Source organism: Haloterrigena salifodinae (assembly GCF_003977755.1).
Lineage (GTDB): Archaea > Halobacteriota > Halobacteria > Halobacteriales > Natrialbaceae > Haloterrigena > Haloterrigena salifodinae.
The window spans coordinates 1,116,907-1,170,683 of the sequence record NZ_RQWN01000001.1 but is presented as its reverse complement, the minus strand read 5'-3'; the positions used below and the strand labels follow the sequence as shown (position 1 = coordinate 1,170,683).

At 64.8% G+C, this 53,777-nt stretch carries 55 protein-coding genes, 1 tRNA gene and 6 pseudogenes (1 of these 62 running past the window's edge); 34 read left to right on the top strand and 28 right to left on the bottom strand.

What is annotated here, in order from left to right; all coding sequences use genetic code 11:
* Positions 1-2 precede the first annotated feature (2 nt).
* Positions 3-890: an arsenite methyltransferase gene (gene arsM, locus EH209_RS05935; protein ID WP_126661986.1), complete on the top strand. Its 888-nt coding sequence runs from the start codon at positions 3-5 to the stop codon at positions 888-890.
* Between the two features lie 65 nt (positions 891-955).
* On the opposite strand, the gene EH209_RS05930 is transcribed toward arsM, so the two are convergent.
* The 5 genes and pseudogenes from EH209_RS05930 to EH209_RS05910 all read right to left on the bottom strand — a co-directional run bounded on the left by EH209_RS05930 (position 956) and on the right by EH209_RS05910 (position 5,285).
* Positions 956-2,080: a guanosine monophosphate reductase gene (locus EH209_RS05930; RefSeq protein ID WP_126661985.1), complete on the bottom strand. Its 1,125-nt coding sequence runs from the start codon at positions 2,078-2,080 to the stop codon at positions 956-958.
* Positions 2,081-2,158: 78 nt separating this feature from the next.
* A complete protein-coding gene (locus EH209_RS05925; protein WP_126661984.1) occupies positions 2,159-2,638 on the bottom strand; it encodes a DUF7384 family protein in 480 nt (159 codons plus the stop codon).
* Positions 2,631-2,774: a hypothetical protein gene (locus EH209_RS23915; RefSeq protein WP_164722002.1), complete on the bottom strand. Its 144-nt coding sequence runs from the start codon at positions 2,772-2,774 to the stop codon at positions 2,631-2,633. The genes EH209_RS05925 and EH209_RS23915 overlap by 8 nt, the downstream gene beginning before the upstream one ends.
* 231 nt (positions 2,775-3,005) lie before the next feature.
* Positions 3,006-4,109 (bottom strand): putative sulfate/molybdate transporter, encoded by a 1,104-nt coding sequence (locus tag EH209_RS05920; RefSeq protein ID WP_126661983.1) that lies wholly within the window; start codon positions 4,107-4,109, stop codon positions 3,006-3,008.
* Between the two features lie 541 nt (positions 4,110-4,650).
* A pseudogene (locus EH209_RS05910) lies at positions 4,651-5,285 on the bottom strand (DUF1028 domain-containing protein).
* 354 nt (positions 5,286-5,639) lie between these two features.
* Between EH209_RS05910 and EH209_RS05905 the strand changes: the two are divergent.
* From EH209_RS05905 to EH209_RS05850, 12 genes and pseudogenes are all read left to right on the top strand, one after another.
* Positions 5,640-6,002 carry a cell division protein SepF gene (locus EH209_RS05905; RefSeq protein ID WP_008894042.1) on the top strand — a complete coding sequence of 121 codons (363 nt, stop codon included), beginning with the start codon at positions 5,640-5,642 and terminating at the stop codon, positions 6,000-6,002.
* A gap of 435 nt (positions 6,003-6,437) precedes the next feature.
* Positions 6,438-7,270 (top strand): annotated as a pseudogene (locus EH209_RS25010) (Coenzyme F420 hydrogenase/dehydrogenase, beta subunit C-terminal domain).
* Between the two features lie 470 nt (positions 7,271-7,740).
* Positions 7,741-8,394 carry a helix-turn-helix domain-containing protein gene (locus tag EH209_RS05895; RefSeq protein ID WP_126661982.1) on the top strand — a complete coding sequence of 218 codons (654 nt, stop codon included), beginning with the start codon at positions 7,741-7,743 and terminating at the stop codon, positions 8,392-8,394.
* A 171-nt stretch (positions 8,395-8,565) separates the two neighbouring features.
* Complete coding sequence (gene citZ / locus EH209_RS05890) at positions 8,566-9,714, top strand: citrate synthase (RefSeq protein ID WP_126661981.1); 1,149 nt, start codon at positions 8,566-8,568, stop codon at positions 9,712-9,714.
* A 123-nt stretch (positions 9,715-9,837) separates the two neighbouring features.
* Positions 9,838-10,242 carry a gamma-glutamylcyclotransferase family protein gene (locus EH209_RS05885; protein ID WP_126661980.1) on the top strand — a complete coding sequence of 135 codons (405 nt, stop codon included), beginning with the start codon at positions 9,838-9,840 and terminating at the stop codon, positions 10,240-10,242.
* A 252-nt stretch (positions 10,243-10,494) separates the two neighbouring features.
* The gene (gene ilvA, locus EH209_RS05880) at positions 10,495-11,706 is read left to right on the top strand and encodes a threonine ammonia-lyase (RefSeq protein ID WP_126661979.1); all 1,212 of its coding nucleotides are present in this window, start codon (positions 10,495-10,497) and stop codon (positions 11,704-11,706) included.
* A 90-nt stretch (positions 11,707-11,796) separates the two neighbouring features.
* Positions 11,797-12,012 carry a hypothetical protein gene (locus tag EH209_RS05875; RefSeq protein ID WP_126661978.1) on the top strand — a complete coding sequence of 72 codons (216 nt, stop codon included), beginning with the start codon at positions 11,797-11,799 and terminating at the stop codon, positions 12,010-12,012.
* A gap of 113 nt (positions 12,013-12,125) precedes the next feature.
* Positions 12,126-12,506, top strand: coding sequence for a Rid family detoxifying hydrolase (locus tag EH209_RS05870; RefSeq protein ID WP_126661977.1), 381 nt, complete (start codon positions 12,126-12,128; stop codon positions 12,504-12,506).
* Complete coding sequence (locus EH209_RS05865) at positions 12,506-12,790, top strand: hypothetical protein (protein ID WP_126661976.1); 285 nt, start codon at positions 12,506-12,508, stop codon at positions 12,788-12,790. The genes EH209_RS05870 and EH209_RS05865 overlap by 1 nt, the downstream gene beginning before the upstream one ends.
* A gap of 27 nt (positions 12,791-12,817) precedes the next feature.
* A tRNA-Ser gene (locus EH209_RS05860) sits at positions 12,818-12,898 on the top strand.
* Between the two features lie 87 nt (positions 12,899-12,985).
* Positions 12,986-14,035, top strand: a pseudogene (locus tag EH209_RS05855) (RNA-guided endonuclease InsQ/TnpB family protein); the annotation flags it as partial.
* A 530-nt stretch (positions 14,036-14,565) separates the two neighbouring features.
* Positions 14,566-15,291: an SOS response-associated peptidase gene (locus tag EH209_RS05850; protein WP_126661975.1), complete on the top strand. Its 726-nt coding sequence runs from the start codon at positions 14,566-14,568 to the stop codon at positions 15,289-15,291.
* A gap of 45 nt (positions 15,292-15,336) precedes the next feature.
* Here EH209_RS05850 and EH209_RS05845 read toward each other — a convergent pair whose 3' ends face one another.
* The gene (locus tag EH209_RS05845) at positions 15,337-16,377 is read right to left on the bottom strand and encodes a pentapeptide repeat-containing protein (RefSeq protein WP_126661974.1); all 1,041 of its coding nucleotides are present in this window, start codon (positions 16,375-16,377) and stop codon (positions 15,337-15,339) included.
* Positions 16,378-16,452: 75 nt separating this feature from the next.
* Positions 16,453-17,382, bottom strand: coding sequence for an NAD-dependent epimerase/dehydratase family protein (locus EH209_RS05840; RefSeq protein ID WP_126661973.1), 930 nt, complete (start codon positions 17,380-17,382; stop codon positions 16,453-16,455).
* Positions 17,383-17,804: 422 nt separating this feature from the next.
* Between EH209_RS05840 and thsB the strand changes: the two genes are divergently transcribed.
* The 3 genes from thsB (at position 17,805) to EH209_RS05830 (ending at position 22,054) form a co-directional block, all read left to right on the top strand.
* Complete coding sequence (thsB, locus tag EH209_RS05835) at positions 17,805-19,463, top strand: thermosome subunit beta (RefSeq protein ID WP_211338338.1); 1,659 nt, start codon at positions 17,805-17,807, stop codon at positions 19,461-19,463.
* 439 nt (positions 19,464-19,902) lie between these two features.
* A complete protein-coding gene (locus EH209_RS23910; protein WP_008894056.1) occupies positions 19,903-20,043 on the top strand; it encodes a hypothetical protein in 141 nt (46 codons plus the stop codon).
* A gap of 91 nt (positions 20,044-20,134) precedes the next feature.
* Positions 20,135-22,054: an ABC transporter ATP-binding protein gene (locus EH209_RS05830; RefSeq protein WP_126661971.1), complete on the top strand. Its 1,920-nt coding sequence runs from the start codon at positions 20,135-20,137 to the stop codon at positions 22,052-22,054.
* Between the two features lie 110 nt (positions 22,055-22,164).
* Here EH209_RS05830 and lrp read toward each other — a convergent pair whose 3' ends face one another.
* Positions 22,165-22,626 (bottom strand): HTH-type transcriptional regulator Lrp, encoded by a 462-nt coding sequence (gene lrp / locus EH209_RS05825; RefSeq protein WP_126661970.1) that lies wholly within the window; start codon positions 22,624-22,626, stop codon positions 22,165-22,167.
* 126 nt (positions 22,627-22,752) lie between these two features.
* Here lrp and glnA point away from each other — a divergent pair, with 126 nt between their 5' ends.
* On the top strand, positions 22,753-24,105 hold the full coding sequence (glnA, locus tag EH209_RS05820; protein WP_126661969.1) for a type I glutamate--ammonia ligase: 1,353 nt from the start codon (positions 22,753-22,755) through the stop codon (positions 24,103-24,105).
* A 134-nt stretch (positions 24,106-24,239) separates the two neighbouring features.
* On the opposite strand, the gene EH209_RS05815 is transcribed toward glnA, so the two are convergent.
* Positions 24,240-24,902 (bottom strand): metallophosphoesterase family protein, encoded by a 663-nt coding sequence (locus EH209_RS05815; RefSeq protein ID WP_126661968.1) that lies wholly within the window; start codon positions 24,900-24,902, stop codon positions 24,240-24,242.
* Between the two features lie 35 nt (positions 24,903-24,937).
* A complete protein-coding gene (locus EH209_RS05810) occupies positions 24,938-25,750 on the bottom strand; it encodes a helix-hairpin-helix domain-containing protein (protein WP_126662531.1) in 813 nt (270 codons plus the stop codon).
* Positions 25,751-25,971: 221 nt separating this feature from the next.
* On the opposite strand from EH209_RS05810, the gene EH209_RS05805 reads away from it, so the two are divergent.
* Complete coding sequence (locus EH209_RS05805; protein WP_126661967.1) at positions 25,972-26,490, top strand: gamma carbonic anhydrase family protein; 519 nt, start codon at positions 25,972-25,974, stop codon at positions 26,488-26,490.
* A 43-nt stretch (positions 26,491-26,533) separates the two neighbouring features.
* On the opposite strand, the gene EH209_RS05800 is transcribed toward EH209_RS05805, so the two are convergent.
* From EH209_RS05800 to EH209_RS05790, 3 genes and pseudogenes are all read right to left on the bottom strand, one after another.
* A complete protein-coding gene (locus EH209_RS05800; RefSeq protein ID WP_126661966.1) occupies positions 26,534-26,983 on the bottom strand; it encodes a CBS domain-containing protein in 450 nt (149 codons plus the stop codon).
* A gap of 216 nt (positions 26,984-27,199) precedes the next feature.
* On the bottom strand, positions 27,200-28,393 hold the full coding sequence (locus EH209_RS05795) for a CaiB/BaiF CoA transferase family protein (RefSeq protein WP_126661965.1): 1,194 nt from the start codon (positions 28,391-28,393) through the stop codon (positions 27,200-27,202).
* 122 nt (positions 28,394-28,515) lie between these two features.
* A pseudogene (locus tag EH209_RS05790) lies at positions 28,516-28,749 on the bottom strand (steroid 3-ketoacyl-CoA thiolase); the annotation flags it as partial.
* 69 nt (positions 28,750-28,818) lie between these two features.
* On the opposite strand from EH209_RS05790, the gene EH209_RS05785 reads away from it, so the two are divergent.
* Positions 28,819-29,562: a helix-turn-helix domain-containing protein gene (locus EH209_RS05785; RefSeq protein ID WP_126661963.1), complete on the top strand. Its 744-nt coding sequence runs from the start codon at positions 28,819-28,821 to the stop codon at positions 29,560-29,562.
* A gap of 368 nt (positions 29,563-29,930) precedes the next feature.
* Here EH209_RS05785 and EH209_RS25080 read toward each other — a convergent pair.
* Positions 29,931-30,011 (bottom strand): annotated as a pseudogene (locus EH209_RS25080) (proline dehydrogenase family protein); the annotation flags it as partial.
* Between the two features lie 178 nt (positions 30,012-30,189).
* Between EH209_RS25080 and EH209_RS05775 the strand changes: the two are divergent.
* The 3 genes and pseudogenes from EH209_RS05775 (at position 30,190) to EH209_RS25075 (ending at position 32,741) form a co-directional block, all read left to right on the top strand.
* Positions 30,190-31,656: a sodium-dependent transporter gene (locus tag EH209_RS05775; protein ID WP_126661962.1), complete on the top strand. Its 1,467-nt coding sequence runs from the start codon at positions 30,190-30,192 to the stop codon at positions 31,654-31,656.
* Between the two features lies 1 nt (position 31,657).
* Positions 31,658-31,981 (top strand): hypothetical protein, encoded by a 324-nt coding sequence (locus tag EH209_RS05770; RefSeq protein WP_126662530.1) that lies wholly within the window; start codon positions 31,658-31,660, stop codon positions 31,979-31,981.
* Positions 31,978-32,741, top strand: a pseudogene (locus EH209_RS25075) (proline racemase family protein). The gene EH209_RS05770 and the pseudogene EH209_RS25075 overlap by 4 nt, the downstream one beginning before the upstream one ends.
* A gap of 190 nt (positions 32,742-32,931) precedes the next feature.
* Here the strand turns inward: EH209_RS25075 and EH209_RS05760 are convergent.
* Together EH209_RS05760 and pdhA are read right to left on the bottom strand one after the other, a co-directional pair.
* Positions 32,932-33,447, bottom strand: a complete 516-nt coding sequence (locus EH209_RS05760) for a hypothetical protein (RefSeq protein ID WP_126661961.1) — start codon at positions 33,445-33,447, stop codon at positions 32,932-32,934.
* A 71-nt stretch (positions 33,448-33,518) separates the two neighbouring features.
* The gene (gene pdhA, locus EH209_RS05755) at positions 33,519-34,655 is read right to left on the bottom strand and encodes a pyruvate dehydrogenase (acetyl-transferring) E1 component subunit alpha (RefSeq protein WP_126661960.1); all 1,137 of its coding nucleotides are present in this window, start codon (positions 34,653-34,655) and stop codon (positions 33,519-33,521) included.
* Positions 34,656-34,782: 127 nt separating this feature from the next.
* Here pdhA and EH209_RS05750 point away from each other — a divergent pair, with 127 nt between their 5' ends.
* The 3 genes from EH209_RS05750 (at position 34,783) to EH209_RS05740 (ending at position 36,534) form a co-directional block, all read left to right on the top strand.
* Positions 34,783-35,007 (top strand): hypothetical protein, encoded by a 225-nt coding sequence (locus tag EH209_RS05750; RefSeq protein WP_126661959.1) that lies wholly within the window; start codon positions 34,783-34,785, stop codon positions 35,005-35,007.
* 163 nt (positions 35,008-35,170) lie between these two features.
* Entirely contained in the window at positions 35,171-35,599 is a 429-nt protein-coding gene (locus EH209_RS05745; RefSeq protein ID WP_126661958.1) for a universal stress protein, read from the top strand.
* Positions 35,600-35,670: 71 nt separating this feature from the next.
* Positions 35,671-36,534 carry an SDR family oxidoreductase gene (locus EH209_RS05740; protein WP_126661957.1) on the top strand — a complete coding sequence of 288 codons (864 nt, stop codon included), beginning with the start codon at positions 35,671-35,673 and terminating at the stop codon, positions 36,532-36,534.
* An 11-nt stretch (positions 36,535-36,545) separates the two neighbouring features.
* On the opposite strand, the gene EH209_RS05735 is transcribed toward EH209_RS05740, so the two are convergent.
* Positions 36,546-38,201: a spermidine synthase gene (locus tag EH209_RS05735; protein WP_126661956.1), complete on the bottom strand. Its 1,656-nt coding sequence runs from the start codon at positions 38,199-38,201 to the stop codon at positions 36,546-36,548.
* Positions 38,202-38,340: 139 nt separating this feature from the next.
* Here EH209_RS05735 and EH209_RS05730 point away from each other — a divergent pair, with 139 nt between their 5' ends.
* Positions 38,341-38,748 carry an SRPBCC family protein gene (locus tag EH209_RS05730; protein ID WP_126661955.1) on the top strand — a complete coding sequence of 136 codons (408 nt, stop codon included), beginning with the start codon at positions 38,341-38,343 and terminating at the stop codon, positions 38,746-38,748.
* Between the two features lie 505 nt (positions 38,749-39,253).
* On the opposite strand, the gene EH209_RS05725 is transcribed toward EH209_RS05730, so the two are convergent.
* The 6 genes from EH209_RS05725 to EH209_RS05700 all read right to left on the bottom strand — a co-directional run bounded on the left by EH209_RS05725 (position 39,254) and on the right by EH209_RS05700 (position 43,868).
* The gene (locus EH209_RS05725; RefSeq protein ID WP_126661954.1) at positions 39,254-39,835 is read right to left on the bottom strand and encodes a DUF7344 domain-containing protein; all 582 of its coding nucleotides are present in this window, start codon (positions 39,833-39,835) and stop codon (positions 39,254-39,256) included.
* Positions 39,836-40,126: 291 nt separating this feature from the next.
* Entirely contained in the window at positions 40,127-40,462 is a 336-nt protein-coding gene (locus EH209_RS05720) for a HalOD1 output domain-containing protein (RefSeq protein WP_126661953.1), read from the bottom strand.
* Positions 40,459-40,932 carry an Lrp/AsnC family transcriptional regulator gene (locus tag EH209_RS05715; RefSeq protein WP_126661952.1) on the bottom strand — a complete coding sequence of 158 codons (474 nt, stop codon included), beginning with the start codon at positions 40,930-40,932 and terminating at the stop codon, positions 40,459-40,461. The genes EH209_RS05720 and EH209_RS05715 overlap by 4 nt, the downstream gene beginning before the upstream one ends.
* 322 nt (positions 40,933-41,254) lie before the next feature.
* Positions 41,255-42,454: a redox-regulated ATPase YchF gene (locus EH209_RS05710; protein ID WP_126661951.1), complete on the bottom strand. Its 1,200-nt coding sequence runs from the start codon at positions 42,452-42,454 to the stop codon at positions 41,255-41,257.
* Positions 42,455-42,597: 143 nt separating this feature from the next.
* On the bottom strand, positions 42,598-43,572 hold the full coding sequence (locus EH209_RS05705) for an ArsA family ATPase (protein WP_126661950.1): 975 nt from the start codon (positions 43,570-43,572) through the stop codon (positions 42,598-42,600).
* The gene (locus tag EH209_RS05700; protein WP_126661949.1) at positions 43,572-43,868 is read right to left on the bottom strand and encodes a hypothetical protein; all 297 of its coding nucleotides are present in this window, start codon (positions 43,866-43,868) and stop codon (positions 43,572-43,574) included. The genes EH209_RS05705 and EH209_RS05700 overlap by 1 nt, the downstream gene beginning before the upstream one ends.
* A 74-nt stretch (positions 43,869-43,942) precedes the next feature.
* On the opposite strand from EH209_RS05700, the gene EH209_RS05695 reads away from it, so the two are divergent.
* Positions 43,943-45,199 (top strand): CobW family GTP-binding protein, encoded by a 1,257-nt coding sequence (locus tag EH209_RS05695; protein ID WP_126661948.1) that lies wholly within the window; start codon positions 43,943-43,945, stop codon positions 45,197-45,199.
* Between the two features lie 17 nt (positions 45,200-45,216).
* On the opposite strand, the gene EH209_RS05690 is transcribed toward EH209_RS05695, so the two are convergent.
* Both EH209_RS05690 and EH209_RS05685 read right to left on the bottom strand, forming a co-directional pair.
* Complete coding sequence (locus tag EH209_RS05690) at positions 45,217-45,420, bottom strand: hypothetical protein (RefSeq protein WP_126661947.1); 204 nt, start codon at positions 45,418-45,420, stop codon at positions 45,217-45,219.
* Positions 45,421-45,534: 114 nt separating this feature from the next.
* Positions 45,535-45,855 carry a hypothetical protein gene (locus tag EH209_RS05685; protein WP_126661946.1) on the bottom strand — a complete coding sequence of 107 codons (321 nt, stop codon included), beginning with the start codon at positions 45,853-45,855 and terminating at the stop codon, positions 45,535-45,537.
* 131 nt (positions 45,856-45,986) lie between these two features.
* Between EH209_RS05685 and EH209_RS05680 the strand changes: the two genes are divergently transcribed.
* Entirely contained in the window at positions 45,987-46,211 is a 225-nt protein-coding gene (locus tag EH209_RS05680) for a hypothetical protein (protein WP_126661945.1), read from the top strand.
* A 60-nt stretch (positions 46,212-46,271) separates the two neighbouring features.
* Here EH209_RS05680 and EH209_RS05675 read toward each other — a convergent pair whose 3' ends face one another.
* The gene (locus EH209_RS05675) at positions 46,272-46,469 is read right to left on the bottom strand and encodes a hypothetical protein (protein WP_249038754.1); all 198 of its coding nucleotides are present in this window, start codon (positions 46,467-46,469) and stop codon (positions 46,272-46,274) included.
* A gap of 257 nt (positions 46,470-46,726) precedes the next feature.
* On the opposite strand from EH209_RS05675, the gene EH209_RS05670 reads away from it, so the two are divergent.
* On the top strand, positions 46,727-47,335 hold the full coding sequence (locus EH209_RS05670; RefSeq protein WP_126661943.1) for a hypothetical protein: 609 nt from the start codon (positions 46,727-46,729) through the stop codon (positions 47,333-47,335).
* A 113-nt stretch (positions 47,336-47,448) separates the two neighbouring features.
* Here the strand turns inward: EH209_RS05670 and EH209_RS05665 are convergent, their stop codons facing one another.
* Positions 47,449-49,284 carry a carbon starvation CstA family protein gene (locus EH209_RS05665; RefSeq protein WP_126661942.1) on the bottom strand — a complete coding sequence of 612 codons (1,836 nt, stop codon included), beginning with the start codon at positions 49,282-49,284 and terminating at the stop codon, positions 47,449-47,451.
* A gap of 382 nt (positions 49,285-49,666) precedes the next feature.
* Between EH209_RS05665 and EH209_RS05660 the strand changes: the two genes are divergently transcribed.
* The 3 genes from EH209_RS05660 to EH209_RS05650 all read left to right on the top strand — a co-directional run bounded on the left by EH209_RS05660 (position 49,667) and on the right by EH209_RS05650 (position 51,911).
* Complete coding sequence (locus EH209_RS05660; RefSeq protein WP_126661941.1) at positions 49,667-50,536, top strand: deoxyribonuclease IV; 870 nt, start codon at positions 49,667-49,669, stop codon at positions 50,534-50,536.
* A gap of 233 nt (positions 50,537-50,769) precedes the next feature.
* Complete coding sequence (locus tag EH209_RS05655) at positions 50,770-51,042, top strand: hypothetical protein (RefSeq protein ID WP_249038753.1); 273 nt, start codon at positions 50,770-50,772, stop codon at positions 51,040-51,042.
* 56 nt (positions 51,043-51,098) lie between these two features.
* Positions 51,099-51,911 carry a class I SAM-dependent methyltransferase gene (locus EH209_RS05650; RefSeq protein WP_126661939.1) on the top strand — a complete coding sequence of 271 codons (813 nt, stop codon included), beginning with the start codon at positions 51,099-51,101 and terminating at the stop codon, positions 51,909-51,911.
* 54 nt (positions 51,912-51,965) lie between these two features.
* Here the strand turns inward: EH209_RS05650 and EH209_RS05645 are convergent, their stop codons facing one another.
* Positions 51,966-52,211, bottom strand: a complete 246-nt coding sequence (locus tag EH209_RS05645; RefSeq protein ID WP_126661938.1) for a PRC-barrel domain-containing protein — start codon at positions 52,209-52,211, stop codon at positions 51,966-51,968.
* A gap of 116 nt (positions 52,212-52,327) precedes the next feature.
* Here EH209_RS05645 and EH209_RS05640 point away from each other — a divergent pair, with 116 nt between their 5' ends.
* Positions 52,328-53,311, top strand: coding sequence for an ABC transporter ATP-binding protein (locus tag EH209_RS05640; RefSeq protein ID WP_126661937.1), 984 nt, complete (start codon positions 52,328-52,330; stop codon positions 53,309-53,311).
* 1 nt (position 53,312) lies between these two features.
* Positions 53,313-53,777: the 5' portion of an ABC transporter permease subunit gene (locus tag EH209_RS05635; protein WP_126661936.1), read on the top strand. Its footprint extends 333 nt past the window's final position; only the first 465 of its 798 coding nucleotides appear in the window; it begins with the start codon at positions 53,313-53,315; its stop codon lies beyond the right edge, outside the window.

The following is a 53,777-nucleotide window of genomic DNA, read 5'->3' as shown; positions in this document are numbered from 1 at the left end:
CTATGACAGAAACCGATACCACCACCGACGACGCGACCGACGCGCCGCGCGACCAGCGAACGCATGTCCGTGAGCGGTACGCCGAGGTCGCGTCCGCTGACGGAGACTGTTGCGACGCACCGACGACCGACGGCGACTGCTGTGACGACCCCGCGGCCGACGACGACACCGCAACGGAGTGTTGTGACACCTCGGAAACCGACAGCGGCTGCTGTGACGCTTCGAACGGCGAGTTTGACCTCGAGGACGATCCGTCTCGGGCGCTGTCCCACGGCTACGAGCCGGCCGACCTCGAGGCCGCCCCCGAAGAGTCGAACCTCGGGCTCGGCTGTGGTAACCCGGTCGCGATTTCGAACCTCGAGGCCGGCGAGACGGTCCTCGACCTCGGCTCCGGCGGCGGGTTCGACTGCTTCCTCGCGGCCCGCGAGGTCGGCGCCGCGGGACGGGTCATCGGCGTCGACATGACCCCTGAGATGCTCGAGCGCGCTCGCGAGAACGCGGCCGAGGGCGAGTTCGAAACCGTCGAGTTCCGACTGGGCGAGATCGAACACCTCCCGGTCGCGGACGCGACCGTCGATACGATCGTCTCGAATTGCGTCGTCAACCTCTCGCCGGACAAGGGACGAGTGTTCGCGGAGGCGTACAGGGTCCTTCGGCCCGGCGGCACGCTCGCGATTTCGGATCTCGTTGCGACCGAGCCGCTCCCGCGGGAGATCCGCGAGAATCCCGACGCCGTCGACGCCTGCGTCGGCGGGGCCGCGACGGTCGACGAACTGGAAACGCTGCTCGACGACGCCGGCTTCGTCGACGTCTCGATCACCCTCGAGGGCGAGTGGACCGCAGACCTGTCGGTCGCGTCCGCTCGGATCGAAGCGAGAAAACCCGTCTGAGTCACGGTCGGCCGTCTCCGCTCGAGCCCGATCGCGAGCGCCGAAGCGATGGCGATCGACGGCTGTCAGTCGTCGCCTTCCGCGGCCGCGTTCCCGCTTCCGCCGTCCGACCCCGAGCCGTCGACGGCCTTCGCCGTGCTGTCGACGTCGACGCCTTCCCAGTCGTGGTCGGCGTGGTAGCCCTCTCGTTCCTTCGCGCTGGCCGCAACGCGGATGAACTCCGCCTTCTCTCGGGCTGCAGGGATCGTGTGGCCGCCGCAGTAGGAGAGCCCCGACTGGATGCCCGCGCAGAACTCCTCGACGACGTCGGCGACCGGTCCCTTGTACGGGGTCAGCGCCTCGACGCCCTCGTCGGCGCGGACGTTCTCCTCCTTGTCGTCGCGCTTCTCCGCGGCAGTCGTCGTCGCCATGCCGCGCGAGCGCTTGTACCGCGTGCCGTCGACCTCGACGACCGCGCCGGGGGCCTCCTCGGTGCCCGCGAAGAGGCTGCCCATCATCACGGTGTCGGCGCCCGCCATCAGCGCCTTCACCGCATCGCCGGAGGTCCGGATGCCGCCGTCGGCGCAGACGGTGACCTCGAGGGCCTCGGCCGCCTCCGCGCAGTCGTCGACGGCGGTTAACTGGGGAACGCCCGCCCCGGCGACCTTCCGCGTGGTGCAGTGGGACCCGGGCCCAATGCCGACCTTCACGCAGTCGGCGCCGGCGGCCGCCAGGTCCTCGACGCCCGCGGGCGTCGCGACGTTGCCGGCGACCAGATCCGTCTCGGGGAACTCCTCACGGAGTCGTTCGACGGCGTCGATGGTTCGTTCCATGTGGCCGTGGGCGACATCGACGACGAGCGCGTCGACGCCGGCCTCGACCAGCGCGGCGCTGCGCCCGACGTAGTCTTCGTCGATCCCGATTGCGGCGCCGACCTGCTCGCCGGCGTCTTTCACGCGCGCGACCTGTTCGGCCTGCTCCGACGGCGTGAGGAAGCGGTGGAGGACGCCGAACCCGCCGGCCCGCGACAGCGCGATCGCCAGTTCGGCCTCCGTGACGGTGTCCATCGCGGCCGAGACCAGCGGCGTCTCGAGTTCGACCGATGGCGTGAACGTCGTCGAGAGATCCACGTCGCTGCGGCTGTCGACTGGCGAGCGGTTCGGAACGAGGAGCACGTCCCCGTAACTCAATCCGGTGCGGAGATCGTTCATTGCCCCCTCACTACTCGCGGCTGTGGCCGGATAAGCGTCTCGGCTCGAGCGGCCGCGCCGCGATGCTCTTCTCGCGTGTTACTCCGTCGCTCGCGGGTCCCGATCCGGTCCGGGGTAGTCGCCACCTTCGACGGCCTCGTAGAGGCTCTCAGGGTCGAACAGTTGCGCGAACGCGTCCGGAGGGCGGACGCTGACCGAGACACGAGGCTGTAAGGAGAGGCCCGCCTGCGCTGATCCCAGTCCCTCGTCGTACGAGAGCAGGTGTGCGGCTCCCCCTCGGTACGCCGAGGCGAGCGACGGATGGTCGTCCGCCGGCTGGTCGACGGCCACTCGCTCGATCTCGAGTCGCTCCCGGTGGTCGGCCGCGAGGGCCGCGTCGGCGAGCTCGGTCACGAGCCGTTCGGTTTCCTCGAGCAACCGGTCGCTCGCGACGAGTTCGACCCAGGAGTGACGACGGACGTGATCGAGGGCCTCGCGGGCATCGCCGCCGACGAGCAGGTCGGCCGCGAGCACTTCGGGAGCCGCGACGACGCGGGCAGGATTCGGTCGATCAGGCATCGTCGCCGGCCTCCGTCCCCGAGTCGGTCTCCCTCTCCCTCTCGGCCGATAGCTCGTCGGCCGCCGTTCGAACGGCCTTGAGATCCACGTCGTAATCCGTGCCTCGGTCGAAGAGTTTGGCCCAGCTCGCTGGCATCGGCACACCTTCGCAGTCCGGAGAGAAAAGCCCCGCGTCTCTCGCGTTCGACGGATTTGATATCGCAGTATGTAATTTATCCTGTCGAAACCGAGGAAGTGACGGACCCAGCCGACAGCCGCCGCTGCACCGCTCGAGCGGCGTTCTCACCGTGATTTTGCGGAGGATTTGCTACGCTACCGTCGAAAACAGCACGGGCAGTGCGGAAAGACGCCAGCCTCGAGTGACCGATCACTCCGCTCGAGCCAGCGCCCAGAAGAGGACGGCGCCGAGGACGAACGCGACGCCGACGTTGACAAACAGGCCGACGGCGCCGACGCCCAGCACGAACGCCAGCGAGCGCCGGCCGGAAACCGGTTCGAACGCCGCTCGAGCCAACTCGAGCGAAACGACGACGAGCAGGACGCCGAGGACGGCGAGCGGGAACGCGGCCAGCAGGGCGCCCGTAGCGACGAGCGCCAGCGCGAGGTAGCCGACCCCGAGCAGCACGTTCGCACCGCCGGTGCGAGCGCCGAAGGCGTACTTCCCCGCGAGTCCGCCGCTTCCGTGGCACATCGGCACGCCGCCGAGCGGAATCGCCGCTAAACAGGTCACGCCCATGCTCGTTGAGAGCGTGTCTGGCGAGATCTCCCGGTCGTAGAGATCGCCGCAGAGCAGCGCGGTCGCGATCGCCGCGTTCCCGACCGTCATCCCCAACTGTGCGACGGTCCCCTCGAGCGCGGCGCTCGACAGCGTCGGTCCGCCCGCCGGGAAGACGGCGAGGGCGGGCACCTGCGGCGTCGGGAGTCCCGTCGTCGCGACGGCCGCGAGGGCGCCGAGTCCGAGTACGACCAGCACGCTGGCTTGCCGGTAGCCGACCATCGCTAACAGGCCGACGACAGCCAGTCCGCCGATCGCGACCGGGAGGTTCCCCGCGGAGAGGTCGACGGCCGCCTCGAGGAGGAGCAGGGCGACGGCGAACTGGACGCCGCGAATCACGGGTTCGCCGACGACCCGCTGGAGTCGGCCGACGAGCCCCAATTTCCCCACCGCGAGCAGTATGCCCCCCGCCAACAGGCCGGCGGCAGCGAGTTCCGCGTAGGTGAGCGTCCCGACGATCGCCAGCCCGATTAGGGCCTTCATCGGCTCGACGGACAGCGGCAGTCCGTAGTAGAGCCCCCAGACGATCTGGAAGACGCCGAAGCCGACCAGCACGTGGGGCAGCGAGACGCTCGTCGTCGCCGCGAGGGCGACCAACAGCGGCAATACCGTAACCGAATCACCTAGCGCGCCCGTCAGTTCGCTCGTCGAGAACTCGAGCGCGGAGCCGGCCCCAGACCGGAACGAGTACGCCATCTATACCCGGTACAGTTGGGATCCATTTGAGACTTGCCAGTAACTGACTTCCGTTTCGCTTCGAGGCTGAAGCAATGGAATCCCGTTACTGCTAGACCTCGCGAGCAGTTGATTACCGCGACGGAGACTGTGCGTCCTCGAGGGCACTACGTTCCAGCCTGTTCCACTCGTCGTCGATGTAGCCCGTCGATCTCGAGCAGCGCCGTCCATCGACGTGCCGTACTGCGTCAGTCGTCCGCAGACTCTGCTCGATGAGTTCGCCCGCGGTTCGCACGATTTCGTAGACGTCGCCGTCGAGAGAGATGGTGGCCGGCACGTAGGCCCTCTCCTCGATGTCGGCCTCCGCTGGATGGGCAGCCGGGCGTCTTCTCGTACGTGTTCGCGACGAACGCTGCATCGTCTTGAGGGAGGGAGCGTTCGTTTCTCCGAGACCTGCGTCCTGGTCCTCCCTTCACTGTCGGGTGCGTAACGCCGAACGACGGGACGAACCCGAAATGAACCACATATAGCTATACCGAACTAATGGCCTCGCGACCGGCGTCTAGTTATCGACGGACTCGAGCGAGTCCGCCTCGAAGGCGTCGCTGTACCGCGCTAACGTGGATTCGTAGCCGGCCATCGCGAGGTCGTAGTCTCGCTCGCGACGATCCGCAGGTCGTTGTACGCCGACTCCCAGTCGTGGCGCTCGGTCGTCTCGTGGACGGCGTTGGCCGCGTAGTTGGCCGTGGCCGCCTCGAGGACGTCCTCGCCGGTCAGTATGTTGCCGGCGACGGTGAAGTTGTCGCGCCCGAGGTGTCCGGAGCGCTCGACGCACTCCGCGCCGATGAAGGCGAACGTCCCCTCGCGATCGACGCCGCGAAACTGTCGCTGCAGGGCGCCCTCGTCGGCGTTGAGCAGCGCCTCGAGGGGGTTCATCAAACTCCGTCTGATGGGCCGTCAGAACGCCGGCGTTCTGACGACGTCGTCGATCGCGAGTCCGTCCTCGACATACGCGAGTCCGCGGTCGCCGAGTTCGACGTTGACCAGGCTCTGGGTCGCGACGGCGCTGCGGTCGCTGACCAACGGACAGAGGGCACCGACGCCAGGCAGGCGGGTCGTCACGGCGACGCCGAATCGGTGGTGGCTATCGCCGTCAGGGGTCTCGTATGCCTCGTGAGCGCAGATGCTGAACGTCATCATTCGTGGGTCACCGGTCGCAGACAAAAATCTCGCGTCGGTCTCGATAGGCGGGGTCGGCATCGGATCGTCCTAGACAGCTTCGTTCGTCGGACGGTCGGTCGACGAGAAGAGTTCCATTCGACATAACTCGAGCGTTGCGCCGCACTTATACAGTTTTTGAATATAAACGTCTTGGAAATATCTTCGGTCCGGTCGTTCGTTCCGTCTAACGGAACGGTCTCCTCGCATTTTCGGGCGTAACTGCCGGGTACCACCTCGAGACTCGTCCGCCCGTGTTCGGGGCTGATTCATTCGAAGTCGTGACTGTGTCTGACGTAAGAACTATACTGGCGGCCGCGGTGGGTTACCCCAATGGGACTTATGAGCAAAATCCTCGGCGGCGGTCAGTCTCGGACGGCCGAGGACTACGTCGAACTGGATCTCGACGACGCGTCGGCGAGTTCGGCCGAGGCGGCCATGCAGGTACATATCGCCGAAGTCAATGACCAGGCCGACGCCATCGATATCAAAGACGCCGTCTACGACGGCGATATCGTCATCGCGGACATCACGCGTCTGCGAACCTCGGACAGCACCGTCGAACACATCGTCGACGAACTCCGGCAGGTCGCCCAGGAGGTCGACGGCGACATCGTCCGGAAGGGCGACGATCAGATCATCATCACGCCGACCGGCGTCCACATCAGCCGCGAGAAACTGGGCCAGCGGGTCTGAATCGGCGATTCGACTGTTCTGCGGTTCATCTCGTTCGCATTCGGGACCGGACGTCCCTTCCGTCGAACCGGCGTCGGGAGAACTGTATCGGTTCGAACAGAGCGATCAGTGTCCCGCGACCTCACACGGCACGGTACGACTCCGTGGGCCGGCACCATTTCCCGGATTTTGTTGCCGAACCCAGTGACGAGTCTGATGAGCGGCGACCGCCGGTCTCGAGTCCCCTGCTATCGATCCCGTCGCGGCGGTCGAATAAAGGCCGGACGTACGATGGGTAACGGAGCTGTCGCGAGTGGAGACGCGGCGCTGCCGTGGTTCCGGAGCTGCGGTACGGCTTACCCTGAGACGTAGTTGAAAGAGGGTCTCGAGGAGCCGGCGACCTACGCCGCGCGAGCGAACGGCGACGCCGCGGCGACCGGACAGGACGGCGGCGCCGTGACCGCTCTGCTGGCCGAACTGATCGAATCCGGCGACCTCGACGGCGCCGTCGTCGCCCGCGAGAGCGATTCGGACCCGCTTCGCGGGGAGCCGTTTCTCGCGACCTCCCGCGAGGACCTCCTCGAAGCCGGTGGCAGCATCTACAACCAGACGATGGGACTGGGACGGATCAACGACCTGCTGGCCGAGGAGGGGCTCGATCCCGCCGAGACGGACCTCGCGCTCGTCGGGACGCCCTGCGTGATCCAGGGTGCGACCGCGCTCGACCGGTACGACCACGAGCCGGCCGATCCGATCGCGCTGATGTGTACCCGGAGCTTCGAGTACGGGCGGCTGGTCTCGCGCCTCGAGCGTTTCGACGTCGATCCGGAACGAGTCGACAAGCTCGATATCACTGCCGGCGTGCTTTATGCCTTCGACGAGTCCGGCAACGTGCTGCTCGAGGCCGACGTCGACGAGTTCGACGCCGCGGGCCTGCGTGGCTGTGGGAGTGTGCGGACTTCGTCGGCGCCGGGGCCGACATCAGTGCCGGGAACGTCGGCACGGAGGAGAGCGAAACGACGGTCGTCGTCCGCACCGAGGCCGGCCGAGACGCATGGGAGAGCGCCGCCGACGGCCTCGAGGCGGCGGCGATCGATTGCCCGGACGCACTCGAGCGACTCGCCGACTGGAATCGGCGCTGCGCCGAGTCGATCCTCCCGCGGGCGTACGATCCCGAGGGCTCGGTCGGCATCACCTACGAGGCGCACCGCGAGGCCTACGACGGCACCGATCGGGAACTGCAGCCGCTGAACCCGGCGCGGGTCCACCAGTACGAGGAGTGGTGTTGAGTCGCGTCTGACCGGCTCGACCCCTCGAGTAGCGCACCGCGTTCGACCGACGACGAACGCTCGTCTCGTGACGTGCTCGCTTCGGCTTCCGCCGATTTCGCTCGAATCGATTTCTCGTTCGATTCCGTCCGAATCGGTCGACGGATCGACTCTTCGACCCGGCCGGCCGGTCCAGACCACTCTGACGGCCGACCGGTCTGTTTCTCCGTTTCGGCCGGCCGAGCGGCCACCGAGGCCGGGCGGGACTGAAAGGGGCAACCCGCTGGCGCAGGCGCCAGCGGGTCGGGGCTTTCGGGTGGGACTGAAAGGGGCAACCCGCTGGCGCAGGCGCCAGCGGGTCGGGGCTTTCGGGTGGGACTGAAAGGGGCTGGCCGCTCGCCCCGCGGCGAGCGGTCCAGGGGCTTTCACGTGTTTTCATCCGGCGGGAATTCCGGTGACGGGTTATTACGCCCAGTGTGTAATCCATTTCCATGACCGGGTTTCGAGCCACAGTCGTCGTCAAAGACCCCGGGGAGTGCCCGATCGCGGACGTGTCGGCGTCCACCGACGAGCCGATTACCTCCGTGACGCGATCGCGGGCGTCGACCGACGGGACGGTCGTCGAAGAGTTCGGTATCGCCGCCGACGCCGAGACGGAGTCGATCAACGATGGCACCGCGACCGACCTGACCCCCATTCAGGCGAACGATCGTGAGGAAATCTACCGATTCGAACGCGAGAGTGAGGCCGATTGCGCGTGCGAAATCGTCGAGGGAACCGGGACGCCCGTTTCCTCGGTCCGCGCACAGGACGGCGCGCTCGAGTTGACGTTTCGAACGCTCGAGTTGACGGAGATCGCCGGTATCGTCGACGATCTTCGAGACCGGTTCGAGAGCGTCCTCGTCGAGGAACTCACGCAGGACCACGACGACGAGACGTCGGATCCGGTGCTCGTCGACCGCGACCTGCTGACGACGCGCCAACGCGAGATCATCGAGACGGCCCACGAGATGGGCTACTTCGACTATCCGAAAGGTGCGAATGCGACGGACGTCGCCGAGGAACTGGGGATCGCTCGATCGACGTTCACCGAGCATCTGGCCGCCGCCCAGACGAAACTGCTCGATGCACTGCTCGAAAAATGATGTAAAACAATTCGTCCTCATATAGTGGTTGGTGACCGAACGTCGAATTAGCAGTTCTTATAACGGGTTCGATTGACCATACGCACGGAACGAAACGGAGACATCACACGCATTTGGCTGTGACGGCGAACAAACGACAATACTTTTCCAATGGGGTGCGGAATATCGACTATGGCTGACGATCTCAAAAAAGGACTGGAGGGAGTCCTTGTCGCAGAGTCAGGGCTCAGCTCGATCGATGGTGACGCCGGTCGACTGATCTATCGAGGGTACTCGATCGAGGATCTCGCTCGCGGCACGAGCTACGAGGAAGTCCTCTATCTCCTCTGGCACGGCGAACTCCCGACCGCGGACGAACTCGAGTCGTTCGCTGCGGCGCTCTCCGAGGAGCGCGAGGTCCACGACGACGTTCTCGACGCCATGGAGCGGCTCGCGGCGGCCGACGAACGGCCGATGGCCGCCCTCCGAACCGCGGTTTCGATGTTCTCGGCCTATGAGCCCGAGAACGACGCCGATCCTGAGGATCTCGAGGCGACGATGCGCAAGGGGCGGCGCATCACCGCCAAGATCCCAACCGCGCTGGCAGCCTTCGAGCGCTATCGACTCGGCGAGGAGCCGGTCGACCCCCATCCTGACCTGGGGCTGGCCGCGAACTTCCTGTACATGCTGACCGGCGAGGAGCCGAGCGACGTCCACGCCGAAACCTTCGACCAGGCGCTGATCCTGCACGCGGACCACGGCCTGAACGCCTCGACGTTTACGTCGATGGTGATCGGCTCGACGATGGCCGACATCTACAGTGCCGTGACCGGCGGTGTCAGTGCCCTTTCCGGCCCGCTTCACGGCGGCGCGAATCAGGACGTCATGGAGGTACTGATGGAGATCGACGAGAGCAACCTCGACCCCCTCGACTGGGTCGAGCAGGCGACCGACGAAGGCCGGCGCATTCCCGGCTTCGGACACCGCGTCTACAACGTCAAGGACCCCCGCGCGAAGATCCTGCAAGAGCGCAGCAAGGAACTCGCCGAGAGCGGCAACTCGAAGTGGTACGACATCACCACCACGATCGAGGAGTACCTCTCCCAGGAGAAGGGGCTGGCCGAGAAGGGGATCGCCCCGAACGTCGACTTCTACTCCGGCTCGGTCTACTACCAGCTCGGCATCCCGATCGACATGTACACGCCCATCTTCGCGATGAGCCGCGCCGGCGGTTGGGTCGGTCACGTCCTCGAGTACCAAGAGGATAACCGTCTCATCCGTCCCCTCTCGCGGTACACCGGCCCGGAGGATCAGGAGTTCGTCCCGGTCGAAGAGCGGTAACGCGGTCGCTCGAGCAAGTCAGTTTTTTCGGCGTCGCGGGTCTGTTTCGACGACATCGATACCAGTCCCAGCAGCGCGAGACCAACCAGTACGGGCAAGACCGTCGGGCGCGTACCCCGACGCGTGCTGGTCTTCGTCTACGGGACGCTGACCGATCCCGAACGGGTTGCGTCGCTGCTCGAAGACGGTCCCGGCGAGTACGAGTTCGTCGGGCCGGCGACGCTCGAGGGACTCCAGCGCGTCGACGGCCGGTATCCGACGCTCGTTCCGGGCGGCAGCGTCGAGGGCCGACTCCTCTCGGTTGACGACCCCGCGCTCAAGCGGCTCGATCGCTACGAGGGCGTCGATCGCGGACTGTACGTTCGGGTTGCGGTTTCGGGACCGGACGACCGGCGCGTCTGGATCTACGTTGGGCAGCCGGATCGACTCGGCGTCGACGCCGACGGGTGGCCGGACGACCGCCCGTTTCGCGACGCGGTTCGCTCCGCTATCGTGCCGGATACTACCGTGGTAAGAAGACGCGCATGACGGTCGTCTGCCAACCGTCAGACGCGGGCGTTTCCCCGCTTCTGTGTGGCGATTTCACTTTTACCCTGGAGCCATGAGCTTTATATGCACCGCGTCCCGTTCTACACTCGCACGTCACACGCCGTGCATTCCCTGTATTCCCTGTCGTGTTGCCAATCCGGCAACACTGTCCTGTCGGGGTCGCCGTGAGCGCCGGGCCGTCCGGCGAGTCGTCCCCGACAGTCTTACAGTACCAGCCCCGTAGTCGGGCGTATGCTCGAACTCGACGATATTCTCGAGGCTCGCGAACGGGTGCAGGAAACGTCCAGACACACGCCGCTCGAGCGGTCCCACACCTATTCGTCGATGACCGGCGCCGAGGTACACCTGAAACTGGAGAACTTCCAGCGGACGGGCGCGTTCAAGATCCGTGGGGCGACCAACCGGATCGCGACGCTCTCGGCCGCCCAGAAGGACGCGGGCGTCGTCACCGCCAGCGCGGGCAACCACGCCCAGGGGGTCGCGCTCGCGGCCACGCGGTCGGGCGTCGACTCGAAGATCGTGATGCCCGAACACGCCCCGATCTCGAAGGTCAAGGCGACCAGAAACTACGGTGCCGAGGTCGTGCTGTCGGGTCGCGACTACAACGAAGCCGCCGAGCGCGCCCACGAGATCGAACGCGAGGAGGGCCGGACCTACGTCCACGCGTTCGACGACGAGTACGTCATGGCGGGCCAGGGGACGATCGGCCTCGAGATCGTAGAGGACTGCCCCCACGTCGAGACCGTCGTCGTCCCCATCGGCGGCGGCGGCCTCATCAGCGGCATCGCGACCGCGATCAAGGAACAGAACCCGGACGTCCGGGTCATCGGCGTCCAGGCCGCGGGCGCCTCGAGTGCCGCCACCTCGCTCGAGAAGGGCGAGCGGGTCTCGATCGACGAGGTCGACACCATCGCCGACGGCATCGCGACCCGCAGCGTCGGCGAGCAGACCTTTCCCTACATCCAGGAGTACGTCGACGAGGTCGTCACCGTCTCCGACCCCGAGATCGCCGTCGCCTTGGTCTACCTCCTCGAGCGCTCGAAGACGGTCGTCGAGGGCGCGGGCGCGGTGCCCCTGGCCGCGGTCCTCTTCGAGAAGTTCGACTACGACGAGGACGAAGTCATCGTTCCCGCGCTCTGTGGCGGCAACATCGACCTCAACACGCTGACCAACGTCATCGTCCGCGGCCTCGTCGAGACCGGGCGCTACCTGAAGATCCGCACCGTTCTGAAGGACCGCCCAGGCGCGCTCGAGGATCTCCTCGATATCTTCACCGCCCACCAGGCGAACATCTACGCCATCCACCACGATCGGACCTCCCGCGACGTCGAGATGAGCGATACGGAAGTCGAGATCGAACTCGAGATGCGCGGCCCCGACCACGTCGACGCGTTCCTCTCCGACCTGCGAGACGCCGGCTACGAAGTCGACGTGCTCGCCTGATCGGCTCGGCGCGGTCGCTCGTTCGCTCGAACTACGAATCGCGTCCGGTCAGTTCACTATGCTTTTCCCACCAGTCGGCAATAACGCGATATGGGTATTCAGGAATACTTCGAATCCGATCTTCGCTTCTACTACGCGATCGGCGTGTGCGTGATGGGGATCTACGTCTTCGGAATCGCGCTCTCGGCGGTGCTAGACCTCGCCGTCATCGATCACCGGCTCATTCCGCTCACCGTCGGCTTCTTCCTGTTCATGTTCGTCTACTTCATCTCGGTGAGCGTCCAGGCCCTCGAGCCGGATTCCTAACTGCGATTCGACGCGCTCGACACTCGTACTGCGCTCGTGTCGGTCACTGCGGCCGCCGAGCGCTCGAACGCACTTCGGCCGCTTTTAAGCCGCCTCGGCTCGAGTCATCGACCATGAAACGGATCATCGACACCGACGACGCGCCTGCCGCGGTCGGCGCCTACAGCCAGGCGACGAGCACCGACTCGCTGCTCTTTACCGCCGGCCAGATCCCGCTGACGGCCGACGGCGAACTGCTCGACGACGAACCCATCGCGGCCCAGACCGAACAGGCCCTCTACAACCTCGACGCCGTCCTCGACGAAGCGGGCGCGTCATCTGAGGACATCCTCAAGGTCACCGTCTACCTCGACGACATTGACGACTTCGACGCGATGAACGAGACCTACGCCGACTACTTCGACGACCAGCCGCCCGCCCGCAGCGCCGTCGAGGTTGCCGCCCTTCCCAAAGGCGTCGGCGTCGAAATCGAAGCCGTCGCCTCCCTCGAGTAATGGCCCCGGCGCTGCCCCCGATCGTCCGGTCCCATCCCCGAATCGTCTCGGCGCTCCTGTGGGGCGCCGTCGGCTGGATGGCGTTCCTGGCGCTCGTGCAGGGCTATGCGCTGGTCGTCGACCCGCTCGTGACGTTCGGGCAGGCGGTCGTCGTCGCCGTCCTCGTCGGAGCAATTACCGCGGGAACGGCCTACTGCCTCGAGCACCGCGTGGCCGTCTGGGCGGCGCAGCGTGCGCGGCGTGAAACCGAGGCACACGGCGGCGACGACAAAAGTAAGAGTTAAAAGACGGACGCGGTTAGGAGGAGACGGGCCAGGATGGCCGAACGGTAAGGCGCACGCCTGGAAAGCGTGTTCCCTTTGGGATTCAGGGTTCAAATCCCTGTCCTGGCGCTTCTGGACATTCTATCAATTCTGATAGATTTATTTGGATAAGTATATACTATATACTCTATTGAGCCACCATTCAATAGTCTTGACGACGATGTACGGGACCGAACCCGTCTCGGGAGTCAACACGCGATTCTCGCGATCCATCAGGCCGCGGCCGCGCTCGCAGGCGTCGAAGAGATCGAAGGCCTCGACAAGGGCTACGATACGTCTCGGCCGACGTTCACCAGCGATACGCTGACCTACGACGCACGGACGATGACGTTGTTCGACGACGATTCCGTGTCACTGGCGACGGCCGGTACCGGAGATCGAATCAAGTGCGATCTCGCGCTCCCAGACGACGAAACCGGTTACCAACGTCAGTATCTGGATGACGACGGGTAGGATCTGACCGAGTCGACGCTCTCGAAACGCGACGGCGACTGGTATCTCCATTTCGGCTTTCGCAAACCGAAACCCGAGTCGCGCGATGAGACGAAATCCGGCGACGAGGACAGGACAGTTCTCGGCGTTGACCTCGGTATCGTCAACATCGCGACTACCAGCACCGCGTATTTCGCCTCGGGACGGGAACTGCGACATCGTCATCGCGAGTTCGACCGTATCCGAAGCGGGCTCCAGCGAACCGGGACGCGGTCAGCACATCGGACCATTCAGCGACTGAGTGGACGGGAAGGCCGGTGCGTTCGACAGACGCTCCACGACGTTGCTAACGATATCCTCAGGGAGGCGCTCGACCACGGCTGTACCGTTATCGCCGTCGAGAACCTGACGCATATCCGTCAACGGGCACCACCTGCCAAGGAATTTCACCAGTGGGCCCACCGGAAGCTCGTCGATCTGCTCGAGTACAAGGCTGAAGCCGAAGAGATCCGGGTTGCGTTCGTCTCGCCGGAGTGCACGAGTCAGCGGTGTCCGGAATGCGGACATACCAGTGCGGAAAACCGCGTGTGACAGGCTCTGTTCGAATGCGAGAACTGCGGCGCAACGGCGAACGCCGATTACATCGGTTCGAAAAACATCGGATGGCGATACGTCCGTTGGGGCCAACAGTCGTCTCGGCGGACGGGCGACAGTCGACTCGCCCTGAAGTCAGGAACCGTCAAGCCGAATCGCGGGTTTATCCCGGCCGGCTGACGTTGGTCTCGGTCTCGTCGCGTTCACTGACAAGCCCCGAACAGGGCCGTCGGCATCCCAGTCTTGGCGTTCTGTGAAGTATCCTACTAACGCTCTTACTTACGGAGCGATCAGTGCAATCGCGTCGTCGAAAAATGATGAGCGGTACCGGTATCGTGGAGGCGAGACGGGTTACCGCGTCACTGTCGCCGGCGAGTCGGTCGCAATCCAGCAGTCGGGGTCGTCCGGATCGCGGAGTTCGAGGTTACCGCTTTGACACACCACCATTTCGTATCGATCCGTCATCATGACCCCGTCGTGACCTGTGCTGGGATCGGATATCGTAACGGGGCCCTTACCGGCCGTCTCGGCGATGGTATGAGGTCCATACCGCCCCGCGAACGGACCGGTACTCGTCGCGCTGTCGGGGCTCGAGCGGCCGTCTGCGCCCCGAATCTGGCCCGGGGACTCGTCTGCAGTGCGGTATGTGGAACCGACATTCTCGAGTGGCGACGAACAACGATTTATCCCGACGGTCCGACGGTCGAGGTATGTGCGGTCGTTACACACTGATGGTCGAGCGGGGGACACTCGAGGAGCGGTTCGACGCGCGGTTCGCAGACGGCGGTAACGGGTTCGAACCGCGGTACAACATGGCGCCGGGCCAGCGCCTGCCGGTGGTCGCGAACGACGAACCGGAGACGATCCGACGACTCGAGTGGGGGCTAGTGCCGTCGTGGGCCGAGGACGACAGCGGCGGGCTCATCAACGCGCGGGCGGAGACGATCGGCGAGAAGCCGGCGTTCCGCGAGGCCTACGAGCGCCGTCGTTGCATCGTCCCGGCCGACGGCTTCTACGAGTGGGTCGAGACGGATGATAGTGGGAAACGGCCCTACAGAGTCAGCTTCGAGGACGATCGCGTGTTCGCGCTGGCGGGGCTGTGGGAACGCTGGGAGTCCGAGGAGGAGACGACCCAGGCCGGCCTCGAGGCGTTCGGCGGCGGGCTCGAGGAGAGCGAAGACGACGGTTCTGACGGCCCGCTCGAGACCTTCACCATCGTGACGACCGAACCCAACGACCTCGTCGCGGACCTCCACCACCGGATGGCGGTGATCCTCGAGCCGGGAGCCGAACGGGAGTGGCTGACGGCCGACAACCCCGGCGACCTCCTTGAGCCACACCCGTCCGACGAAATGCGCGCGTATCCGGTCTCGCGGGCGGTCAACGATCCGTCGGTCGACGAGCCGTCGCTGGTCGATCCGCTCGAGACCGGTTGAGCCGTCCGAATCGCTGGCTTTCTCCCGCTCGTTCGCCCTGTGCGTTCAGTAGTGAACGCTCCGCGTGAGGACGAAGACCAGCAGCGCCATCAGCAGCGATCCGAGCAGCGTTTCGACGCTGGCGACGGCGCGGGCCCACCCGCCGACCGGCTGAATGTCGCCGTAGCCGAGCGTGGCGAAGGTGATGACACTGAAGTAGAGGCTCTTGAGAAACGTTCGAACGAGGACGGGACCGGGTGTGTCCGTCGGATCGTTGATCTCGTAGGTGATCGCCGTGTCAGTTCCGACCTCACGGATGCCGCCGGTCAGCGGGAACAGCCCCGCACAGACGACGATCAGAAGCAGCGAGGTCGCGACGACGCGCCACGGACTCGTCCCGTAGCGCATGACCCAGCGCGATCCGGCAAGCGTGATCGCCTGCAGGTAGTTCCCGCCCCGCCAGGCCAGGCGGCGCCGGAGATCCATCTCGCGAAGGTAGTAGGTCTGCGCCTGCTCTGAAAGTGCGTTTTCCCCGTAGAGGCGCTGCAGTTCCCTGTAGAGCCACTGTGCGGATTCAGATAGGGCCAGGAAATCCTCGTCCGACACCCGTTCCAGTTCGTCCTCGTACACCGACCGCTCGCCGAACGCCGTCTCGAGGTTGAGTCGAACGTCGGTCAGCCCCGCGCGGTACAGTCTCGCCTCTCGAAAGTCTGCGCCCCGGAGGTCGGCGAAGGTGAACACGGCGTCGTGGAGGTTCGCGTTTCGGAACGACGCGCCGTGTGCGTCGACGTCCTGAAATCTGGCGCGGCGGAGGTCCGCCCCCGAGAGGTCGGCGCCGTCGAGGACCGCGTCGGTGAAGTCCGCGGCGACGAGCGACCGCCCCGCGAGGAACGACGTCCCGCTCACCATCGTCCCCTCGAGATTCGCTCCGTCGAGCCGTTCGCCCGGCTCCGGCGGATTTCGCTCGTACTCTTCCGCCGGAACGACGCGCTCGGTGTGCCAGAGACATCGATCGGCGTCGTCCCACGTTGGCCGCCAGCAACAGACCGCACCGGCCTCGTCGACCCCGCTGCTACTCGTGACGTGTCTACACCGCTGGGTAGTCATAGCCGTCTTAGCAGCTAGCTTGCACCTAATGGTGGTGCCTGAATACGTACCGACGCGAACCACGCGGCGCGGCGTTCAGTCCAGTTCCGCGAGAATCTCCCGAGTTGCCCGCCGGACGGCCTCGTCGCTCGAGCGCGTCGGCTCCCAGCCCAGCGCCGAGAGCTTCTCGATCGAGAGGCGCATCTTCGGCACGTCGCCGGTCCAGCCGCGCTCGCCGCCGGTGTACTCGAACTCGGGCTCGAGGTCCATCTCGTCGGCGACGATGGCGGCGATCCGGTCGACCGAGGTCGTCGTTCGCGTCCCGAGGTTGTAGGTGTTCATCGCGTCGTCGGCGTGTTCGACGACGTGGAGCATCGCGTCGAGGCAGTCCTCGACGTCGAGGTAGGACTTCTCCTGTCGCCCGTCGCCCAGGATCGTCAGCGTCTCGGGATCGTCCTGCAGCTTTTCGATGAAATCCGGAATGACGGCCCCGCGCAGGCGCGGTCCGACGACGTTCGCGAAGCGGAAGTTCCAGACGGTGAGATCGTGGCTGTGGGCCCGCGCGGAGAGCAGTCCTTCGTCCGCGAGTTTGCTCGCCCCGTAGGCGCTGATCGGTTCGAGGGGGGCGTAGTCCTCGGGCGTCGGCCGCGGTGCCTCGCCGTAGACCGTCGAGGAGGAGGTGTAGGCGATCTCTGCGACGCCGGCGTCGGCCATCGACTCGAGGATGTTGCGGGTCATCCGCGTGTTGTCATCGAACTGGCCGTGCGGGCGGTCAGTGTCGACGTGTTTCGACGCCGCGAGGTGGAAGACGAGATCGACGCCGTCGAGGCGACCGTCGAGAACGCCGGGTTCCGTCAGGTCCGCGTCGACGAACGTCGCGTCCTCGGGAACGCGGTCGGCGTCACCGTTCGATAGATCGTCGACGATCGTGACCTCGACGCCGTCGGCCAGCAGTCGTTCGGTCAGATGCGATCCGATGAATCCGGCGCCGCCCGTGACGAGAACCCGTCCGTTCGAGAGCTCCATACTGGACGATCCATTGACGTCGGGATAATTGTTGTCTTCGCCGTCGATGACTCAAATTCTTCTGCCATCGATTCCTCGAGTCTTCGCCGTGGTCGGGTTCGAGACGTATCGGATCGCTAATAGTTTTTCCGGCGTCGAGTCACCAGTGCGTCGCCGCTCGCTCGATACGTCGGCGTCCCATCGGCCCTTTCGGAACGGACCACCCCGTCGCGCAAATCGAATTTACTTAAATATGGCGGATGTCCCCACCTTGTGAGCTCCCTCTTGGAATGTTAGCTTCTCACGTGGATAGGTGCCGAACGCCGCGCACTACGGCGGTTTTGCACCGCTCAATTCGTTTGCTGCCGATCGTCACGAGCGTTGAATAGCGTAACGTTTATGTAGAATCACAATCAATGATTCGACCGACTATGAGCCAGCGAATGCAGCAGGGTCAGCCGATGATCGTAATGAGCGAGGATTCCCAGCGCGTCAAGGACAAGGACGCGCAGGATTACAACATCAGCGCGGCCCGTGCGGTCGCCGAGGCTGTCCGTTCCACACTCGGTCCGAAAGGGATGGACAAGATGCTCGTCGACTCGATGGGCTCGGTCACCATCACGAACGACGGCGTCACCATCCTCCAGGAGATGGACATCGACAACCCGACGGCCGAGATGATCATCGAGGTCGCCGAGACCCAGGAGGACGAGGCTGGCGACGGCACCACGACGGCCGTCGCGATCGCCGGCGAACTCCTCAAGAACGCCGAGGACCTCCTCGAGCAGGAGATCCACCCGACGGCGATCATCAAGGGCTTCCACATGGCTTCCGAGCAGGCCCGCGACGAGATCGACGACATCGCCCAGGACGTCGACACCGAGGACGAGGAACTCCTGCGTTCGGTCGCCGAAACCTCGATGACTGGCAAGGGCACCGAGGTCAACAAGGAGCACCTCTCGCAGCTCATCATCGACGCGATCAAACAGGTCACCGTCGAGGACGATGAGGGCAACAACGTCGTCGACCTCGAGTTCCTCAACATCGAGACCCAGACCGGCCGTAGCGCCGGCGAGTCCGACCTGCTCGAGGGTGGCATCGTGGACAAGGACCCCGTCCACGACAACATGCCCACCGAGGCCACCGACGCCGACATCCTGCTGCTCAACGAGGCTATCGAGGTCGAAGAGACCGACGTCGACACCGAGGTCTCTGTCACCGACCCCGACCAGCTCCAGAAGTTCCTCGACCGCGAGGAGAAACAGCTCCGCGAGAAGGTCGACACGATCGCCGACCTCGACGCCGACGTCGTCTTCTGCCAGAAGGGCATCGATGACCTCGCCCAGCACTACCTCGCAAAGGAGGGCATCCTCGCCGTCCGCCGTGCCAAGAAGTCCGACCTCGAGTTCCTCTCGGAAGTCGTCGGCGCGTCGGTCGTCTCCGACCTCGAGAGCGCGACCGAGGACGATCTCGGCTTCGGCGACGTCACCCGCGACGACGCTGACGAGCTGTTCTACGTCGAGGGCGAGGACGCCCACGGCGTCACGCTCCTGCTGCGCGGCTCGACCGACCACGTCGTCGACGAACTCGAGCGCGGCGTCAACGACGCACTCGACGTCGTCGCCCAGACCGTCTCCGACGGTCGCGTCCTCGCCGGCGGCGGCGCCATCGAGGTCGAACTCGCCTCGCGTCTGCGCGACTACGCCGACTCCGTCTCCGGCCGCGAACAGCTGGCCGTCGAGGCCTTCGCCGACTCGCTCGAGCTCGTCCCGCGCGTGCTCGCCGAGAACGCCGGCCTCGACTCCATCGACACGCTCGTCGACCTGCGCTCGGCCCACGACGATGGCGACGTCGAAGCCGGCCTGAACGTCTTCACCGGCGACGTCGAGGACACCTTCGACGCCGGCGTCGTCGAGCCGGCCCACGCCAAGGAACAGGCCGTCACCTCCGCTGCCGAGGCCGCGAACCTGGTCCTCAAAATCGACGACATCATCTCCGCCGGCGACCTGTCGACCGACAAGGGCGACGACGAGGCCGGCGGCCCCGGCGGTGCGCCCGGCGGCATGGGCGGCATGGGCGGCGGCATGGGCGGCATGATGTAAGCCCAGCTTTTACGCTGCGCTCACTCACTCACGCCGTTCGCTCGTTCGCTCGGTAAAACCTGGATCAAAAGCACTCCTCCCTCCGTTTCGGGACGCGTTGCGTCCCGGCTCACGGCTTCGCCGTTCGCCATACGCGGCGCGTAGCGCCGCGCACTCCACATCGGTCGTCGGCCCGAGCGCGGCGAAGCCGCGCTCGGTGAACGGCATCGTTCGGGTTCTCCGAACCGCTCACGGACGCAAAGCGCCCGTTCGCCTTTCCGCGGCGCGTGGCGCCGCGCTCCGCTCACTCGCCGATGCTCGTCGGAGGGATTCGAGTCGTAATCCGCTCGCGGTGAGCGGTTTTTTCTCGAGTTCGATCGCTCTCGACCGGCAGGACCGATTTCCGCTCCCGTTTCGTGGCAAGCCGGCGACCTTTTGTCCTGGGGCCTGTACGGCGACTATGTCGTCGCAAACGACCTTCGGCTGGTCGCTGTTTACCTCCGGTATCGTCACGCTCGTCCTGAAGGCGCTCCCCGGCGACTCGCTGTGGTGGGGGCTCATGCTCCTCGCCGTCGGGCTGGTGTTGCTGTACTACCGGTAGCCGCGGCGCCACCGGTGCCGATCCGGCGGTCGATGCCATCAGTTGCCGAAATCATGGCCGCTTTCCGTTTCGAACCGAAAGCTCTTCGCCAGTGAGTACCACCGAGGACGAGACGCCGTTCGATGCCTACCGCGAGCACGTCGACCGACCGCTGTGGCGACTCTTTCAGGAATACGCGCCCGATCGGTTGGGCTGGTTCACCGCAGGGATGCTCGCCAACTTCGTCGCCCGGATGGCGAGTCTCGTCCCGCCGCTGTTGCTGGGCACCGCCATTGACGCGATCTTCGCCGGCGACGGCGCGTTCGAGTTGCCGATCGTGCCCAACGCCTGGCTGCCGACCACGCAGATGGCCCAGTTCTGGTTCTCGATCGCGGCCATCGCGGGCTCGTTCCTCGTCGTCGCCCTCTTCACCTGGATCTACGGCGTTACCGCCAACCTGTTCGCCCACGGCGTGATGCACGCCGTGCGCGTCGACTCCTTCGAGAAGATGCAGCGCCTCGACATGACCTTCTTCGACGACAAGGAGACCGGCGAGGTCATGGCGGTGCTGAACAACGACACGCAGAACCTCGAGATGTTCCTCGACAACGCCCTGATGAACTCCGCGCGGCTGCTGGTGATGGTCGGCGGGATCGCCGGCGTCCTCTTCTATCTCAACTGGCAGCTGGCGCTCGTCACGCTCGTCGCCATCCCGGCGATGGTCGCCTTCACGATCTGGTTCATGCGCGTCGTCGAACCCCGGTACGTCCGCCAGCGCTCGGCCGTCGGCTGGCTCAACACTCGCCTCGAGAACAGCCTCTCGGCGGTCACGCTGACGAAGGCGACCAACAGCGAGTCCCACGAGATCGATCGCGTGCGGCGGGCGTCGCGGCGGCTCTACGAGGATACGATGGCCGTCCTCCGCCTTTCGTACTTCTACCGGCCCGGGATGGAACTGCTCGCCGGACTCGCCTTCGCCGGGACCTTCCTCGTCGGCGGCCTCTGGCTCGCCACTGGCACGGCGCCCGGCCCGCTGACCGGCACCCTCTCGGTCGGCGACTTCGTCGTCTTTCTCTTCATGACCCAGCGGATCGTCGCCCCGCTGGCCGAGGTGTCGAACATCGTCGACCAGTACGAGAACGCCAAGGCCTCGAGCGAGCGCGTCTTCGGGCTGATGGACATTCCCGTCCGCGTCGACGATCCCGATGACCCGGCCGAACTCGAGTCCGTCGAGGGTCGCGTCGAGTACGAGGACGTCACCTTCAGCTACGACGCCAGCGAGGCCCACGTCGGCGAGGAGACGGCCTTCGAGGAATCCGTCATCCGGGACGTCTCCTTTACCGCCGAACCCGGCGAGACGGTCGCGTTCGTCGGCCCGACCGGCGCCGGCAAGTCGACGCTCGTCAAACTGCTCCTCCGGCTGTACGACGTGGAGTCGGGATCGATCCGGATCGACGGCCACGACGTCCGCGACCTCTCGCTGTCCGATCTGCGGTCGTCGATCGGCTACGTGAGTCAGGAGACGGTCCTCTTCGACGGGACCATCGCGGACAACATCCGCTACGGCCGGTTCGAGGCCGACGACGAGGCGGTCCGCGAGGCCGCGCGGGCAGCGCAGGCCCACGAGTTCATCGCCGACCTGCCCGACGGCTACGAGACCCGCGTCGGTGAGGAGGGCGTCAAGCTCTCGGGCGGCCAGCGACAGCGGATCGCGCTCGCGCGGGTCGTCCTCGCGGACCCGGCGCTCGTCGTGTTAGACGAGGCGACCAGCGCCGTCGACACGAAGACGGAGCTCCAGATTCAGCAGTCGATCGACCGGCTCACCGCGGAGCGGACGACGCTGACGATCGCTCACCGGCTCTCGACGATCAAGGAGGCGGATACGATCCTCGTCGTCGAGGACGGCGAAATCGTCGAACGCGGAGATCACGAGGAGCTCCTGGAGGCGAACGGTCGGTACGCGATGCTGTGGGCGGCCCAGGCCGGAAATCGCGACACGGCCGCCGAAGCACTGACCGACGGAGACGACTGATCGGGTCGGCGTCGGTCGCAAACGCTGCGGGTACGGCGCCGACGCCAAGCCCCTCGGGTACGGGCTGCTGACTGACGGAGAATCGTCCGAGTCGCCCGCTTCCGTTCGACTTAGCTCTCGTCGACCTCGAGTTCGAACTGTTCGTTCTCGCTGACCGCGTTGAGAACGACGCTCGTGTTCGAGGCCTTGATATCCGGGTTGGACAGCAGGTCCTTGATCTCGTCGTTCATACCGTCGGTGTCGGTGAACTTGCCGACGGCGATGACGTCGTAGTCGCCGGTCACTTCGTAGACCGAGGTCATCTGCGGGTGATCCTGAAGCTCGTCGGTGACGTCGGGGAGTGCGTTCCCCTCGACCTGCAGTTGAACGACGGCCGTGACGTCGTACCCGACCGCGTCGTAATCGACCCGCGGCGTGTAGCCTTCGATCACGCCGTCGTCCTCGAGATCGGAGAGGTGGTTCGAAACTGTCGTCACCGAAACGTCGAGTTCCTCGCCGAGGCTGCGGAGGCTCGCCCGCCCGTTACCCAGAAGTTCATTCACTAGTTTTGCATCGAGATTTTCGTACGTCATCACGCACACCCACTCGCTAGTCCCATTAGAACTTTACGAACAGTCAGTTCCGACGGTTGGAGAGAAGATTTGCTTAGAGCAGTAGGGTTTTAGTAGCAGAGTTACTTGGGTAGGACGACGAGAAATATGACAAGCGGAAACATCACCGAGGCCGAACAGGCGGTATTAGACGAGATCGAGGAGAAAGACGTCGATTTCCTCCGTCTTCAGTTTACTGACATTCTCGGAACGGTAAAGAACGTCTCCGTTCCCGCTCGCCAGGCCGAGAAGGCCTTCAGCGAGGGTATCTACTTCGACGGCTCCTCGATCGAAGGCTTCGTCCGCATTCAGGAGTCGGACATGCGCCTGGTCCCCGATCCTGACACCTTCGCGATCCTCCCGTGGCGCCAGAAGGAGGGTAGTGCCGCGGCCCGGATGATCTGTGACGTCTACAACACCTCGACGGGCGAGCCCTTCGAGGGCGACCCGCGTCGCGTTCTCAAGAACGCGCTCGAGCGCGCCGAGGACCTCGGCTACGAGGTCAACGCCGCGCCCGAACCGGAGTTCTTCCTGTTCGAGGAAGACGAGGAGGGCCGCGCGACGACCAAGACCAACGACGCCGGCGGCTACTTCGACCTCGCGCCGAAAGACCTCGCCTCCGATGTCCGCCGAGACATCATCTACGGTCTCGAGGACATGGGCTTCGAGATCGAGGCCAGCCACCACGAGGTGGCGGAAGGGCAACACGAGATCAACTTCGAGTACGACGACGCGCTCGCGACCGCGGACAACGTCGCCACGTTCCGCACCGTCGTCCGCGCTATCGCGGCCCAGCACGACCTCCACGCGACGTTCATGCCCAAGCCGATCCCGAAGATAAACGGCTCGGGAATGCACACGCACTTCTCGCTGTTCGAGGACGGCGAGAACGCGTTCCACGACGAGGACGACGAGTTCAACCTCAGCGACGAGGCCCACTCGTTCCTCGCGGGTATCTTAGAGCACGCGCCGGCGATCACAGCGGTCGCGAACCCGACGGTCAACAGCTACAAGCGCCTGGTGCCGGGCTACGAAGCGCCGGTCTACGTCGCCTGGTCGGACCGCAACCGATCGGCGCTGATCCGCAAACCGGCGGCCCGCACGCCGGCGGCCTCGCGCGTCGAACTGCGCTCGCCGGACCCCTCGTGTAATCCGTACCTCGCCTTCGCCGTCATGATCCACGCCGGTCTCGACGGCATCGAGCAAGACCTCGAGTGTCCCGACCCGGTCCGGGAGAACATCTACGAGTTCGACGAGCAGAAGCGCGAGGAGTACGGTATCGAAACGCTCCCGTCGAACCTCGGCGAGGCCGTCGAGGCCCTCGAGGAAGACGAGGCCATCTACAGCGCGCTCGGCGAGCACGTCGCACCGAAGTTCGTCGAAGCCAAAAGCCAGGAGTTCGAGGAGTACCTTGTCGACGTCTCCCAGTGGGAACTCGACCGCTACCTCGAGACGTTCTGAGGTCACTCGAACGTCCGGCGTAGACTCGCTGCCGTTTTCTCTCTCGCTCTCGCCGTTTTGTTTCGGTCCGTCGCTCGCGTCCAGCGCTCGAGCCGCAGGCTCGCGGAGCGGGCCGTATCGCGACCGGGCCGCAGTCAGTCGGACGCGTCGGGGCCGAACGCGTGATCGTGGCCCTCGAGTCGGAGCCCACCTTCGTCGACATCGCCCTCGAGCGTGTAGTATCGCTCCCAGGCGGGGGCGAGGCTCACCACGTTGACGCCGTCGATCTCGGCCTCGCGGTGGCGCTCGTGGTGGCCGACCAGACAGAGCGACGGCGAGAGGGCCTCGAGCAGGGTGTCGACGTGTTCGCAGCCGGGATCGTAGCCGTAGGAGAGGAGCCCGGTCGGGGCCTCGTGGGTGAGCAGGACGTCGACGTCGTCCAGTTCGGCCGCTCGCTCGACGTCTTCGCGGGTGAAGTGCCGGCGGCGGTCGGCCTCGAGTTTGTCGCGGGGACAGTCGTACTTCGTCGGCGCGTAGTTCCCCGAGAGGCCGGCCACGCGGAGTCCGCCGACAGACGCGACGGTGCTCGCGAGCAGGTGGACGCCGTCGGCCTCGGGCGGTTCCTCGCCGGCGCGCAGCGCCTCGATAACGTCGAGATCCTCGTTGTTGCCCGCGACGAACCACGTCGGCGCCGGGAGGTCGTAGTACTCGAGGTCGCCGAGCTGTAACACGGCGGCGGGATCGACGGCTCGGTACAGTTCCAGAAGCGTCTCGCGGCGGTCCGGCTCGGACGCGTGGGCGTCGCCGAGAACGAGCATGCGTGGATGAACGGTCCCGTCGCGGAAAACGTTGCTCAGGATTCGGCCTGGTCGATCCACTCCTCGGCGTCGCTTTCCGAGACGTCGGCGGCTTCGGCGACAGTCTCGGCGTCGGCACGCACGAGGTCGTCGACCGTCGCGATGCCGGCGTCGGCGAGTCGCTCGCGGACGTCCGCGTCGATTCCCGCGACGGATTCGAGCGTGTGCTCCGGGTCGGTCTCAATCTTCGTCCCCGCTGAGACCTGCTGGTCCTGAAGCTGCTGGGTCACTTCCTCGGCCTGCTCCTCGAGTTGCTGCTGGACCCGCTCGATCTGTTCGGCCTGCCGGTCGAGCAGGTCCGTGACGTCGTCGCTCTGACGCTCGAGTTGCTCCTCGAGTTGATCCTGCAGCTCTTGGGTTCGCTCGAGTTGCTCGCTGAGCTGACTCGAGAGCTCGTCGACGTTCTGGACCGTCTGTTCCTCGACTGAATGGGTGAGCTCGAGGAACTGTTCGGTCCCGTCCTCGAGCGCGTCGACGAACTCCTCGGAGAACTCGTCCGCGACGTCGGTGTCCCGCTCGAGTTCGCGCTCGAGGGCGTCGTAGAACTCCGCGTGGGTCGTCTTCAGCTGTGTGAACGCCTCGTCGACGCTCCGGTGGGCGTCCGCGGACCCCTCGCCGGGGACCATCGCGGTCGTCGCGTCGACATAGCTGTGGGTCGCCGCCTGCGCGAGCTCGAGTTGCTGGCGTTGGAGCGACTCCTGTCCGTTCAGTCCGGTCACCGCCAGCCTATCGACGGCGGACTGTGCGGACAGCCCCTGCGTGAACAGTTGCTGGCTTCCTTTGATCGCGGTCCGCTGGGCGTCGAACATCGCTCGAATGGGGGATTCCGATTGACTCATTGGTCACTCGGTAGTCGGCGCCGTTCGGGGATAAGTGGCGGGCTTGCAAACCACTGAATGGGGTCTGGTGGTGAATAATACCACAACTGGCTTGCCAATAGGTAGCTCTGCGTTCCGGCAACCGTCACGCGAAACTGAGTGTCAGTGTGGGAGCCATTGAGAATTATGAGGGCCTTCGTGGTCCGTTCACCATGGTGGACAGTCGAACCTACGCGTTCGAGGGGACGCAACCGACGGTTGACGATGCAGCGGCGGTGAGTCGGGAGGCGACGCTGGTCGGCGACGTCCGGATCGACGCCGACGCGAGCGTCTGGCCGGGCGTCGTCCTCAGGGGCGACATCGGACCCGTTCGCGTCGGCGAACAGGCGCACATCGGCGACAACGCGACGATTCACGCTTCGACGCTCGCGGACCGCGTCATGATCGGTCACGGCGCGGTGCTCAACGAGGCGACCGTCGAGGAGGGAACGCTGATCGGATTCAACGCGACGGTCAACACGGAGTCGACCGTCGGCGCGGGGAGCGTCGTCGCTGCCGGGACAGTGATCCCCGACGAGTACGACATCCCGCCCGAGTCGTTCGCCCGCGGCGTTCCCGCCAAGATCACGCCGCTTGAGGAGACCGGCGTCGACGCCGAGGCGATCTTCGAGGAGTTCTCGTCGGGCGAGTACACGAACCTGGCCGGCCGCCACGAGGAACTGTTCGACTGAGTGCGCCGCACGACGGTCCGAACGAGTCGGCGGCGAGGGCCCGTTACTCGCCGGCCGGGATTTCCCGTCCGCCGTCGGCGCCGAGGCGAATCGGGTCGTCCTCCCGGTCGATCTCGAGTCGGTGCCGCGAGAGGTACGGCGCGAGCGTCGACGCGGAGACGAGGCCGTAGTAGGCGCCGTCGCTGACGACCGGGAGGTGTTTCACACCGTCGGCGCGCATCGTTTCCGCGGCGGCGACCAGCGATTCGTGTCGCGAGATCTCGGTGACCGGCGACGACATGACCGCCCCGACCGAGTGCGGTTCGAGCGTCTCGGCGACGAAGGCGACGATATCCGATTCGGTGACGATTCCGACGACGGTCTCGTCCTCGAGGACGACGAGCGCCGGCACGTCCGGATCGCGGAGTCGTTCCGCGGCTTCGGTGACGGGCGCTTCGGGCGGGATCGTTCGACCGGACCGAGTCAGTACACGTTCGAGTGGAACGTCGATCATCGCTTACACGTCGCTACTACGACCCGCTACATAACCACTTCGCATATATGCACTCTATTTCCTAGTATACCACTATTATGTGTTCTAAATTGCAGAATTATTGGACAATATGGCCCCATACGAGAACATATTGCTACATAGTCCACTCGTTACGATGCCCACCCGAGAGCGGGATTCGTCTCGCCGTCCGATCCGAGTCCGCCCGTCGCCTTGGGCTCACCGGACGGCGCCGGCATCGTAGAGCGCATCGATCTCCGCGTCGCTATAGCCCGCCTCGTCGAGATACCGGCGCGTGTGTTCGCCCTGCGTCGGGACGCGCTCGTCGAGTTCTGCACGCTCCGCCGTCGCTGCGGTTTCGTCGTCGAACCGGGCCGGAAATCCGATCCGCGGCGGGGCGCCGTCCGGACGCTCGATGAGATCTCGCGCCCGGAACTGGGGGTGCTCGAGCATCTCGGCGGGCGAGTAGACGCCGGCGAACGCCGCGTCGACGCCTTCGAGGACTGCCTCCCACTCGCCACGGGTTCGTTCGCGGAAGAGATCGCGGAGTTCGGCCTCGAGGGCGGCGCGCACGGCTGGATCATCCGTCCCGTGCTCGTCGGTGAGGTCGTCCCGGCCGACGGCCTCGCAGAACGCCCGCCAGAACCCCGGTTCGAGGGCCGCGAGCGTCACCCAGTTCCCGTCGGCGGTCTCGTAGCAGTCGTACCACGGATAGGCGCCCGTCAACGGGGTCTCGCCGGGTCGCGGCTCGGCGGGGTCGCCGGTCGCGGCCTGGTAGGCGACCGGCTGGGCGAACGAGGCGACGATGTCGGCCATCGCGACGTCGACGTACTCGCCGCCGGCGTTTCCCAGTTCCCTGGAGAGCAACGCCCCGACGATAGCGAACGCGGCGAACAGCCCGCCGGCCATGTCGCCGATCGGGTAGCCGGGGACCTGCGGTTTCTCCCCGGGTGACTCCCGCGTCAGATCGAGCAAGCCGGCCAGCGCGACGTAGTTCAGATCGTGGCCGACCCGATCCGCCCACGGACCGTCCTGGCCGTAGCCGGTGAGCGAGCAGTAGATCAGTTCGTCGTTGTGCTCGGCCAGCGTCTCGTAGTCGATCCCCAGTCGGTCGACGACGCCCGGCCGGAACCCCTCGAGGACGACGTCGGCGTCCTCGACGAGTCGGTAGAACGCCGCTCGCCCGTCGTCGGTTTTCAGGTCGATCGCGACGCTGCGCTTGCCGCGGTTGACCATCTCGAAAATCGCGCCGACGCCGTCGGCCGTGTCGGGCTCCATCGCTCGAGCGTAGTCGCCGGCGTCGGTATCCTCCACCTTCACCACCTCGGCGCCACAGTCGGCCAGCAACTGCGTCGCGTAGGGGCCGGGCAGCAGCCGCGAGCAGTCGAGCACGCGAACGTCATTTAGTCGCACATCATCCGTATCGACGCTCCGGTACTTTATCGTAGGGACGGTTTCGGAGGTAGAACCGAACGAGGGCAACGAGGGCGGCGAGGATGCCGAGGAGAGACGATTAGATCGATGTCGCCCGTCGATCAGACGCGCTCGATGATCGTCGCGATACCCTGCTCGAAACCGATACACCTGGTGGACGGCGCCCGATCCGGGTCGGTCCGCTCGAGTTCGTGTATCAGTTTCGGCAGCGGCGTCACGCCGATCGCGCCCAGCGGGTGGCCGCGCGCGATGGCGCCGCTGTTGACGGTTCCGTTTTCCCAGGAGACGCCGGTCTCCTCGAGCCAGACGGCAACCACCTCGTTGACCTCGAACACGGTCCCCTCCAGGACCACCCTTCTATGGTAGGGTTGGATATTTATATCACCGATTGTCTGTGTGTGTGTATGGCACAGGCAGAAGAGCGGGCGTCCCAGAACGCATTATTAACTCTCGAGATCTGGCATCCGGATTGTTGGACCCTAGAAGTGACAGGGGCGGTGTCCGCAAACCTGCTTGCACATACGGTATACAATGCGGCAGACGGACGTGTCAAGGGTCACTTTACGGCCTACGGCGACTCGGCCGAGGAGATCGATCGACTCGTCGACGAAGCTACCAACTCCCGATTGACTTATTCGGTCGTTGAAATGCAACACCGATACGGCTTCGACCACCCCCACGTCGCTTCGGGTAACGTGACCCGCGAGTTACTCGTCGAATACGACCCGAACAACACGGTCAGCAATGCGCTGGCTTCTCAGGGGTTTATCCAGGAGGGTCCCGTCAAGATCCGTAACGGGACCGAGTACTGGTCCGTATTCGTCGACAGCGACGATCGGGATCGGCTTCACGAGCGTCTCGAGGCCGTACAGGAGATGCGAGACGCCGAAATTACCGTTACCAAGATCTCTTCTCACAACCTCTCCGGTGATGATGCGCTCGGCAGAGTCGAAAATCTCTCGAAACGCCAGCGCGAAATTTTCGAACTCGCGTGCGAACACGACTACTACACGTGGCCCCGAGGAATCACGACCTGTGAACTGGCCGACAAGGCGGATATCTCGAAGACGACGCTCCTCGAACATCTCCGAAAAGCGGAAGTCAAACTTCTCGATCCGGCGATCGACGAAGTTACAGAGTCCCTCTAATCGTTATTCGAACCGGCACAACCGCCACTCACCGGTTCTGGTATCTTCGACCGTCGTCGAAGATACGTGGCTTCCGTCTGTCTTTCCTCCGTATCACTAGAAAGCGACGTTTTGGCTATTCTGTCGAATGCACCTCAATCTAGGTGTCCCCGATTCGAACCTCATCACGATAGAATCGCCGAACGAGCTGCTGAACAGGACGCGCGTTCAGTTGGATCGACACGGAGGACTACAAGACAACGGACAGAACCTCGAACACGTATGAGGGGATCGCTTTGAAAGACGACGGCGGAGTCGGCGTCTGTCTGCAGGCGTCCCTCAAACGGACCGGGAAGATCTCGACCGACTCGCCGACGTACCGGGACGGTTCGTCCCGTAACGGCACGGGCCGCGACCAGTAGGTTCTCTTTGCGCTCTCGAACTCGACGATGGAAGTACAGTGCCCACTGTCACCAGGCGAGATGTGCGGTCGACTTCGTTCTCTTCCTCCTTCAGCCACAAGAAGCGTCTCCTTCCATAGCAACGTCTTCTGTAAGGTAGCCGCCTTCAGATTCCGTTATTGGGATGCCGACTATAGTCGGGGTCCAATATAACCACCATCTTTCACATGATTTGTATGGATCGACCATGCAAGACTCAGAAACGAGAACGGCAAGAGAAGAATGGGGAAGCCGATTCGGCTTCCTGATGGCAATGGTGGGAGCCATGGTTGGAGCGGGAAATATCTGGAGGATGCCGTTCACCACGGGACAGAACGGTGGCGGAGCGTTCCTCATCGCGTACATCCTCCTCTTGTACGTCGTCGCGGTTCCCGGTCTCATGGCAGAGACGATGATCGGTCGGTACACGAACAGGGGCGTTATCGGAGCGTTCAATCAGATCCTCGAGAGTAAACGTGCGCGAGGACTCGGTCTTGTCGTTCTCATCGTCAACGTCGCGGTGATGTCGTACTACGCGCCGATCATCGGGTGGGCGCTCTACTACGCCGGCCACTCGTTACTTGCGACGTTCACCCAACCCGGATTTCAGCCACAGGCGTTCTGGGAGAGCTTCATCTCGAACCCAGCGCTCGTTATCGGGTTACACACGGTGACTATGGCTTCGATCGCCGGTGTCCTCCTTTTCGGGATCCGTCGCGGTATCGAGCGTGTGGTAAAGTGGATGATTCCGCTACTCGTCTTTGCACTGGTCGCGGTTGGGGTTCGCGGTGTCACTCTTTCCGGCGGGATGGAAGGGGTGGCATTTGCCTTTACTCCCGACTGGACGTACCTCACTCGCGGGAGTACTTGGGTCGCAGCACTCAGTCAGGCACTATTCTCGACGGGGTTAGGATGGGGGATCGCCCTCACTTACGGGAGCTATCTCGGCAGATACGATGATGTCCCGCTCGGTGGCGGTATGTTCACCGCGATCGGTAACACAAGTGTCGGTCTATTGGCTGTGTTCGCGACGTTTCCTATCGTGTTTGCGTTCGGAATCGAACCGACTGCGGGTTCTAATCTGCTATTCATCTCGCTGGCCGAGGTGTTCCCGGAGCTGCCCGGCGGAGCGTTATGGGCCGTCTTGTTCTTCGTCTCGTTTTTCTTCGCGACGTTCTCCTCCGGTCTCGGTATCACCGAAGTCGGCGTGACGACCGTTTCCGAAGAGACGCGCCTCTCACGAACCGGTTCAGTGCTCGCGGTCTGCGGGATCATCTGGCTGCTCGGTCTCCCGAGCGCCTACTCGTCGTCGTTCCTCGGTCAGATGGACTTTATGTTCGGAAGCTTCGGCCTCCCGCTATCGACGCTGGCGATCATCGCGCTCGTCGCGTGGAAGTTGGGCCCGGAGCGCGCTCGCGTTATTGATCTGAATCGTAACGCCGGCATTTACGTCGGTCGGTGGTGGAATCCGGTCGTTAAGTACGTTATACCCGCGGTAGTTGTGTTCATTCTCGGCTACGGGGTTGTCACGAGCATCGGGACTGAAAACCAGACGCTGATGATACTGGGTATCGGGCTCATGATCGCTCTCGTTGTCGTAAGTACGACCGTGATGAGCGTCGTTGGCGATGTGTCTAGTGGTTCTCCTGAACCCACCTCGGAGGGGGGGAACTGAGATGGCGCTCTCGACCGTCGCGTGGGTAACGATGCTCCTCGCGATACTCGCGCTTCCCGGCGTCGCAGGCGCCATCCTCATCAGATCACTTCGCACCGAAGACCGGAAGCTCGAGTTACTCAGAGAACAAGGGAATATCGACAGCTACCCGCCCCGTGCGCTGCAGGAACTCCGCGAATGGGTGCAGACAAACCCGAACGACCCGTATGCACCGGAAGCGCGACAGCGATACAACGAGTGCGTGCGCTCGCTCCGAGAAATCGACGAACCGTATTACGACTGGTCTGCCGAGCAGATAGAGGCACTGGAGACGATCGAAGAATGAGAACCAACGGAGACTTCGACGTGCGTACGGATACATCGGTTACGACAGTCGACACGCACACGGAGGGGGAATCGACACGTACCTCCTCGACAGTCTCGATCGGTCCACTCTCGAAGGGGATTGCGCTCCCACTAAGCGCGAGTCCTTCGTCGAGCAGTACGACTGGATTCGTGAACTACTGATTAGAGAACCGCGAGGGCACGACGACCGTCCCCATCTCGTTCTTACCCTCGCCGCTTCGGGTGGACGTCGTCTATGCCGGGAACTTCTTCGCGCTAGTCGATAGCGACCAACTGGTTGTTGCTATCGATACTGCCCGAACTGACGGGTTCGTCGACTGGGGACTCGAAATCCGGGACGCCGTCACTGATGAACTCGAGATCAGATCATCAATCCGTTTTCCGGCGAACGAGGTGTGGCGTCTATCACTGAAATCTATGCGTCCTCCGACGACGCCGACCGCAGCATCGTCGTCTTCGGTAACGGACAGGTGGACCGCTCTCCGTGTGGGACCGGTACGTGTGCGAAGATGGCGCTGCTATACGAGGAGGGACGACTTGCGGTTGACGAATTGTCCCAGCACGAGAGCATCCTTGGAACCCAGTTCGAGGGCCGAATCGTGGACACGAGAGAGGCGGACGACATCACTCTGATCACCCCTCCGATAACCGAATCTGCCCGAATTACGGGCAAGCACACCTTCGTGAAGGATCCGAGAGACCCGATAACTGGCTTCAGTATCACTTCGATAGACGAGTAGTTACCGCTCGTACTGGCCGAGAACTCTCGTTCCCGCTTTTCGGAGATGGTTAGGCAGCGTCGTCTTCGAGATGTCGATTTCGTCCGCGAATCCCTACGGGGACGTCTCCCTCAGCCATCCGTAGTATCTTTGAAGACTTTACCCTCGAAAACGCTTCGCGTCTCGTCATACCCCTTTCGGGCGGAGGATATCACGCTCGCTGGGTCGCCGAGCCGATGTCGAAGAACTCGGCGTAGAGCCCCTTTGCGAGGGCGTCGAGGTTCTCCTCCGCTTCGCTTGCGTCCATGGTGTCGCCGACGCCCTGCCACTCGACCGAGAAGCGGCTGATTGGGACCAGCGCGAGGCCGCCGATACGGATCTCGCCGTCGGGTGTGTGGACCGTCCACTCGGTTCGCATGCCGTCGGACGACCGGGTGACGTCCTCGATGTGGGCACCGGCGTCGACCCACCGCTCGACGAGGCCGTCGGTAATCCGCCGAAGTCGCCGCTCGCCGAGCACGTGGGCGCCGACGCCGCCGCCGACCAGCACGGCGAACGCGGCGAGGGCCGTCGGCACGCCGCCGTAGGGGATGTTCACTGACGCGGCCAGTCCGCCCACGACGACGACGAGGCCGAGGATCCGGGCGTCGACCGCGCTGGGAACCGTCCCGCTCCAGCCCGACTCCTGCGTCGACTGCTCGACCTGCGTCGGCTGCTCGAGTTGCATAGTACTCGCGGATGGGGACGACGCCCCGGTAGCCGTTGTCCTGTCCCAGTTCCGGCTTTATGGTGTGATCATTACTCGTAATCGAGTAATTCATCGTCGCCGTGTCGTTCGCGGAGGTCCTCGAGCTCCTCGCGCTGGGTCTCGAGTCGCGGCGTCAGGTCGGCGTACGTATGCTCGAACAGGTTGCGCGGGTCGGCCTCTGCGGATTCGGCGCGATCGACCAGTTCCTCGAGGGTGGCCTCGATCTCGGCGTCGATCGTCTCGATCCCGTCGTCATCGAGGACACCGCGGTTCCGAAGGTAGGTCTCGAACCGGTCGATGGGGTCTCGCTCGCGCCAGCGCTCGACTTCGGCCTCGTCGCGGTAGGCCGAGGGATCGTCAGCGGTCGTGTGCGCGCCGAAGCGGTACTGGACGGCCTCGATCAGCGTCGGCCGCGGCCGGCCGTCGTCGCCGGAGCGAGCGTCGAGCGCTTTCTCCCGCGCGGCCCGCGTGACGACGTAACTCGCCAGCGGATCCATCCCGTCGACCTGCACGCCCTCGAACCCGTAGGCGGCGGCCTTCTGGGCGATGGTGGCGCTCGCGGTCTGGTTCTCCCGCGCGATCGAGATGGCCCACTGGTTGTTGTTACAGAAGAAGATCGTGGGGGTGTCGAAGACGCCCGCGAAGTTCATCGCCTCGTGGAAATCGCCCTCCGAGGTGGCCCCGTCGCCGAAGTGGACGACGCTCGCGCGTTCGTCGCCGTTCAGCTTCGCGGCCCACGACCAGCCGACCGCGTGGGGGAGGTGGCCGCCAATCGAGATGTTCAGCGGGAAGACGTCGAGCTCGGCTAGAGCCGCGTTGCCGTCCTCGTGGCCCATCCAGTACAGCAGGTACTCCCACGGGAGGTCCCGCGAGACGACGGCCCCGTGTTCTCGATACTGAAAGGAGAGCATGTCGTCGTCCGCGAGCGCGTACGTCGAGCCGATCTGCGAGCCCTCCTGACCCGCGAGCGAGGCGTAGGTTCCCAGCCGACCCTGCCGCTGGAGGCTGATCATCCGCTCGTCGAACCGTCGAGAGAAGCGCAGATCCCGGTACATCGACCGCAGCGTCTCGTCGGCGAGGTCGGGTTCCAGTTCCGGCGCGACGATCGTCCCGTCGGCGTCGAGGACCCGGATGCGGTCGTCGGGCTCCCGCTCGAGAACGGCGCGCTCTACGGCGTCTCCTGCCATACCTCGAGCCTCTGTCTCCGGCCACATAACGATATCCCGCGGCACGGCCGCACCGCCGACGACCTCGACGATTTCTGGCGGCGAAAATCCGCGACACCACTTTAGGTGTCTCGAGCGAAGGTGACGTATGGACGATTCGGACGTTACCGTCGATGTCGAGGTAGAGGTCGAAGTCGACAGCGAAGAACTCGAACTCGAGGCCGAGGACCGCCGCGAGTTCGAGGGCGAGTTCGAGACGGACGGACTAACGATCGAGGTCGAGGCGGAGATCGAAGTCGAAGGTGAGGAGGAGGTGGCTGCTGAAGAGGAGGAAAGCGAGGCGGAAGCCGACGAAGACGAGGACGAGGAGTAGGTCGCGATCGATTCGCGTCCGTCCACCGCTCGACGGACGACTATCCAGCAACCATCGTTTTTGGCGGTCAATTCGCTCACGGAGCGGTCGCTCGGCGCCGGGTGTTTCCGAACCCGTGACGGGTGAAGTCGGTTTTATCACTCGGTTGCATGAATGATCGTCCATGTACCGCGTTCTGATGCCCGTCAACACGAACGAGAGCCGAGCGATCGCGCAGGCCGAGTCCGTCGCGTCGCTCCCCGACGCCGCCGAGTCCGTCGAGGCCTCGATCCTGTTCGTCTTCACCGACGAGAACGAGGACCTCCCGGCGGAGATCGAACGCTACAAGTCCGCCTCGCGGGTCGCGTCCGTCCGGCGAGCGCGGGAGCGCCTCGAGGAGGCCGGCGTCGACGTCACCGTCCTCGAGGGCAGCGGCGAGATCGAAGCGGATGACGTCCTCGAGGCGGCCGACGAGCGCGACGCTGACGCCATCGTCCTCGGTGGTCGGAAGCGATCGCCCGTCGGAAAGGTCGTCTTCGGGAGCCTCACCCAGTCGGTGATCCTGATCAGCGACCGCCCGGTCGTCGTCACCGGCGGCCAGCGGGAGGAGTGAAAGACCGTCCGAACCGGACGGGACCCCGGGTCGTCGCCGGGATTTATCACGCGCTCGAGAGACGGTAGCACATGGCTCTCGAGCGACCCGATCTCTCCGGCAAGACGGCGTTCATCACGGGCACGACCCGCGGCATCGGCAAGGCGATCGCGCTCGCACTGGCCGAGCAGGGCTGTAACATCGTCTCGACCGGCAAAACGAGCGAGGAGGACGACGACTACGCGGACAGCGACCTCGAGGGAACGATCGAACGGACGGCCCGCGAGGTGCGGGAGCGCGGCGTCGAGGCGCTGCCGATCCGATTGGACGTCCGCAACGAGGCGGCCGTCGAGGCGGCCGCGGAGCGGGCCATCGACGAGTTCGGAACCGTCGAGATCGTCGTCAACAACGCGAGCGCGATCCAGTTCGCGGCCGTCGCGGAGCTCCCGCCGAAGCGGTTCGACCTCCTGACCGACGTCAACGCGCGCGGGACGTATCTCGTCTCGCGGGCGTTCGCGGACCACCTCCGGGAGGCCGACGACTCGTGGCTGCTCACGAACGCGCCGCCGGTGACGATCGATCGCGCGCCGGACCTGGCGCCCTACGCGTGGTCGAAACTCGGTATGACCTTCCTCACGCTCTCGATGGCGAGCGAACTCGCGGCCGACGACGTCGGCTGTAACACCTTCTGGCCCGTCACGGCGATCGATACGCGCGCGACCCGACACTTCGGGATGGGGACCGAAGACGACTGGCGCAGTCCGGAGATCGTCGCCGATACGGTCCTCGAGATCCTCTCCCGGGATCCGGCCTCGTTCACCGGGAACGCCGTCTACGACGAAGAATTGCTGTACGAAGCGGGGATCGAGGACTTCTCGCGGTACAACCTCACCGAGGGCGACCCGGAGCCTGGCTCGGCGCAGCTGTTCGATCCGGACTATCAGCGGCCGGAGTGAGGAACAGGTAGTTACCGTTCGACCGGCGTTCGCTTCTTCGGAGCGGCCGCGATCACGAGCGGGGCCGTACCGAGCGCGACCGCGGGGGCGGCCGGGTCACCGCCGTCGCCGCTGGCGCTCGAGTTGTCCTCGGTTTCCTCGATGACGTAGCGCTGGCCGAGCATCGGATCGAGCAGGCTGTCGACCTCGCCGCGGTCGTCCCGGAGGACGGGTGCGTCCGAGGTGTCCGGCTCGCCCATGTAGTTGTCGACCTCGTCGGCGAGATCGATGCCGAGGTCGCGTTCGTCGTTTCGCTCGGCGAGGTCCGACTCAGAGAAGTCGGTCTCGGCGTTGGTCGCCGCGATTTCGATGTTCTGGATCTCGTTCGTGTTCGAGGTCCGGAACGCGTACGTGCCGCCGAAGGCCTCGTCCATCGTCTTCCACTGGGCGCGGTAGAACTCTCCAGCGGCGCCGCTCGGCGCGGCGATGACGTTGGCGTGGAAGACTCCGTCGTCGGCCAGCCGGTCGGAGGCGAGTTCCATGAACTCGACGGTGGTCAGGTGGAAGGGGACCTGATCCTTTTTGTAGGCGTCAAGGACGATCACGTCGTAGGTCTCGTCGGTGTTCTGGAGGTACTGCTTGCCGTCGATGGTGTGGCTCGTCATGTTCTCGCCGTGCTCGAGGCCGAAGTACTCCTCGGCGGCATCGGTCACCTGTGGGTCGATCTCGACGACGTCCACGTCGACGTCGTAGCGCTGCTCGAAGTCCTTCGGCCCGGTGTACCCGCCCCCGCCGATGAACAGCACGTTATCGACGTCCTCGACGTCATCGGTCAGCAGCATCGGCAGGTGGAAGTACTTCGTGTACTCGAAGACGTGGCGCTTGGGTTCCTCTAGGTCCATCGCGCTGTGGAGGGCGCCGTCTAAGTACATCGTCCGAACGTCGCCGTCGTCGACGACCTCGAGTTCCTGGTAGGCGGTCTGAGTGTGGTAGACGACGTCGCCGCGGTGGTCGAACGCGACCGGCCCGGCGCCGGTCGCGACGACGAGCAGGACCGCGATGCCGACGCTCGCGAAGGTCGGCTTCTGGGGCAGCGACGGCGCCTCGATAGCCACCGCCGTCGCGACGAGGGTGATGCCGAAGACGAGACCGATGGTGTCGACGGTCAGCGCGGGGATGAGGACGAACGTCGTCGCGGCCGAGCCGAGGATGCTGCCGATCGTCCCTAGCGCGTAGACGTGCCCCGATGCTTCGCCGGTGCCCTCCTTTCTGGAGAGTTCGGCCGCGTAGGGGCTGATGAAACCGAGTAGGTAAGTCGGCGGGCCGAACAGGATGATCGAGGACGGGAGGGCGGCGTACCGCGCCGGCAACGCCAGCGCGGCGGTCTGGCTCAACAGTATGTCGCTGGCGTAGATGACGACCGCCATGTAGACCGCCGTCCCGAGCAACAGCCAGGTCATCTCCCGGTTGGTCGCGTCGGTCGCTCGCTTGCCGCCCTGCCAGTAGCCCAGGCTCAGGGCCGCGAGACAGACCGTCATGATGCCGCCGACGGTGTAGATGTGGCTCCCGAACTGCGGCGCGACGATCCGGAGGGCGAGAACTTCGATCCCCATGCTCGTGATTCCCGAGACGAAGACGGCGAGTTCGGGGTTCGCGGGTCGATAAGAGAGCGCGGTCCGCGCAGTCATTCGTTTCAATATTGGGGCCCGATGACGAGAACTTGTCGCCTCGACGACGACCCCGGGGTCGTCGAGGCTGTCTCAGGGCCGCATCGGAACGCCGCCGTCGTCACCGGAATTTATGCCGGTCGACGCGAACGTGGCGGGTATGCGCGAGGTGACGGTGTCTCGAGTCGTCGACGCGACGCCCGCGGAGCTCTCGGAGTGGCTCGATCCGCCGACGATCGTTCGCGCCGAGGGAAGTTTCGACGTCAAGGCGGTCGAGGACCGGGACGACGCGGTGATCGTCCTCGCCAGCGGCCCCGGGATGGCCCTCCCGCTGCGGTTCGAGGACCGAGACGGCGCGATCTACTACACGCAGGAGGGCGAGCAGGGCCCGTTCTCCCACATGGAAACGTGGATCGAACTCGAGGACGCCGCCGGCGGCACTCGGGTCGCGATCCGCTCGTCGGTCTCGCTGTCGGCCCCGCTGCCCTTCGGCGACCGGATCGCCGCCTGGAAGCGCAAGGGCGAGTGCTCGCGGCTGCTCGAGGAACTCGCAGACGCATTCGAGTGAGTCGCGGGCGCAGTCGTCCGATCGAGTCTCCGGCGGCGGCGGAGTGTCGCCCGAGTCGAAGTGCCGAGGCGTGGTGTGACCCGAGGTCGAGGGCCGAGAGCCGTCGGATCGGCGCCGTCCAGACTCGCCCGTTCGTCTCGAGCCGATGCCATTATTAGCGTCCAGTGGCGACCGTCCACCACGGGAGCTGCGTCGCAGCAAGACACACCACCCGCTCCCGTTTTCACGGCACAACGACGCCGGTGAGCCGTGACTCCGTCTGAGCGGGTGGGACCGCAGACCGGCGCTGGAAGCGCGCGCCCTGTCGTTTCACATCGACGCCCGTAACTGTTGGGCAGCCATTCAACTGTCGAAGTCGTCGGCGCACCAGCACGGCCACGACCGTTGTGAACCCGCTCGCTGGACGGCCGGAGTGAGCGCCTCTCGAGTTTCCTCGCGACGCGGTCCAGCGTCTCGCCTGACGGCGGCAAACGGTTCGTAGCAGAGCGGTCGATTCGCGGTCGGTTCAGAACACCGCCACCGCAACGAGGACGAGCGCGACGATCGCCGCTCCGAAGACCACTCCGGAGATCTGCAGCGCTTCCGCCGCGATCGCGAGCAGAAGGGCGACGATCGCTCCGAGCGCTGCGACGGACCGACGCTGTCCGTTCGGGGACGCCTCGCGGTCCGCTCGATCGGGCTCTGCGTTCGTCGGGGCCGCTGCCGCCTCGAGATACGGGCGAAACGACTCGAGTCGCTCGGTCGGCCGCACGATTCCGCGCGGCTTGTCGTACTCGATGACGCCGGCCGTGTCGAGTTTCGGCAGGTGTGACTGGTAGAGCGGGATGTAGACGCGCTGGCGTTGCGCGGAGGTGAGCTCGGCCACGGTCGTCTCGTGTTCCCGCGCGGCGACATGTTCGGCGACGTCGCGCATCTTGACGGGACCGTCCTCTCGCAGCAGGTATCGGATCGACTCCCGCCGTCGGAAGGTCTGGAGGATGTGGAACGTTTCGTCGGGGGAGAGGGCTGCGGACGCTTCGGCGTCCGATTCACCGGGATCGCTGGCGGAGGCGTTCGGCGGATGAACGGGGCGGTCTGTAACTGACATACTGCTCACTCGAGTAGCCGAATCGGACTGACCTAAACTTTATTGTATTAGGTTAGTGTTGGGACAATAACGATATCTCTCGCGGCGTTCTCCCGTCGGGGTGATCGAATCGACCGTCCGACGGAACGCGACGATTCACGAACCCGTGGCATCCGGCCCCGATCCGCTACGAGATTCCGCTACGCCACGCGCCGTCTCTCAGACGGTCGGGACGTCCGCTCCACCGGCGTCGGCACCCGACTCGAACGGAGTGCGTCGTCGCGGATCGACGTCGCATCCACCGGTCGGTGGTCATTCGGATCCCTCCGCCCCGTCCCCGTCGTGGTCCGATCGCACCTCGAGGTACCCGCGACTGGAAAGGGTGATTCGAAACCCGCGAGCGGCGAACGAAACCGAGCGCCGATCCGTGGTCTCGGCGGACTCGGACGGCGACAGGAGCCGGTCGAGCGCATCGGGATCGATCACGTCGTACAGCGGCGCGTCGAATCCGCCGTCGGAGAGGGAGTCGAGCGCCGAGACGACGGCGAGGCTCGGCGGCGTCGTCCGCGCGTCGTAGGCGATCCGATAGGTGTCCGTTTTCGGCTCGTACTCGAGCGTCTCGATGGCGTCAGGCGTTCCCCCCGTCATTCCGGTTCGTCGACGAGTTGTTCGCCGAAGTGATCGAACGGCTGTCTGTGCGAACTCTTGAACACCTTCGAGTTGGCGATCGAGAGGCCGATCGCGCTCAACTCGTCGCCGACGCGAGCGATGTCGTCGGTATCCGTCCCGACGGCTTCGATCCGAACGTTCTCCGCTCCGTCGAGGACTTCCTGAACGCTCACGACGCCGCTTACGTTTCTGGCTGTTTCGGCGAGCGCGTTCCGTTCGACGCCGGGAGCGCCGCAGACGAAGAGCACGTGTAACTGGAGCCCCGCGTTATCGTAGTCGATTTCCGGATAGTAGCCCCTGATGACGCCCTCGTCTTCCAGCCGCTCGATGCGATTCCGAACCGTGCTAGCCGACACGCCGATTTGATCCGCCATCTCGCGCGTCGTGATTTGCCGAGAGTTATGTTGCAGTACGTACAGAACCCCCTTGCTCACGTCATCTAACTCCATAAATCACGATTTTGCAGTACTCGCACCTTGGGATCATATTTTCCCCAAAATACAACGGTACGCTTTCCAATCAGCAATCGAGTAGTGAAACTATCCGATGCACGACGGGCAGAACTGTATTCTTCGCAACTATATAGTAGTGTAAAAACGAATGTAAAGATAGGTATCGTGTCGCAGTCCCGGGCTACCGGCCGCTGGCGACGGACGCGAACGGATCGCGGCGAGCCGCCGAACGGAGACGGCCCTCGTCACGAATCATCGGCGTACCGTTCGTCTCACAGCAAAAAGCGGACCGCATCGTTTCGAGGCGCCGACCGGGCGCTCAGTTCGTCGTGATGACCTCGATCACGTCGCGGGACTCGACTTCGTAGTCCTTGCCGAGCTGGCGGTTCGTCCGGCAGTCGATGGCGTGCAGGAAGCCGTCGCCGATGTCGGAGTGGAGGCTGTACGCGAAGTCCTCGGCCGTCGAGTTCGGCGGGATCAGGTAGCAGTCGGGCAGCACCTCGCCGCGCTCGTTGCCCAGCCCGTTCGCGCCGCCGGGGAACACCGGCACGACGCCGAGCACGTCGAACAGCGCGGTCTCGAGGGCCGCCTGGACGCCCGTCGCGCCGTACTCGGAGAGGAAGTCTCGGATCTGCTCTAAGCCCTGCTCCTGGTCGCCCGAAATATCGCCCGTGATCTCGAAGTCGGCGTCGCCGGGACGGTAATCGACGACGTCGGCCTTGTCGGCCGATTTCAGGGCCTTCTCGGCGTGGGCGCTGCAGGGGACGATCGTCAGGTGTTCGTACTCGGGGTCGTTCGCGATCTCCTCGTAGTTTTCCTGTGCCTCGGGCGTGTCCATCTTGTTCGCCGCGATGACCATCGGCTTGGTCTCCGTGCGGATCTCGCGGGCGAGCTCGAGTCTGTCCTCGTCGTCCCACTCCTCGGGATCGAAGCCGACGTCCGTCCGCCGAATCAGGCGCTTGATCTCGTCCTCGTTGGTCTTGAACGCGCTCATCTGCTCGGCGAGCTCCTCTTCGATGGCGTCGTCCTCGGTCGTGTAGCCCGACTCGTACCGATTGATTCCCTTCTCCAAGACGTCGAGATACCACTGGTCGAGTTCCTCCTCGAGGAAGGCGATGTCCTTCCGGGGATCGTGGTCTTCGGTGGGTTCGCCCTCGAGGTCGGTCTGCCCCGAGAAGTCGACGACGTGGACGAGCACGTCGGTTTCGTTCAGGTCGCTGAGGAACTGGTTGCCCAGCCCCGCGCCCTCGTGGGCGCCGGGGATGAGGCCGGCGACGTCGACGAGTTTCGTCGGGACGAACCGGGTCCCGTGGCCGCAGTAGCCGACGTTGGGGGTACACGTCTCGTCGAACTCGGGAGCCGCACAGTCGACGCGGACGTAGGCCTCGCCCACGCTGGGGTCGATGGTCGTGAACGGGTACGCGCCCTCGGGCACGTCGTTCATCGTGGCTGCATTGAAGAAGGAGGACTTGCCGACGGAGGGTTTGCCGACGAGTCCGATCCGGTAACTCGTACTCATTATCCGTCCGTGGAGCGGCCCGCCTAAACGGGTTTCTGTCCGAGGGCGAAGTGGTATGCGTGGACGTAGCAAGTCCGTGGTACAGATGAGCGCATCGATTCGGCTCGCCCGATCGAACCGAGCCCGTGCCCCGCTCGACTCCGCTACACGTGCGTCGGCGGCTCGACCGCCGTCTCGACGTCGAGTTCGGCGGCGACGTCCGCTAGCAGGTCGCCCTTGACCTCCGCGCTCCGCCAGCCGATTTCGGCGACCAGCGGCGGTTCGAACTCGGAGCGGATCGTCTCGAGGCGCTCTCGTTCGGTCGCGACGCGCTCGCGGAGGTAGCGCGCGCCGCGACCGTTCTCGTCGGGGTCGGGCGACGGCGTGAGTTTGTTAGCGACCAGTCCGCGGACGTCGAACCCCTTCTCCCGGAGGTCGTCGATCGATCTGCGGGTCTCGTTCAGTGACAGTTCGTCCGGGTTCATGACGAGGAAGAACGCGGCGTCGTCGTGGAGCGCGGAGCCGGCGAACTCGAAGAACTGCTTGCGCTCCTGCAGTCGCTCGAGAACCGGGTCGCCGTCCATCACGCGCCGCGGTTCGTTGTTACCGACGGCGGCTTTCTCGAAGAGGTCGATGCTCGTCCGGCGTTTGTACATCAGGCGGTCGATCCACCCCTCGAGCAGGTCGGGAAGCCCGAGCAGCCGTAGCGTACTCCCCGAGGGCGCGGTGTCGAAGACGACTCGGTCGTACGCCTCCGCGTTGCGCATCACGTCGACGAACCGGTCGAACAGCGCCGACTCATAGGCCCCCGGCGTCCCGTGGGCCATCTCGAGTTGGCGGTTGATTTCGTTGACCATCGACGCCGATACCTGTTCCGAGAGGTTCTGGCGGATCTCGTCCAGATGACGGGTCACCTCGTCCTCGGGGTCGATCTGCATCGCGTCGAGGCCGTCGATCCCCTCGACCGGCCGCGGGGAGTCGTCGAAGGACTGGTCGAAGACGTCCGTAACGGAGTGGGCCGGGTCGGTCGAGACGACCAGCGTCCGGTGGCCGTCGCGGGCGCACTCGAGCCCGTAGGCACAGGAGACGGTCGTTTTGCCGACGCCGCCCTTGCCGCCGAAGAAGACGAACGGTTCCATTAGAAGTGGTACTGCTGACCCTTGCGTTCGAGGTACGTTCCGCGGTCCCACAGTCGCCGTTCCCACCCCTCGAACTCGTCCTCGAGGTAGGGAAGCAGTTCGGCGGTGTAGTACGAGACCGGCGACGGGATGCCGAAGGCGTCCGGGAAACACGCCAGCATGAACGCGTCCTCGGCGTCTTCGGCTTCCTTTTCGATCTTCTCGTAGGCCGGATGCGTGATCATCCCGTGATAGAGCCCTCGCAGCCACTCCTCGAGCGTCTCCCGGAACGATTCGATCCGATCGGCCAGGTCCATGCGCGTACGTCCGTATCGAACGGTGAAAACTGTCGTGGCTCGCTTTCAAGATGCTCCGCTCCCAGTATTCGGATATGAAGCGGAACACGGAGACGGACGCGGCCGCGGACGCCGACGATCGGATTTCCGTAACCATCCTCTCCGGAAGCCTCGGCGCCGGCAAGACGACCCTGCTCAACCACCTGCTCTCGAACGCCGGCGAGCGGACGCTGGCGGTACTGGTTAACGACATGGGCGAGGTCAACGTCGACGCCGAACTCGTCGCCGAGGGCTCGGAACTCGAACTCGACGACGGCGTCGCGGAGCTCTCGAACGGCTGTATCTGCTGTGAGCTCCAGGACGACCTCGAGACCGCCGTGGTCAGGCTGGCTCGCGACCGCTCGTTCGACCACCTCGTCGTCGAGTCCTCGGGCATCTCCGAGCCCGCGCCGGTGGCGCGGCTGTTCACGATCGAGTCCCGGGTCGCCGCTCGCTACGACGTCGATACGCTCGTGACCGTCCTCGACACGCCCGCATTCCTCGAGGCGTTCGCCGGTGAGGGGACGCCCGAACGGCGCGGCGACGAGGACGACCGGCCGCTGTCGGACCTGCTCGTCGAGCAGGTCGAGGTCTCGAACGTGGTCCTGCTCAACAAGGCCGACCTGTGTAGCGAGGCGGAACTCGAGGAGGCCGCGGACCTCGTCGCCGCGCTCCAGCCCGACGCCGAGACGATCCACACCGAGTTCTCCGCGGTCGATCCCGATCGGCTGCTCGGCGCGGATCGGTTCGAACCCGACCGGGTGAACGACCTCCCGGGCTGGAAGCGCGCGCTGGAGGCCGCCGAGGGCGGCACCGACCGCGAGCACGAGGAGAGCGAACAGCACGGCGACGACCACGGCAGCCACCACCATCCCGACGAGGTCTACGGCGTCTCGTCGTTCGTCTACCGACGGCGTCGCCCGTTCCACCCCGAGCGGTTCGTCGCCGTCCTCCGGGACCTGCCGCAGTCGATCGTCCGCGCGAAGGGAACCGCCTGGATCGCCGACAACGAGATGCGCGTTGCAATCGCTCAGGCCGGCCCCTCGATCAGGGCCACCGCGCAGGGCCCCTGGATCGCGAGTCTGCCCGAGATCGAGCGCGACATGTATCGATCGAACCGCCCCGACCTCGAGTGGCACGACGAGCACGGCGACCGGCGGACCGAACTCGTCTTCATCGGCACCGACTACGACGAGTCGGCGCTGCGGGCCGCGCTCGAGGACGCGCTCGTTACCGACGCGGAGTGGGAGACCGGCCACGACGGCCCGTTCCCCGTGGAGCAGGCCACTGAGACGGTCATCCGCAAGCCCTGATTCCGCTCACCGGACCGTCAGCACGCGCAGTCGCCGCCGGTAGCGCGCTCGAAGCGCATCTCGGCGCCGCAGTTGGGGCAGACGGGCTCCCCCTCGAGTTCGACGTCCCTGATCCGAACGCAGCAATCGTCACACCAGTACGCGCCCGCGGAGCCGTCCGTGGGCCGGCGATTCGGGGCTGGCGACGTGAACGCGTCTTTTAGTGAATCGACGAGACCCATACTCGTCCATTCGCCGGGGAGGCAAATAATACTGTGCGAATATGTATCACGGATAAGCGATCGGCACGCCCGTCGCGGACTCGAAGCGGCGTCGCTCCAGCGGCGATATTCGACCTATCGGGCGACTAACGGTACGGCGAGCGCGACGATCAGCGCCGCCAGTATCGGAATCAGGTAGAACAGGCGCTCGGCGCGGACCGCGGCCGACACGTGGCCCCGAAGCTCCGGCCGCGCGGTCCAGATCTGGCGGTGATAGGCGGCGACGGTGGCGACGGCGAACAGGGCGACCGAGACGGCGATCGCCGCCTCGAGCGACAGCCCCAGTGCCTGTCCGTACAGCGGCCCGAACGAGAGCAGGACCATGAAAGTGAGACCGACGACTACGACGAACGGCACCGGATCGACGCGCGAGCCGTGGCGGTTACGAAGTCGCATACGGTGCGTTCGACCTCGATCGACAAAGAGCTATACAACTTGGTTTGCTGGCGGCGTGGCCGCGGCGCCGTCGAGTCCATCGATCGTTCTGGACGGCGAAAATATAAGTGACGGTACCGTCCTCTCCCTGTATGAGCGATAGCGACTCCGAGCGGGACGGATTCGAGGCGGGGACGGCGGGGTCGCAGGGCGATCCCCGCGTTCTGATCGCGATGAACGCGATCCTGTCGACGCTGTTCGCGTGGACGATCGTCTGGGGACTGTCGTTTCTGGGTGCCGTCGAATTCGGCCTTATCAACGTCGCCACGGCCGCGGTCGTGCTGTTCGCGATAACGTATCTCGTGACGATGAACTGAGTCCCGCTTCGGTGCCAGTTCCGGCCACGATTACGCTCCCGAGCTCAATCCTCGACCGCTCTACCGCCCGTAAATGAGTCGTCGTCCGAGATCGTCGAGCCGCTCGGCGACCCGTCCTGCCCAGGCTCCCGGCGAGACGCGTCGGAGCGACTCCTCGTCGATCTCGATGGCGTTCTCGCCGAACGGGTCGCGAGTCGATTCGGCCTCGCTCTCGCCGTCACCGTCGTCGGACGAGGCGACGTCGACGACCGTCGACATCGAGCACCGACCGCAGGCTTCGGTTTTCTTGCCTTCCATGAGAATCCCTTGCAGGATACTACGTCTCCGATGGCTAAAAGCTGCCGCCCGGGTCCGCGAGCGCCGTCGAAAACGGCGCGTCGCCGGCGTCGTTCCCACCGACGATTATTTGATACCCCGACGGTAACCGATGGTATGAGATTTCGGACCACGGATCGCCCCGAGACCGGACCGACGCTTCGCCGGACGCGACCGCGATCGCTCTCCACAGATACACGATGAGCGAGAAAGTACGACCGGAGGAACTGCCGGCCGAGATCCGCGAGGCGGTACCCGACTGGGACGACGAGTACCTCGACCGGGTCTCCGATCGGTTGATGTACAACTACGACCTCGAGAAGAACCACCGCGTCGACGGCGAGCGGTGGGATCTCTACGGGGAACTGCGCGTGCTGAGTCAGAAGCAGTTCTTTCACCCGGCGCTGAGTTACGCCGATCACGAGACCGAGGAGTATCTCTTCGCCCGCCGCGAGCCGCGTCCGACGATCGCTGAACTCGAGCGACTCGTCGATCTCGGCCACGAACTCGCGGACGAGCGCGTCGTCCCTGACGAGGAGCACTTTGGGACGGACTTCACGTTCGTGCTCGTCGCCAACGGGATGTCCGACGACGTTCGCGAGTTCGTCGCTGGCTTCCGCGATCGGACGTTACTGAAGTTCGGCTATCACGGGCACTACGATATCAATCTCGTAGTCGTCGTCCCCGATCTCGAGGACCACGTCGCCAGCGAGGAAGCCGACGTCGCGGAGGCGTTTACCCTCTGGGACAACGTGAACACGCCCGACGAAGGGCTCCTGTCGCGGTTCGCGAAACGGTTCTGGCGGTAGGAAGCGGGATTCCAGACCGTCCGGCGGAGAAGTCGGTCTTCAATTTCGGAAAGAGGTGACAGACCCGTCTGAGATCGGAGTTCGCGGCGAAAAAGGAAACGGACAGCGTGTTGTTAGTCGTCGCCCGGTTCTGCCGCAGGCGTCTCGGGGCCGCGACGGACGCGGCTGATGTTCTTGTATCCGAGTCTGACGAGTGCGAGCGCCAGGCCGATGAGGACGAGCCCGAGAATCATCTGGACGCCCGAGGAGATCATCGCGCTGGTCGATTCCGCTCCGCCCTGAATCAGGTTCGCGTACAGGTTCTCGTAGAACACCAGCCACGAGAGGCCGAGCACGGTGATCGTCACCATGATCGCCATCGGGACGCCGGTGGAGACGAGTTGTTTGTTGTCGTCCCAGTTAGCCAGCCAGACGGTCGCAGTGAGCAGCGCCAGCGCGGCGAGCAGCTGGTTCGCGCCCCCGAACAGCGCCCACAGCGTGACCCACTGACCGGAGACGACGAGTAGGTAAGCGAGACCGATCTGAATGGCCGGATTCGTGTACCGACCGCGTGCGATCGAACGCACGTTGAGATTGAGCCCCGTATCGGTCCGCCCCGCGGGCGTCCCAATGATCTCTTCCATCATGTATCGACCGAGACGAGCGGCCGTGTCGGTCGAGGTGAGGAGGAAGCTACAGAGGACGAGTGCCATGAAGACGGCCCCGGCCGTCTCCGGAATACCGAGACTCGTGAGGATGACGCCGCCACCGGACGCGAAGTTCGGCAGCGCGGCACCGATCCCGCCCGCGGGATCGGCAAAGCCCCACACCGCGAGCGTCGACAGTGCGACCGCGGCGAGCAGCCCCTCGCCGAGCATCCCGCCGTAGCCGATCAGTCTGGCGTCGGTCTCCTTGTCGAGTTGTTTGGCGGTCGTGCCCGAGGAAACCAGCGAGTGGAAGCCGCTGATCGTCCCGCAGGCGATCGTGATGAACAGCAGCGGAAACAAGGGCAAGAAGACGGCCTCGACGCCCCAGAAGCCCTGGAACGCGCCGATCGTCTCGTCGATGACGAGCGGTTGGGATGACGTCCCAAGGAACGTCCCGACGATGATCGCGACGATCGCCCCGCCGACGCCGCTGTACAGCAGGAACGACGACAGGTAGTCTCGCGGCTGGAGCAACACCCACACGGGGAGTGCGCTCGCGACCGCGGCGTAGACGAGCACGACCGGAATCCACGCCGCAGTGTTACCGCCGAGTGTGCCCGCACCCGGCACCCAACTGCCGTCACCACCCAGCAGCACGATCGTTTCGGCCGGGTAGTCGCCGGCGAACAGCGCCAGCGGGTACTGGAGCCCCACCCAGACGGCCGCGAAGACCCCAGCGACGAAGAGGACCGTCCCAGGGATGAACGGGCCGTTGAACTGGTACAGGTAGACGCCGAACACCAGCGCCAGAAGGATGTAGATGAACGACGCCGTGACGACCTGCGGATACGCGTTGAAGACAATCCCGACGACCAGCGCGAACACTGCGACGACGAGTATGATCGTAATGAACGCGAACCACAGCAGCATATTCTTGCCGGTCTTACCGACGTACTCGCCGATGATGTACCCGACCGACTTCCCCTCGTGGCGGAGACTCCCCGACAGCGAGACGAAGTCGTGTACCGCACCCATCAGCGGGTTACCGATCGCGATCCACAGTAATGCCGGCATCCAACCCCAGACGGCGCCGGCCGTGATTGGCCCCACGATCGGGGCCCCACCTGCGATACTCGAGTAGTGGTGCCCCAGTAAGACCGGTTTCTTCGCTGGTACGTACTCCTGTCCGTCCTCGTACTTGTGTGCCGGTGTCTTCGCCTCCGCATCGAGTTCGACGAACTGCGTGAGGTACCTCGAGTACCCCACATAGCCGGCGGTGAACGTCACTAGTACTGCCGCGATGATCCATATGACTTGGGTCATGGTACCTCTACCCAATTCGAGGGGGGCGAATAACCTTAATTGTTGTTTGTTTTTATTGGGGCCGGTTGACTGTCAGTTTTAAGTTTAAAGGATAAGTTCATGATATGTACATGATATATTGCGGCTCTTCGAACGTGTCGAATTCGTCCGGGGGTTCGGTTTCCACGTCCGCAACGAGTCGCCAGGTGAGACGAATCGACGACACACACCGCATTACTGACCTTTTGTGCGGTGGAGATAACTGACGACGATCGGCCGTGATAGGGCGTCGAATCGATGCCTATCGGGTTCGTTCTCCGGGTTTTCGGTTCGTCGGCCGCGATTCCCGCGATCAGTTTCCGAAATCAGTATACCTATCACCGACCGGTACTGACGAGCGTCCATGAAGGTCGGCGCACACGTATCCATCTCCGGCTCGCGCGTCTCTTCCGACGACGAAACGCCGCCGTACGACGATCTCCGCAACGCGGTCCACCGCCAGCGCGCGTTCGGCGGGAACTGCGGACAGATCTTCACAACCTCGCCGCAGGTCTGGGCCCAGCCCGAGATCAGCGACGACGCCGCCGACGGCTTCCGCGAGGAATCGGACGAACGACTCGAGGGGCCGTGGGTGATCCACTCGGCCTATCTGGTCAACCTCTGTACCCCGAAGGACGACCTCCGGCGCAAGTCCAAAGAGAGCATGCAGGCGGAGCTCGACGCCGCCGAGAAACTGGGCATTCCGTACGTCAACGTCCACCTCGGCGCACACACGGGCGCCGGCGTCGAGGGCGGCCTCGACAACGCGGCGAGTCTCATCGACGAACTCGACGTTCCCGAGGACGTTCAGATTCTCATCGAGTCCGACGCCGGCAGCGGGACCAAGCTCGGCGGCGAGTTCGAGCACCTCGCGGGGATCATCGACCGCACCGAAACCGACATCGGCATCTGCATCGACACCGCCCACACGCTGGTCGCCGGCAACGACCTCACGACGCCCGAAGCGGTCGATGAGACAGTCGGACGGTTCGACGACGAGGTCGGCCTCGAGTACCTTGAGTACATCCACCTCAACGACTCGAAACACGACGTCGGCACCCACAAGGACGAACACGCGCTCATCGGCGAGGGTTACATCGGCGAGGACGGCATGAAAGCCATCGTGAACCATCCGGATCTGCGGGATCTGCCCTTCGCGCTCGAGACGCCGACGGAAGACGGGAAAGGCTTCGCCTGGAACATCGAGAAGGTCAAGGAACTGCGAGACGCGTAAGCGTCTCGAGGTTGCGAGCGGGGAACGGAGTGACCCGCGAGCTGCGCGACTCGGAGTGAGCGCGGTTCGGAGCGAACGAAGTGAGCGAGAACCGCGAAAATGCGAACGGCGAGCGAAGCGAGCCGTGAGCTACGCGGGAAGTAATTTCACCATTCCAGCCCCAAAATAATAAGACAAATGACCGCGGTCAATCGGATATGGGCCGCGGTAACGCGAGTGTTAGCGCTATTTCGTTGCGTCGGGCGACTCTCCACGGGTATCTTCTCCTCTTAGTCGGACTGCTGTTCGTTGTCGAGGCGACGGTCGCACTCACGGCCGGCGTCTCGAGCGCTGAACTCGGCGGACTCGTATTCGGACTGTTCGGGGTCGGGGCCGGTGTACTCGTCTCCCTCGAGCCACGACGGGTTCCTCGCGGGATGGAGCCCGCTCCGACATCCCTGTGCGTGATCGCCGCTGTTGCCACGCTCGGGTTCGTCGTTGCTGTGATCGGCATGACGATCGCGTGAGTGTGAGGTAATCGAAGATCGACCCGTTTTTACTCGGACCGTTCGTACCGTCGGTCGTGCGCGAGTTCTCCGAATCCTACCTCAGCCGGACCCGCGAGGGGATGTGGGACGACTCCCGCGAGGCCCTCGAGCCCCTCGCCCTCGAGTCCCGCGAGCGCGTCCTCGACGTCGGCTGCGGGACCGGTGAGCTGAGCCGCGTTCTGCGCGAGGAGGCGCCCGACGACGCCACCATCGTTGGCTGTGACGCCGACCGCGAGTTGCTCGAGATTGCGGCCGACCACGACGACCCCGTCCCCGTCGTCGCCGGCGACGCCCTGCGCCTCCCGTTCCCGGACGACAGCTTCGACCTCGTGGTCTGTCAGGCGCTGTTGATCAACCTGCCCAATCCCGCGGCCGCCGTCGCGGAGTTCGCCCGCGTCTCGACGGATCTCGTCGCGGCCGTCGAGCCGAACAACGCCACCGTCGAGATCGACTCGAGCGTCGAGCGCGAGGGCCGCCTCGAGCGGCGGGCCCGCACCGCCTACCTCGACGGCGTCGCGACCGATGTCGCACTCGGCGCCGACGCCCGCGCGCCGTTCGAGGACACCGGCCTCGAGGTGTGCGAGACGCGCCGGTACGATCACGTCCGGACGGTCGAGCCGCCCTACAGCGAGATGGCGCTGGTCGCGGCCCGGCGGAAGGCGACCGGCGCGGGGCTGGCTGACGACCGCGAGACGATGCTCTCGGGGGAACTCACCGAGTCGGCGTACGACGACCTCCGGGGCGCGTGGCGCGAGATGGGCCGGGACGTAATTGAACAGATGGAAGCGCGGGAGTACCACCGCGAGGAGGCGGTGCCGTTTTTCGTCACCGTCGGTCGAGTCCCTTGATAGATCTCGAGAACGGATGGTACCGCCCGATTGTCCCGTCCGTACCGGCCGCCCTTAGCGGGACGATCGAACGATGATCTGATCCTTTACCGTCTCGATGCGATCGACGGGAACCCACAGTCGGTCGTCGTCGGATCGCTCGGACGCCGGCCTCGGGGAGCCGTCGCCGGGTTCGACGACGAGGTCGAGCAGCGCGCCGGAATCGGGGTCCATGGTCACGGTGTGGAGTCGACCGAAGATTTTCCCGTCCGTTCCGACGACGCGTTTTCCGCCCAGATCTCGTGCGAAGATCTCGCTCATACGTGTCCGGCCTACGTCCCATCAGAAATGAGTTCGGTTCCTCCTCACTCGAAGCGCCTCGGCTCGGACCGCGACCGGTGGCGGGTTACATGTGAACGCGGCACCAACAGTTCGTCATGGCTGCGATCGAACTCGAGGGGCTCACCAAGGACTACGGCGAGGTGCTGGCCAACGACGGCGTCACGTTTTCCGTCGAGCGCGGCGAGATCTTCGGCTACCTCGGGCCCAACGGCGCCGGCAAGACCACGACGATCCGGACGCTGCTCGGTCTGCTCGCGCCGACGGCGGGAACCGCCCGCGTGCTCGGCCGCGACGTTACCGACGAGGACGCACTGCTCGAGGCCAAACGGAAGTTGGGCTACCTGCCGGACACCCCTGCGTTCGACGAGACCGCGACGGGTCGAGAGGTTCTCGACCTCCACGCCGCGATCAAGGGCGACGAGCGCAGCGAGGCGTTGCTCGAGTTGTTCGAACCGCCGCTGGACCGGCCGGTTCGGGATTATTCCCACGGCAACGTCCGCAAACTCGGCCTCGTGACGACGTTCATGCACGACCCGGAGCTGGTGATCTTGGACGAGCCGACGAGCGGCCTCGACCCGCTGATTCAGCACCGCTTCGCCGAGTTCCTCCGCGAGGAACGCGAGCGCGGCGTCACGGTGTTCTTTTCCTCGCACGTGTTGAGCGAGGTCCGGCGACTTTGCGACCGCGTGGGGATCATCCGGAACGGACGCCTCGTGACGGTCGAACCCGTCGAATCGCTGCTCGACCGCAGTGGGAAGGTCGTCCGACTGCGCGCCGCGGCCTCGATCCCCCGCGAGGCGCTCGCGATCGACGGCGTCCACGACCTCGAGACGAGCGTCGTTCGCGGCGGCGACGCCGACGATGCCGACGACGCGACGACGGCGGTCACCGAGTGCGCGTTCACCTTCACCGGCGACGTCAACGCCTTGCTCGCCCACCTGCGTGAGTACCGCTTACTCGACCTATCGATCGAGGAGGCGCCCCTCGAGGACGTCTTTATGCGGTTCTATGGCGACAGCGAAGAAGCCGCCGAATCCGCGTCGCAACCGGAGTTGTCCGAGCGGCCGGGGGGCGGTTGAGATGCTCGAAATCGCTCGGTACGACGGCCGCCAGCGACTCAAGGGGAGCCTCTATCTCTCGGTCGCCATGTCGCTGTTGGCGGTCACCGTCGTCTGGATCTACCCCTCCTTCAGCGGCTCGTTCGACGACGTCGACGAGGAGTTCCTGCAGGCCTATCCCGAGGGCGTCATCCAACTGTTCGACATCCGGACGATGGCCTCCCTCGAGGGGTTTCTCGCCTTCGAACTCTACGTCTTCGGCTGGACGATCCTGCTGGGGCTCTACCTGGCCTATCTGGGGGCCGGAACGATCGCCGACGACGTCGAGCGCGGGCGGATGGACGTCCTGCTGTCGATGCCGATCTCGCGGGCCCGGACCGTTGCGGAAAAGTTCGCCTCGCTGGCCGTTCCGATCGTCGTCGTCAACGTCGTCACCCCGATCGTCGTCTTCGTCGCCGCGACGCTGGTCGACGAGCCGATTTCGGCC

What these genes read in the sequence shown, in the direction of transcription:
- arsM (WP_126661986.1), top strand. Translation starts at nt 3, where the DNA reads ATGACAGAAACCGATACCACCACCGACGACGCGACCGACGCGCCGCGC.
- EH209_RS05930 (WP_126661985.1), bottom strand. Translation starts at nt 2,080, where the DNA reads ATGAACGATCTCCGCACCGGATTGAGTTACGGGGACGTGCTCCTCGTT.
- EH209_RS05925 (WP_126661984.1), bottom strand. Translation starts at nt 2,638, where the DNA reads ATGCCTGATCGACCGAATCCTGCCCGCGTCGTCGCGGCTCCCGAAGTG.
- EH209_RS23915 (WP_164722002.1), bottom strand. Translation starts at nt 2,774, where the DNA reads ATGCCAGCGAGCTGGGCCAAACTCTTCGACCGAGGCACGGATTACGAC.
- EH209_RS05920 (WP_126661983.1), bottom strand. Translation starts at nt 4,109, where the DNA reads ATGGCGTACTCGTTCCGGTCTGGGGCCGGCTCCGCGCTCGAGTTCTCG.
- EH209_RS05905 (WP_008894042.1), top strand. Translation starts at nt 5,640, where the DNA reads ATGGGACTTATGAGCAAAATCCTCGGCGGCGGTCAGTCTCGGACGGCC.
- EH209_RS05895 (WP_126661982.1), top strand. Translation starts at nt 7,741, where the DNA reads ATGACCGGGTTTCGAGCCACAGTCGTCGTCAAAGACCCCGGGGAGTGC.
- citZ (WP_126661981.1), top strand. Translation starts at nt 8,566, where the DNA reads ATGGCTGACGATCTCAAAAAAGGACTGGAGGGAGTCCTTGTCGCAGAG.
- ilvA (WP_126661979.1), top strand. Translation starts at nt 10,495, where the DNA reads ATGCTCGAACTCGACGATATTCTCGAGGCTCGCGAACGGGTGCAGGAA.
- EH209_RS05875 (WP_126661978.1), top strand. Translation starts at nt 11,797, where the DNA reads ATGGGTATTCAGGAATACTTCGAATCCGATCTTCGCTTCTACTACGCG.
- EH209_RS05870 (WP_126661977.1), top strand. Translation starts at nt 12,126, where the DNA reads ATGAAACGGATCATCGACACCGACGACGCGCCTGCCGCGGTCGGCGCC.
- EH209_RS05865 (WP_126661976.1), top strand. Translation starts at nt 12,506, where the DNA reads ATGGCCCCGGCGCTGCCCCCGATCGTCCGGTCCCATCCCCGAATCGTC.
- EH209_RS05850 (WP_126661975.1), top strand. Translation starts at nt 14,566, where the DNA reads ATGTGCGGTCGTTACACACTGATGGTCGAGCGGGGGACACTCGAGGAG.
- EH209_RS05845 (WP_126661974.1), bottom strand. Translation starts at nt 16,377, where the DNA reads ATGACTACCCAGCGGTGTAGACACGTCACGAGTAGCAGCGGGGTCGAC.
- EH209_RS05840 (WP_126661973.1), bottom strand. Translation starts at nt 17,382, where the DNA reads ATGGAGCTCTCGAACGGACGGGTTCTCGTCACGGGCGGCGCCGGATTC.
- thsB (WP_211338338.1), top strand. Translation starts at nt 17,805, where the DNA reads ATGCAGCAGGGTCAGCCGATGATCGTAATGAGCGAGGATTCCCAGCGC.
- EH209_RS23910 (WP_008894056.1), top strand. Translation starts at nt 19,903, where the DNA reads ATGTCGTCGCAAACGACCTTCGGCTGGTCGCTGTTTACCTCCGGTATC.
- lrp (WP_126661970.1), bottom strand. Translation starts at nt 22,626, where the DNA reads ATGACGTACGAAAATCTCGATGCAAAACTAGTGAATGAACTTCTGGGT.
- glnA (WP_126661969.1), top strand. Translation starts at nt 22,753, where the DNA reads ATGACAAGCGGAAACATCACCGAGGCCGAACAGGCGGTATTAGACGAG.
- EH209_RS05815 (WP_126661968.1), bottom strand. Translation starts at nt 24,902, where the DNA reads ATGCTCGTTCTCGGCGACGCCCACGCGTCCGAGCCGGACCGCCGCGAG.
- EH209_RS05810 (WP_126662531.1), bottom strand. Translation starts at nt 25,750, where the DNA reads ATGTTCGACGCCCAGCGGACCGCGATCAAAGGAAGCCAGCAACTGTTC.
- EH209_RS05805 (WP_126661967.1), top strand. Translation starts at nt 25,972, where the DNA reads ATGGTGGACAGTCGAACCTACGCGTTCGAGGGGACGCAACCGACGGTT.
- EH209_RS05800 (WP_126661966.1), bottom strand. Translation starts at nt 26,983, where the DNA reads ATGATCGACGTTCCACTCGAACGTGTACTGACTCGGTCCGGTCGAACG.
- EH209_RS05785 (WP_126661963.1), top strand. Translation starts at nt 28,819, where the DNA reads ATGGCACAGGCAGAAGAGCGGGCGTCCCAGAACGCATTATTAACTCTC.
- EH209_RS05775 (WP_126661962.1), top strand. Translation starts at nt 30,190, where the DNA reads ATGCAAGACTCAGAAACGAGAACGGCAAGAGAAGAATGGGGAAGCCGA.
- EH209_RS05770 (WP_126662530.1), top strand. Translation starts at nt 31,658, where the DNA reads ATGGCGCTCTCGACCGTCGCGTGGGTAACGATGCTCCTCGCGATACTC.
- EH209_RS05760 (WP_126661961.1), bottom strand. Translation starts at nt 33,447, where the DNA reads ATGCAACTCGAGCAGCCGACGCAGGTCGAGCAGTCGACGCAGGAGTCG.
- pdhA (WP_126661960.1), bottom strand. Translation starts at nt 34,655, where the DNA reads ATGGCAGGAGACGCCGTAGAGCGCGCCGTTCTCGAGCGGGAGCCCGAC.
- EH209_RS05750 (WP_126661959.1), top strand. Translation starts at nt 34,783, where the DNA reads ATGGACGATTCGGACGTTACCGTCGATGTCGAGGTAGAGGTCGAAGTC.
- EH209_RS05745 (WP_126661958.1), top strand. Translation starts at nt 35,171, where the DNA reads ATGTACCGCGTTCTGATGCCCGTCAACACGAACGAGAGCCGAGCGATC.
- EH209_RS05740 (WP_126661957.1), top strand. Translation starts at nt 35,671, where the DNA reads ATGGCTCTCGAGCGACCCGATCTCTCCGGCAAGACGGCGTTCATCACG.
- EH209_RS05735 (WP_126661956.1), bottom strand. Translation starts at nt 38,201, where the DNA reads ATGACTGCGCGGACCGCGCTCTCTTATCGACCCGCGAACCCCGAACTC.
- EH209_RS05730 (WP_126661955.1), top strand. Translation starts at nt 38,341, where the DNA reads ATGCGCGAGGTGACGGTGTCTCGAGTCGTCGACGCGACGCCCGCGGAG.
- EH209_RS05725 (WP_126661954.1), bottom strand. Translation starts at nt 39,835, where the DNA reads ATGTCAGTTACAGACCGCCCCGTTCATCCGCCGAACGCCTCCGCCAGC.
- EH209_RS05720 (WP_126661953.1), bottom strand. Translation starts at nt 40,462, where the DNA reads ATGACGGGGGGAACGCCTGACGCCATCGAGACGCTCGAGTACGAGCCG.
- EH209_RS05715 (WP_126661952.1), bottom strand. Translation starts at nt 40,932, where the DNA reads ATGGAGTTAGATGACGTGAGCAAGGGGGTTCTGTACGTACTGCAACAT.
- EH209_RS05710 (WP_126661951.1), bottom strand. Translation starts at nt 42,454, where the DNA reads ATGAGTACGAGTTACCGGATCGGACTCGTCGGCAAACCCTCCGTCGGC.
- EH209_RS05705 (WP_126661950.1), bottom strand. Translation starts at nt 43,572, where the DNA reads ATGGAACCGTTCGTCTTCTTCGGCGGCAAGGGCGGCGTCGGCAAAACG.
- EH209_RS05700 (WP_126661949.1), bottom strand. Translation starts at nt 43,868, where the DNA reads ATGGACCTGGCCGATCGGATCGAATCGTTCCGGGAGACGCTCGAGGAG.
- EH209_RS05695 (WP_126661948.1), top strand. Translation starts at nt 43,943, where the DNA reads ATGAAGCGGAACACGGAGACGGACGCGGCCGCGGACGCCGACGATCGG.
- EH209_RS05690 (WP_126661947.1), bottom strand. Translation starts at nt 45,420, where the DNA reads ATGGGTCTCGTCGATTCACTAAAAGACGCGTTCACGTCGCCAGCCCCG.
- EH209_RS05685 (WP_126661946.1), bottom strand. Translation starts at nt 45,855, where the DNA reads ATGCGACTTCGTAACCGCCACGGCTCGCGCGTCGATCCGGTGCCGTTC.
- EH209_RS05680 (WP_126661945.1), top strand. Translation starts at nt 45,987, where the DNA reads ATGAGCGATAGCGACTCCGAGCGGGACGGATTCGAGGCGGGGACGGCG.
- EH209_RS05675 (WP_249038754.1), bottom strand. Translation starts at nt 46,469, where the DNA reads ATGTCGACGGTCGTCGACGTCGCCTCGTCCGACGACGGTGACGGCGAG.
- EH209_RS05670 (WP_126661943.1), top strand. Translation starts at nt 46,727, where the DNA reads ATGAGCGAGAAAGTACGACCGGAGGAACTGCCGGCCGAGATCCGCGAG.
- EH209_RS05665 (WP_126661942.1), bottom strand. Translation starts at nt 49,284, where the DNA reads ATGACCCAAGTCATATGGATCATCGCGGCAGTACTAGTGACGTTCACC.
- EH209_RS05660 (WP_126661941.1), top strand. Translation starts at nt 49,667, where the DNA reads ATGAAGGTCGGCGCACACGTATCCATCTCCGGCTCGCGCGTCTCTTCC.
- EH209_RS05645 (WP_126661938.1), bottom strand. Translation starts at nt 52,211, where the DNA reads ATGAGCGAGATCTTCGCACGAGATCTGGGCGGAAAACGCGTCGTCGGA.
- EH209_RS05640 (WP_126661937.1), top strand. Translation starts at nt 52,328, where the DNA reads ATGGCTGCGATCGAACTCGAGGGGCTCACCAAGGACTACGGCGAGGTG.